Genomic DNA, 57,671 nt, shown 5'->3' with positions numbered 1-57,671 from the left:
CCGCTGGCCGTCCGCGAGGGGGCGCCGGTGTACGTCCGGGACGTCGCGGACGTGCGTTTCGGCTTCAAGAAGCCGGACGGCCTCGTCCGCCGGTACGGGGAAGAGAACATCGCGGTGAACGTCGTCCGCGAGACCGGCGCCAACGTCATCGACGTGATGGCCGGCCTGTACGAGACCAACGACTTCCTCAACCGCGAGATCCTCAACCCGAAGGGCCTCACCCTCACCCAGGTGTACGACGAGACCGACTACATCGAGTCCTCGGTCAACCTGGTGCAGCAGAACATCTTCCTCGGCGGCGCCCTGACAATGGTCGTGCTGATGGCGTTCCTGCACTTGGGCGCCCGTACGCTCGTCGTGGCGCCCATGATCCTGGCCTCGGCGATCGCGTCGGTCTACCTGAGCCCGTGGTGGTTTGCGTTGAGCCTGGCATTGATCATCGCGTCGGGTCTGTGGTTTGCCCGCGGCGCCCTGGTGGTCGGGCTGGCGATCCCGGTGAGCATCATCGGCACCTTCCTGATCCTCCGCGGCCTGGGGCGGTCGCTCAACGTGATCAGCCTGGCCGGCATGGCGTTCGCCGTCGGCATGCTGGTGGACAACGCGGTGGTGGTGCTGGAGAACATCTACCGCCGGTACACGTCACTCGGCGAGGCGCCGCTGCTGGCGTCGGTGCGGGGAACGCAGGAGGTGTGGGGCGCGGTGGTGTCGTCGACGCTGACCACCATCGCGGTCTTCCTGCCGGTGGTGTTCGTGCAGGAGGAAGCAGGGCAGCTGTTCCGCGACATCGCGTTGGCGATCAGCGCAGCGGTCGGCTTGTCGCTCATCGTGTCCGTGACGATGATCCCAACCGCCGCTTCTCGACTGTTCCACAAGCGGCAGGCTGCGCCGGCCGGTCCACCTCGGCCCGAACGCCACCAGCCGCTGATCTCCCGCGCGCTCGGTCGGATTGGCGGCGCCCTGGTCGGGGTCGTCTTGGCGACCAATCGTTGGGCCCAGGGCAGCACGCTCCGCCGGTTGACGACGGTCGTGCTGCTGATCGGCCTCGCCGGCGGCATCAGCTGGTCCCTGTGGCCGCGGGTGGAGTACCTGCCGACCGGCAACCGGAACCTGGTGATCGGCTTCGTTGTGCCGCCGCCGGGCTACAACATCAACCAGCTGCTAGAGCTGGGCCGCACGGTCGAGGCCGAGCTCAAACCCTACTGGGACGTCGAACCAGGCGTCGCCCCCGGGGACCTCGACGAACCCGCCATCTACGACTACTTCTTCGTGGTGCGCGGCCGCTCGGTATTCATGGGCGTGCGGGCGATGAACCCGCTGCGGTCCGGCGAGCTGGTGGGCATCCTGGGCCCCGCCCTCCGCGCCGCGCCCGGCGCGTTCGGCAGCGTAAAACAGACCAGCCTGTTCGAGAGCGGCCTGACAGCCGGCCGCACCGTGGACATCGAGATCACCGGCCCCGATGTCGAAAAGCTGGTGGGCATCGGCGCGCAGATTATGTCGCCCAAGGCGGCGGGCGGCTACGGCGTGATGCAGATGTACGAGGGCACCCAGGTGTTCCCCAAGCCGAGCCTCGACCTCTCCAGCCCCGAGCTGCACGTCACGGCCAAGCCGCTCAGCGCCCGTGCGGTGGAGATGCCGGCCCAAGACCTCGGCTTCGCGGTGAACGTGCTGGTCGACGGCGCCTACGTGAGCGATTACTACCAGGGCGGCAAGAAGATCGACCTGACCGTGATGAGCGAGGGACGCTTTGCCGACCGAACGCAGCGGCTGGACTCGGCGCCCATCGCCACGCCCGACGGCCAGTTGGTGCCGCTCAGCGCTGTGGCGAACGTCCGTTACGGCAGCGGTCCCGAGCAGATCAACCACCGGGAAAAGATCCGCTCGGTCACGCTGCAGGTGACGCCGCCGGAGTCCGTCGCACTCGAGGACGTCATCAAGCGGATCGAGTCCGAAATCGTAGCGCCGATCCGCGCCAGCGGCCAGCTCGAGGGCGGCTACCGCATCGCCCTCGCCGGCACCGCCGACAAGCTTAGTGAAACCTGGCGGGCGTTGCGGTTCAACGTCATGCTGGCGCTGCTGATCACGTACCTGCTGATGGCGGCGTTGTTCGAGTCGTGGCTGTACCCGCTGATCATCATCCTCAGCGTGCCGCTGGGCGCCGCGGGCGGGGTGCTCGGGCTGTGGATCTTGAACTGGTTCGTGCTCCAGCCGCTGGACGTGCTGACTATGCTCGGCTTCGTGGTGCTGATCGGCACCGTGGTGAACAACCCGATCCTGATTGTGCACCAGTCGTTGATCCACCTCCGCGAGGACGGCATGACGCCACGTGACGCCATCCTGCAGAGCGTCCGGACGCGCATCCGACCGATCTTCATGACCACCACCACCACCGTGCTGGGTCTGCTGCCGCTGGTGCTGTTCCCTGGCGCCGGCAGCGAGTTGTACCGCGGCATCGGCAGCGTCGTGCTGGGCGGTCTGGTCGTGTCGACGCTGTTCACGCTGCTGCTGGTTCCCACGCTGTTCAGCCTGCTGCTGCGGGTGGCGCCGGTCGCGGCGGCGGACGAGCTATCCCCCTCGCACGCGTTGCCGGAGGGGCTGTCTAGCCAGCCAGAGCCTGCGCGGACCGTCGCGGTCTGAGGAGCAGCAGCGGCGGCTACGCGTTGCCGACCGGATCGGATATCTTGGGGGCGTTCTATCCGTCGCCCCTAGCCTCCGCCCCGCCGTGCCGCACTACGCCGATTCGCTCGCCAGCCTCGTCCGCGAACACAAGAGCCCGCTGGTGGTCGGCATCGACCCCCGCTGGGACCAGCTGCCCGACTCGCTCCGGCAGGGGGACTCGCTTGCCGATCGCGCCGAGGCGTACCGGCGGTTCTCGATCGGCGTCATCGAGGCGGTGGCCGGTGTGGTTCCCGCGGTGAAGCCCCAAGCGGCGTTCTTCGAAGAGCTCGGCCCGGCCGGCATGGCCGCGCTGGGCGACGTGATTGCCCGCGCCCGCGGCAACCGCCTGCAGGTGATCCTGGACGGCAAGCGGAACGACATCGGCTCCACCGCCGAAGCCTACGCCCGCGGCATGCTAGGGGAAGCCAGCCCGTGGGGCGCCGACTCGGTGACGGTCAGCCCGTACCTGGGCGACGACAGCCTCGCGCCGTTTGTCACTACCGCAATCGAGCGGGACGCGGGCCTGTACGTGCTGGTCAAGACCTCCAACCCCGGCGGCGCGCTGTGGCAGGACAAGCTGATCGACGGCAAGCCGTTGTACCGCCATGTGGGCGAGCACGTTGAGCACCTGGCGGAGAAGACCGCCGGCGAGTGCGGGTACGGGTTGGTCGGTGCGGTGGTCGGGGCGACCTACCCGGAGCAGCTCTCCGAGCTCCGTCAGGCGATGCCGCACACCTGGTTCCTGGTCCCGGGGTTCGGCGCCCAAGGGGGGGCCGCGGCGGACGTCGCCGGCGCGTTTGACGCGTCGGGGCTGGGCGCGGTGGTAAACAGCAGCCGCGGAGTGATCTTCGCCTACAACCGGCCCGAATACGCACAATTCGGGCAGGATCGCTGGCAGGACGCGGTCCAGCAAGCCGCGCGGGACGCGACGGCCCAGCTCTGCGACGCCACGCCGGCGGGCGCCCTGTAAGCGGTTTCGCCCCTCAAATCCGCCCCGCTACCGCTGCCGAGGCGTTTTTTCCGAAACCCGCCGTTGGCCCGGGGGTTCAGAAACGTGACGCCCGAAACGGATCGGGGGGACGCCTAGGCGGCCGGCTGGCCGCCAACCGCCCCACGTTTGGGGGCCTTATCGAACACAGGGAGTTCTACAGATGCGGAACATGATCATTACGTTGACGGTCGTGCTGGCGGGCGCGCTGGCCGTGACCGACGCTATGGCCCAGGGCCGCGGCGGCGGTCGGGGCGGCCGTGGAGGTTTCGGGGGCGGCGGCGGTGGCGGCGTCACGCTGGCCCAGCTGCTTGGCGTCGAGAAGGTCGCCGACGCGGTCAAGCTGACCGACGCCCAGAAGGAGCAGGTCCAGGAGATGCGGCGCGAGATGCGCGGCGAGCGTGGCGACCGCGGCCAGCGGGGCAACTTCCGCGACATGACCGAGGAAGAGCGTGAGAAGGCCCGCGAGGAACGCGCCGCCCAGCGTGCCGAGCAGGAGAAGGCCGAGGCCGAGAAGCTAGCCTCGATCCTCGACGCCGGGCAGATGAAGCGGCTCAAGGAAATCAAAGTCCAGGTCCAAGGCGCCGCGGCGCTGCTTGATCCGGCCGTCCAGACCGAACTCGGCCTGTCGAGCGAAACGGTCGCCAAGCTCAAGGAGACCAACGAGGAAGCCCAGCAGGAGATGCGCGATCAGATGCGCGAGATGTTCAGCTCGGGCGATCGTGAGGGCTTCCGCGAGAAGATGACCGAGATGCGCGACGCCATGCAGAAGAAGCTGTTGGGAGTGCTGTCCGACAGCGAGAAGGCGGCGTTCACCGCCATGCAAGGCGACAAGATCGACATCACGGTCCAGGACCTGATGGGCGGTCGTGGCCGCGGCGGTTTCAACGCCGGCGGCGGACGCAACCGCGGCGAAGGCGGCGGACGCAACCGCGACGCTGGCCGTCCGGAACTCGAGTAAGCGGCCCATCGGCGGCGGGCGTTAGGGTCGCACACGCCGCCGACAGGCAGCTACGCCAAGACCGCCGCAGGGGCGCCCCCTGCGGCGGTCTTTTTTCGTCTCGGCGGTTCTATCACCGGCCCCCGCGGAGGCCAGCCGCGGCCGACGCGAGCACCGTCGCGGAGCTGATCGGCATCAGCACCGCGGCCGCCAGCGGCGTGATCAGGCCGGCGGCGGCCAGCGACACCGCCAAGAGGTTGTACCCCAGAGAGATCGCCAGATTCCTGCGGACCACCCGCATCGCCTGGCGAGCAAGGTCGGTCAGGTCGACCAGCGGCGCCAGACCAGACTGAGCCAGGTAGACGTCCGCCGCCGCGAGCGACGCCTCGGCCCCGCCCTGCACCGCCACGCCGACATCGGCCGCCGCCAGTGCGGCCGCGTCGTTGACGCCGTCGCCCACCATCACGGTCACGCCGCCCGCGTCGCCACGGCGGCGGACCACCTCCAGTTTGCCCTCGGGCGACATGCCCGCGCACGCGTGCTCGAATGGCACCCCAACCTCAGCGGCCACACCGTGGACCACGTCGGCCGCGTCGCCCGACAGGATGCTGGTCCGCCAGCCGGCCGACGCGAGCTGCTCGAGCGCACCTGCGGCGTCCGGCCGGGTCTGATCGGCCAGCGCCGCCAGGCCGATGAGCTCTTCGTCAAGCGCAACTAGCACCACCGTTTGCCCGAGCGTCTGGTGCTCTGCCGCGGCGCGGCGCCAGAGGTCGTTGGTGAGGAAGGACTCACGGTCGAAATAGCTGGGGCAGCCTATCCGCAGCCGCCTACCCTCGAACCGCGCGGTCAGCCCGCCATCGCCTAACTCGACCACCTGGTCGACAATCGCGCCGTCATCGACGCCCTCCTTGCAGAACGCCCGACGCAACGCGGCGCCGACCGGGTGCACCGAGTCCCGCTCGGCAGCGGCCACGACCGCCTTAAGCCAACTGGGGCCGATCCAGGTTTTGAGCACGGGCCGGCCCGCCGTGATCGTGCCGGTCTTGTCGAGCAGAAGCCGCCCACTCTTTGCCAGCCGCTCGATGGCCCGCGCGTCCTTCACCAGCATGTTCCGCCGGGCCGCGGCGCCGAGCGCCATCGCCATGGTGAGCGGCGTTGCGAGCCCCAGTGCGCAGGGGCAGGCGACAATCAGCAGTGCGACCGTGTGGTCGATCGCGGCCGCGCCGCCCGTCGCGGCCCACCACCCCAACAGGGTCGCGAGCGACAACACGACCACCGCCGCAACGAACCAACCCGACACACGATCGGCGAACTGGACGATCGGCGGTTTCTCGCGCACGCCCTGGTCGACCAGCCGCATCAGCCCGCCGACGCGGGACTCCTCACCGGTGGCGATGACGCGCACCCGCAGCACGCCCCCCAGGTTCTGAGCGCCCGCGTAGACTTTCTGCCCCGGGCCGACGGGCGCCGGGTGCGACTCGCCGGTCAGCAGCGCCTGGTTGACGCTCGACTCGCCCGATTCGACGGCGCCGTCGGCGGGGATCAGGTCGCCCGAGCGGACCTCCACCAGCTCCCCGAACGCGAGCGAGTCGACCGGCCGGTCCACGACTTCGTCGCCCATCACTACTCGGCAGGTCGATGGTGTGAAGGCGAATATCAGCCCGACCGCCTCGTCGGCCCGCCGCTGCTGCCGCGCCTGGAACCAACGGCCGACCAGCAGCAGGAAGACCAGCACCGACAGCGAATCGAAGTAGATCTCGCCGCGGTCGAGCAGCGTGTTGGCCAGACCAGCGACGCCGCCCACCGTGAGCGCCAGGGCGATCGGGAGGTCGAGGCTGGGCCGCCGCGCCGCAATCGCCGCCCACGCGCCGCGGAAGAACACCGCGCCGGGCCAGGCCAACGACACCATCCCCAGGCCGGCGCTCACCCACCGAAACAGCAGGTGGAAGTGGGACTCGATGCCGGAGAAGAGCCCGGCGTAAAGCGCCAGCGCCAGCAGCATGCTGTTGCCGGCCAGGGCGCCGGCGACTCCTAGTCGCACCAGCTGCTTGCGTTCCTCGTTCCGTCGAACGTCCAGTGCGGTCACGCCGGCGGCCGGGTAGGCGGGGTAGCCGAGGCAGTCAAGCGTCTGGGCGATGCGAGAGAGGCTCACGGCCGTGGGGTCCCAAGTCACCCGCACCAGCGACGCCCGCAGGCTCAGCTTCGCGTCTGCCACTCCCTCGACAATGCCGGGGAGCCGCTCGACCAGCCACAGGCAGGCAGCGCAGTGGACGCCCTCCAGCCGCAGCTCCGCCACCCTTCTGCCGCCGGCGGTCGACCGGGTCTGGTGCGTGAGGAACTCCTCGGAATCGAACGCCAGGTAGCGATTCGTCGTCGCCGCCGCCCGGCGGGGCTTAGCGGCGACCGAGTCTCGCAGCCGGTAGTAGCGTTCCAGCCCGTTGGCGTGGATCACCTGGTAGACCGTGCGGCAGCCCTGGCAGCAGAACTGCTCCTTTTCGTGCGGTTCGATCAGCCCCTTCGGGACCGGTAGGCCGCAGTGATCGCAAGCGACCGATGTCTTTGCGGGCGGCTCAGCTGGTTCAGCAGGATCGGCGGTGGCGTTCATGGCAGCTCCTCTGGAGTCACCGCTGGACGGCAGCAAGGGGGAAGCTCATGGGGGTTCGGGGCAAGCGTTTGGTTGGCGCCGGCGGGCGCCGCTGCGTTGGCCAGCGTGGCCGGGTCGAGCCCGGCGCGGCCGGCGAGCGTGTACATGCCGACCCCAATCAGCGCGATCGCACAAACCGCCGGCATCCGCTTTCCGAGCGCCCCCATCGCCGCTTGAACGCCCATGCCCAACGTGATCAGAACGGGCAGCGTGCCGGCCCAGAACACCGCCATGACCGCCGCCCCGGCGAGGGGCCGCCCCGTGCCCGCCGCGGTGATCGCGAACGCGTACAGCCAACCGCACGGCAGGAGCGTGGTGAGCAGCCCGATCGTCAACGCCCGCCGGACCGGGGGCATCGTGAACGCGACACGTTGCCCGGCCTGCACGGCCCTGACCATCGCTTGCGGTGGCCGCGCATGCCCCATCCTCAGCCCCGCGACGCGGGCCAGCTCCAGCCCTCCGAACACCATCATCAGGCCGCCCGCCGCGGCCATCGCGAGCGGCTGAAGGCCGGCCAGCGTCGAGGTCAGGTCGACCAGGGCGCCCGCCGCCCCCGCGGCGGCGCCCAGCAGCATGTAGGTGGTCAGCCGGCCGAGGTGGTAGGCCAGTTGCAATCGGGTCTGCGGCGCGCCAGCGGGGTCGTTGACTGCGAAGGCGACAAACGGCCCGCACATGCCGGCGCAGTGGAGCGACCCCAGCAGGCTGGCGAACAGAACGGCGGCGGCGAGCGTGATCATGGAAGTCTCGGTAGATAGCGGGCTCAGTTGGCGGTCGGTTGACCTGGCGCTGGCCCGGTCGAAGCAGGGAGTTGTATCTCTGCCGCGTCGCCGTGCCCGGCTTCGCGCGTCATCGGGCCGACCGGCTCCGGCGGCGCCGCCAGCGCGAATGTCAGCGCGATCAGCATCAGGAACATGTGTCCGCCCAAGAGTGCGCAGACAATGACGGGCCAGCAGATGCGCTGCCAGAGCGTGGGTTCGGTGGTAGGACTCAAGGTGATTCTCCTTCGTCGGCGGCCGTTGGCGGCGCCACATCGCCAATCAGACGCATCCTATGGGTCTGTCGGTTGCCGCCGTCATCGGTGACTAGGATCGTGACCGCCAGTTCCCCACGCCGAAACGCCGAGGGTGAGGTTAACAACCGGAGCGGCTCGGTGATTCGTTCCCGCGGCTCGAGGCTCAGCCGCAGGGGGCCGCCCGCGATCTCTACGGAAGCAGGGTCCTCCACCGCGATGCTGTAGGTGTGGGGATCGTGGGTGCGGTTCTCGAGTATCAGACGGAAGGTGTTCTCGTTGAGCCCCGACTCGGTGGTGCGGTAGGGCCGGCCGACGTTGCGGAGCGTGTCGACGTCGAACGGGCTCTTGGTGGCGATCATCGTCACGAAGGCGCCCGCCAGCAGGAAGATGATCGCCGCGTAAGCCACCACCCGCGGGCGGAGCACCCTGATGGGCCGGCCGGCGAGCGCCGACTGGGAGCTGTAGCGGATCAGCCCCTGCGGCAGCCCCACCTTCTGCATCACGGCGTCGCAGGCGTCGATGCACTGCGCGCAGCCAACACACTCCAGCTGCAGGCCGTCGCGGATGTCGATCCCGGTGGGGCACACCGCCACGCACATGCTGCAGTCGACACAGTCGCCCAGGCCCGCCGCTGCGCGGTCGCGTCCCCGGCCGCGCGGCTCGCCGCGACGCTCGTCGTACCCGATGATGGCCGACGAGCGGTCCAGCATCACCGACTGGAAACGCCCGTAGGGGCAGCCGATGATGCAGAGCTGCTCGCGCCAGTAGCAGAAGTCGAACATCATCAGCGCGGTGATGAACGCGACTAGTGCGAACGGCCCAGGGTGCTTCCACGGCGAGCTGCTCCAGATCCAGCGGTGGAGCTGCTCGGCGCCGACAAAGTACGCCAGGAAGACGTTCGCCAGGTGCAGGCAAACCAGGAAGTACGCCAGGTACATCAGCGCCCGCCAGGGGCCAGCAACCTTCCTGTCTGGCGCGCCGCCCTTGCCCGCCCGGCCGGAGAAGAAGCGTTCGATCGGGCGGAAGACGAACTCCAAGTAGACCGTCTGCGGACAGGCCCACCCGCACCAGACCCGGCCGGCTATCGCCGTGACGAAGAAGATCCCCAGGAACAGCATGACCACGAACACCGCCAGCAACACCGTGTCGGTCGGGAGGAACGTGAACCCGAAGAAGGTGAACTCCCGGTTGGGCAGGTCGAGCAGGATGGCGGGCTTGCCGCCGATCGCTATGAACGGCAGCAACGCGTACAGCGCGATGAGCGCGTACGCGACGACGCGCCGCCACGCCCAGAACCGCCCCTTCGCCAGACGCGGGTACAGCCAGCGACGGCTGCCGTCGCTCTCTAGCGTCGACAGCACGCGGTCTTCGGGTTCCAAAACGGGCAGCTGATTGGTCATCGTGCGGTGAGGAAGTTGGCCAGCGGGCGGAACACTGTCTCCGGTGGCGGACTACTGCTTGGGCCAGGGAGGAATCTCGTTCCCTTCAGGCGCTTTACCGCCTGCGGTGTTCGTCCCACGGAGCGACGCCACGTAGGACGCCACCAGCACAACCTCATTGGGGTGCAGCCGGTTGCCCCAGGCCGGCATGGCGCCCGCCTTGGCACCCTCCTGCACCACCTTCGCGATGTCCTCGATCTGCTTCACGTGCAGGTAGGAGTTGTCCGTCAGGTTGGGTCCGGAGATGCCCTCACCCTCCTTGCCGTGGCAGGTGACGCAGTGCGTCTTGAACGTGATCTGCCCGACGGCGATCCACTTGGGGTCGTCCATGTACTGGATGATGGTGTCGGCGTCCGGCTCCAGGGTGCCGATCTCGCCGAACTGCAGACGCAGGTTGTCGGCGTAGGCGCGATCGTACTGCGCGGCGAGGGTGTTTTCTTGGTACGGCGAATGGAACACCAGCAGGTAGAACGGCGCGAAGGCGATCGACGCGACGAACAACCAGTTCCACCAGCCGGGTGTTGGGTTGTCGTACTCCTGGATGCCGTCGTACATGTGCCCGGAGAGTTTGTCGGTCTCCGAGTCGTCATTGGGTTGGTAGGACATGTCTGCTCGTAATCAGAAATCGTTGTGTGCGGAGAGGGCTACTTGTCGTCGAGGGGGAGCCGCGACCAGTCGTTGACCTGGCGGCGGCTGCGGGTCGCGACCCAGAACACGACGCCCAGGAACACGGTCAGGAAGATCAGCATCCCGATCACGGAGGTTACGCTGAGCAGTGCGGGTGATGCGGCAAGGATCATCGGGTGGCCTCCGTGGTGCGTGGTTCGGACATTGCGGTGGACGGCGCCGCGGTCGGCTGGTTGGCCACCTCCTCGACGGGCTGCGGCTCGGCGCCCCCGCTAGAGGGCGCATCCGGAGCCGCGAATAGGTCGGTCCCCAGCCGCTGCAGGTAGGCGATCAGCGCCACAACCCGCTTGTCGGCCAGGTCGACTTGGTCTCCGTCTGGCGTGCGGTAGGGCTGGCCGGTCTGCTGCACGTACTCAGCCGCAATCTGCTGAGCCTGCTGCTTGGCGTCGTCCACCGAACGGTCGCGATCGGCGCCCTGGTATTGGTCGTAGGGCACGCCGAGGGTCTGCATCGCGGCGATGCGGACCGGGATCGATTCAAAATCGATCTTCTTCTTCATCAGCCACGGGTACTCTGGCATCACCGACCCGTCGTTGAGCGCGGCCGGATCTTGAAAGTGCCGCACGTGCCAGTCGACGCTCTGCTTGCCACCCTCGCGAGCCAGGTCGGGCCCGATGCGGCGCGAACCCCACTGGAACGGGTGGTCGTACACGCTCTCGCCCGGTTTGCTGAACTCGCCGTACCGCTTGGTCTCGGCGACCATCGGCCGGATCATCTGCGAGTGGCAGTTGTAGCACCCCTCGCTGATGTAGATGTCGCGCCCCGCCAGCTCCAGCGGGGTGTAGGGCTTGACGGTCGCGATGGTCGGCACATTCGAGCGGATCACAAACGTGGGGACCAGTTCCAGCACCGAGGCCAGCACCACCGCCAGCGTGGTCATGACGGTGAACTTCACCGGCAGACGCTCCCACGCGCGATGCCACCACAGCGTGGACCAAACGTCCAGCTTCTTGGCGTAGTCGGTGACCATCTCGAGCTCCGACTCGGGCGCGGTCTCTGGCGTGAATTCCAGGTCCCGCAGCGCGGGTGCCTCGTGGACCGTAACCTCGTACTCCGCGGGCCGGGCGGCCCAGGTCTTGTAGACGTTCCAGCAGCCCACCAGCGTGCCGCCCAGGTACAGCCCGCCGCCCAACAGGCGGATGTAGTACATCGGCAGGATGGCGGTCGTGGTCTGGACGAATTCCGGATACAGCAGCTGGCCGCCGGGCGTGATGGCGCGCCACATGAGCCCCTGGGTGATGCCGGCCACGTACATCGACACCACGTACAGCAGGATGCCGAGCGTCGCGGTGTAGAAGTGCAGGTCGGCGAGACCCCGGCTGTACAGCTTGGTCTGGAACAGCCGCGGGGCGAGCCAGTAGATCATGCCGAAGGCCATGAAGCCGTTCCAGCCGAGCGCCCCGGCGTGGACGTGCCCGATGCCCCAGTCGGTGTAGTGGCTCAGGGAGTTGACCGCCTTGATCGACAGCATCGGCCCCTCGAAGGTGGCCATGCCGTAGAACGTGATCGCCACCACGAAGAATTTGAGCACCGGGTCCGTGGTCACCTTGTGCCACGCGCCGCGGAGCGTCAACAGCCCGTTGATCATCCCGCCCCAGCTGGGCATCCACAGCATGAGGCTGAACAGCATGCCCAGCGACTGCGCCCACTCCGGGATCGCGGTGTAGTGCAGGTGGTGAGGGCCGGCCCAGATGTAGATGAACACCAGCGACCAGAAGTGCAGGATCGACAGCCGGTAGGAGAAGACCGGCCGCTCCGCCGCCTTGGGCAGGAAGTAGTACATCAGCCCGAGGAACGGCGTGGTGAGGAAGAACGCCACCGCGTTGTGGCCGTACCACCACTGCATCATGGCGTCCTGCACGCCGGCGTACACGGGGTAGCTCTTGAACCAGCCGGCAGGGACGACCAGGTTGTTGAAGATGTGCAGCACCGCCACGGTGATGATCGTGGCGATGTAGAACCACAGCGCCACGTACATGTGACGCTCGCGGCGGTTGAGAAGCGTGCCAAAGAAGTTCACGCCGAAGAAACCAGCCCAAACCACCGCGATCGCGATGTCGATCGGCCACTCCAGCTCAGCGTACTCCTTGCTCTGGGTGATGCCGAACGGCAGCGTCAGGGCGGCGCTGACAATTATCGCCTGCCAGCCCCAGAAGTGCAGGCGGCTGAGCGTGTCGCTGAACATGCGCGCCTTGCACAGCCGCTGGGTGCTGTAGTAGATGGCCGCGAAGATCGCGTTGCCGGCAAACGCGAAGATCACCGCGTTGGTGTGCAGCGGCCGCAGCCGCCCGAAGGTGATCCACTCGATGCCGCCATTGAGCCACGGCATCGGCAGCTCGGCCGCGATCAGCAGGCCCACCAGGAACCCCACGACGGCCCACACCAGCGTGGCGGCGACAAACATACGCACGATGGCGTCGTCGTAGCTGAACCGCTCAAGCCCTGGAGCGGCGTCCTCGGAATCGGTAGTCGTCATGTCTTGCGTGAGTTGTGTAGGGGTGGAGTCTGAGGTACTTGAAAGGCGAGCCGCAGCGCAGTCGCATTGCGGTCAGGCCGTTGGCGTCTGCAGCGGGTCGGCGACCGCGTCCCCCACGCCGTGCGTGCCACAGCGTTGGGGCCGGCCGTCGGCGGTGAACGCGAGCTGCTTGATGGAGGTCTCGGCGAAGCGCGTCTGCATCGACTCCTGGACCTCGTCGAGCAGCTTGTGCAGCGGGCACAGAGCGGCGGAGACGCGGACGCGGTTGGGCGGGCAGGCGTCGAGCCGACGCACGGGGTCGACGCAGTTCACCACGTCCAGCACGGTCAGGTCGCCGCACTCGCGTTCCAGCTTGTAGCCCCCCCGCACGCCACGCTGGGCCGACACGATCTCGGCGCGGGTCAGCGGCTGCAGCACCTTCGGCAGGTAGCTGAGCGGCACCCCGGTGCACTTGGCGATGCTCTGGGTTGTCTGCGCGGTGTCGTGCTGCGCGAGGCAGGTGACCGCCCTCAACGCGTACTCGGCGGTTTGGGAAACTGGCATCGACGGGCTCTTTCGGCGTTGTGCTTCGCGACGTGACTCGAAACGGGCATCCGACTCTGGATGTCCGTAATCGCCGTGCTAGGCAATCGTCGTGCCATTGCCCCGCGGGTGCGGCGGTCGGCTCACCCGCCGCGCCGACATCGACGCGCGGAATCCACGGCGATTCGGGCGGCGAGCGGCGGACGCCCGAACAGACAACGCCGGTTGAAGACGGCCACGCCGCGACGAAGTGTCACGGCGGGCGGCGTGCCCGGCGCGGCGTGGACCGGCGTCCGCCCACGCCGCGGCGTGCCAGTTCCGCACACCTGCCCGCGCCGGTTTGGGACGGTTTTCGGGCGGCGGATTCTCAATACGGGCCCGATTTGGGCGATTAAAACCGACCCGCCTATCGGATATTCTTAGGGGTCAGCCTGGGGCGACCCGGGCCCGGCGCCCAACAACGACCTCGACCCCAGCGTTAAATGACTATCGAACAGCTGCAGGAAGCCGTCTGCCAGGCGAATCTCGACCTGGTGGCGCACGGACTGGTGACCCTCACGTGGGGCAACGTCAGCGGCCTGAGCGACGACCGCGACGTCTTCGCGATCAAGCCCAGCGGCGTCCCCTACCCGGAGCTGCGGCCCGAGCACTGCGTGATCGTCAGCGTCGAGACCGGCAAGGTGGTCCAGGGCGACCTCAAGCCCTCCTCCGACACGGCCACCCACCGGCTGCTGTACCAGGCGTTTGAAGGGGTCGGCGGGATCACGCACACGCACAGCCCCAAGGGCACCGCGTTCGCCCAGGCCCGGCGAGAGATCCCGTGCTACGGCACCACGCACGCGGACCACTTCTACGGCCCGATCCCGGTGACCCGGCCGCTTAGTGAAGAAGAGATAAATACCGACTACGAGGGGAACACCGGGCACGTTATCATAGAGCGTTTCGCGGACCTCGACCCGGTAGCGGTCCCCGGGGTCCTGGTCGGGAGTCACGCCCCGTTTGCCTGGGGCGCCCATGCCGCCGAGTCGGTCAAGAACGCCGTCGCGCTCGAGGCGGTCGCCGGGATGGCGATCGACACCCTCGCGCTGGCGCCCAGCGTCCCGCCGGTAGACGACTACCTCCTCGAGAAGCACTACTCCCGCAAACACGGCCCGAACGCTTACTACGGCCAGAAGTAGCGGACCGGCCCCTTAACCCGCACACGAACAACCCGACCCGTCGCGCAATATGTCTATCCTTCCGCAGCTTGACCAATCCGAAGTCTGGTTCATCACCGGCAGCCAGCACCTCTACGGGCCCGAGACCTTGGAGCAGGTCGCGACGCACTCGCGCGAGGTGGCCGCCGGGCTCGACAAGTCGCCCGAGGTGCCGACCAAGGTCGTCTTCAAGTCGGTGGTCAAGACCGCCGAGGAGATCCGCCGCGTGATCCTAGAGGCCAACGCCTCGGACAAGTGCGTCGGCATCGTGGCCTGGATGCACACCTTCTCGCCCGCCAAGATGTGGATCCCGGGCCTGACGCTGCTGCAGAAGCCGCTGTGCCACCTGCACACGCAGTTCCACCGCGAGATCCCGTGGGACTCCATCGATATGGACTTCATGAACCTGAACCAGTCCGCCCACGGCGGGCGGGAGTTCGGGTTCATCTGCACCCGCCTGAACATCCCCCGCAAGGTGGTGGTGGGCCACTGGCTGAACGCCGGCGTGCAGGAGTCGATCGGCGCGTGGAGCCGCGCCGCCGCGGCCCGCCAGGACCTGCGCACGGCCAGGTTCGCCCGCATCGGCGACAACATGCGTGACGTAGCGGTCACCGAGGGCGACAAGGTCGCCGCGGAAGAGGTGCTGGGCTTCTCGGTCAACGGCTACGGCGTGGGCGACCTGGTCAAGCACATCGACGCCGCCACCGACGCCCAGGTCGACGCCCTCTGCGGCGAGTACGACGAAGCCTACGAGATGGCCAAGGAGATCGCCTCGGGCGGCGCGGCGCGCGAGTCGCTCCGCGACGCCGCCCGCATCGAGCTGGGCCTCCGCTCGTTCCTGACCGAGGGCGGGTTCGTCGGCTTCACCGACACCTTTGAGAACCTGGTCGGCATGAAGCAGCTGCCCGGCATCGCCGCCCAGCGGCTCATGGCCGACGGCTACGGCTTCGGCGGCGAGGGCGACTGGAAGGCCTCGGCGATGGTCCGCGCCGCCAAGGTCATGGCGACCGGACTGCCGGGCGGCACCTCGTTCATGGAAGACTACACCTACCACCTGCCGGCCGACGGCGAGGCGCAGGTGCTCGGCTCGCACATGCTCGAGATCTGCCCCACGATCGCCTCGGGCCGCCCACGGTGCGAGATCCACCCGCTGGGAATCGGCGGCAAGGAGGACCCGGTGCGGCTGGTGTTCAACGTGCCCGCCGGCCCGGCCGTCAACGCCACGCTGATCGACCTGGGCGACCGCTTCCGCATGGTGCTCAACGAGGTGGAGGTGATCGACCCGCCGGCGCCGCTGCCCAAGCTGCCGGTGGCCCGCGCGCTGTGGAAGCCGCTGCCGGACCTCAAGACCGCCGCGGCCGCGTGGATCTACGCCGGCGGCTCGCACCACCCGGTGTTCTCCCAGGCGATCGGGACCGAGCACTTCGAGGACTTCGCACAGATGACCGGCGTGGAGCTGCTGGTGATCGACGCCGACAGCAAGCTGCGGGACTTCCGCTAGGCACGCAGGTCCGGCGGCGCGGGCTTGCGTGGGTTGACTCCCCCGCTGCGGTCTAGCGACAATGTGTGGCTCGCCGCTGTCCCCGCGGCCACGTCAGGGCGTTTCCTCCCGGCGGGCCGCCGCCTCGTGACGCCCTGCTCTGCGATATGCCGCAACCGATCCCCGCCGACGTCCGTGAGAAGCTTTCCTTGCTCGCCAAGGAGCACCACCTGGACGTTCACGGCGGCCGCGTGCGACGCTCGTCGTCGCGGTTCTGCCTGGGCGTGGAGCACGGCGACTACAACGGCACCGAGCTGTTTGGCGTCGGCACCGACCGGTTCATCTGGCTGGCCTACAAGCCCAACCAGTCCGGCCGCGTGCGTCTGGCCAGCGCCAACTTCCCTGAGGACGGGCTAGTCGACTTCCCGGTCACGCAGCCCCCCGCGCCCGGCGAAACGCCCGATAGCTGGGCCCGCTTCCCGTACGGCGTGAGCTACATCCTGCAGCGGGAGGGGCACAAGCTGGGCGGCGGCTTCGACGCGGTGCTGTACGGCAACATCCCCGGCGGCGGCATGTCGCGCTCGGCGTCGCTCGCGCTCAACCTGATCGAGACCTTCCTCGAGTGCTCCGGCGTGGAGGGCGTGGTGGGCATGCCGGTGGTCGAGCTCGCCAAGGCGGTTGAGAACGACTATATCGGCTCGCCGTGCGGCAACCTCGATCAGATCATGATCTACTTCGCCAAGGCGGGCATGGGCACGCACTACAAGCCGTCCGACGGGTCGGTGGACCACGTGCCGCTGCCCGACACGGCCGACGAGTTCCGCCTGGTCAGCCTCGACACGGGCACTATCCGCCCCGGCCTGGAGAAGTCGACCTACAAGGTCCGCGCCGCCGAGTGCGCCGAGATGGCCGAGCTGTGCCGCGGGCCGTTCGGCATCCAGACCCTTGGCGACGTGAAGACCGTCGAGCAGTACAACGCCATCCGCGACGCCTTCAACGAGCGGGCGCCCCACCTGGTCAAGCGGCTCAAGTACATCTTCGAGGCCCAGCAGCGGTTCGACACCATGCTCTCCGCCTGGCGGGCCGGCGACCTCACGACCGTCGGTCAGGTGTTCCGCCAGGACGGCTACGGGCTGCGGGACGACTACGAGATTTCCGGCCCCGAGCTCGAGGCGATGTGCGAGATCGCCCGGACCGTCGACGGCGTGCTGGGCGAGAGGATGCTGGGCGGCGGCGACAAGGGCGCCTCCGGGGCGATCGTCACGCCCAGCGCGGTCGAGCCGCTCCGCGCGGCGGTCAACGACCAGTACCCCGAGCGCTGCCCCGACTACGCGGGCAAGCAGAACGTGCACTCGTGCAGCGTGGTCGACGGCCTGACGCTGTGCGAGGGGCTGTAGGCCACACTGGGCACCGGCTACTCGCCAGCAAGCACGCCGTACACCGCGTCGAACGCGGGCTTCGCTCGCCGCTGGCGGTCGAACAGCAGCGGGTGGTTGACCCGCCGCCACGGGAAGTAGTTCAGCCAGCTCTGCCCGTCGTGCAGGTTCCAGAACGACACCCTGGCGACTGTGTCGCGGTACTCGTCGAACAGCCGGAACAGCGCGGCGTACTCGTCGGCAAGCTGCTGCTCGACATGCGGCGGCATGCCGTCGCGGTACGGGTCGAAGCGGCGGAGCTCTTCGCGGTGGGCGTTGTCGTCGGCCCACCAGCGGCTGCGGGTCACCACGTCGATGTCCAGTTCCGACACCACCACCTGCAGGCCCAGCTTGCGTAGCTCCTCGAACGTGGCCCGCAACTCGTCGAGCGAGTCGTCGCCCAGCTCGAAGTGCCCCTGCATGCCGTACGCGTCGATCGGGGCGCCGCGGTCCTTCAGTTGGCGGAGCAGCGTCAGCAGCTTCTCGCGTTTCTCCGGCTTGTGGCCGTTGTAGTCGTTGTAGATGAGCAGCGCGTCCGGGTCCTGCCGCCGGGCGGCGCGGAACGCGGCCACGATGAAGTCGGCGCCCGTGGTGCGGGAGTACACCGAGTCGCGCAGCAGCTTGTCGCCCGTGTCCGCGATCGCCTCGTTGACCACGTCCCAGTGTGAGCAGACATCCGCGTACCGCCCGACGACGCGCTCGACGTGCGTCTTGATCCGCTCGAGCAGCTTCCCACGCGACACCGGCCCGTCGCCCTCCTCTAACATCCACGCGTCGGTCCGGTCGTCCTTGGCCCAGACCAGGCAGTGGCCCACCATCTCGAGTTGATTGTCGCGCACGAACTGGGCGAAGCCGTCGGCCGCCTCGAACCGCCACTCGTCCTCCGCCGGGTGGATCGCCTGAGGCTTCATGCAGTTCTCGGGCGTGAGGATCGCGAAGTGCCGGCGGATCAGCTCGGCGTCCTCCGGCACGCGCAGCGTGCGGTGGCTCACTCCCACCCCCAGCTTGAACCGCGGCCCGACCGCTTCCTTGAGCGAACGCCCGGCGGGCTCATCGCCCACCGCCGGCGGGCCGCCTAGCAATAGGATCGGCAACCCGCCGAGGACGATACCTAAAAGGGGAGAAGTCTTCATGCCACGATTCTAACCACTTCGCGGCCGTGGCGCCCTGCTGCCATCACAATCCCGGCGAAGCCTTCGTCCAGGGAACGCGCGAGCGCATCCCTACTCTGCGGGCAACGTGATGGTGGTGCTAGGGGGCCGGACTTTTGGGAACATTTGATGGAGCGACTTCCACTCGATGGAAGTCCGTTGATGATGGCCGAGTGCGTCTGAAACGAGATGGTCCAAGGCTTCGTCGCCAAATCCTCGGTCGTCCCAGTCCTTGAAGCAAGCCTGAAGGTACCCAATGTAAATGTCGCGGAATGACGCCTCGCTAAGCTGAAGCCACCGCCGATACATCTCCTTACGCACTTCATGGGTCCGCCAACTCTTTGCTGTTGACGGGGTCGAGATGAGGCAATCGTCGATCTGAGACTGAGCTAGTGCGTTTGCCTCGCGACTCTTGCAAATTGCCATTAGCTGTTCTTCTGTAAGCTCAACGGCGCCGCTTGTCGCGAGCCCGGCCGCCCACTGAGCAATGCACCTGTTGTCGGCACTTGCCAGCGACAAAATGTGGTCAGCAGTTGGAAGCCCCTCTTTCTTGACTACTTCGATTCGATTTGCAAACTCTTCGATCTCATCCAGCTCCCAGACACCGAAATCATGTAGTGCCGGAACCTCTGCCTTGTCGTACACGGGGAAGGACGCGTTCGCGACCATACATCTGATGCCACGCAAGTCACCTCTGTGCTTGACAACTAGCCACACGCCTCGACCGTCTTCCGACGGAATCGAGTCACTCTGAAACGGTGGTGCAGCCGCCTTCCTTCCGCCGCGAATCACTCGGATGACCGCTTGCCGCGAGATGAGTCTCTCGTCGCCAGCGTACACCCTAGTGATTTCAGCTACAGCATCTCCCCTAACCAAATTGCGAAACGGAAATGTTTGCTGCGACAGGCCACCCTCTAGATCCCGACGGGTTATCTGCACGGCCACAAGCGATGCCCGGCCGGGCATTGACATCCATTTCCAACTTTGAAGGACCGGGAGTGCGGCGCCATCTACCAGTTTCACGGTTGACCAAAGCGGCGCCACCTCAGCGCGCAGTTCCCCAATCCCAAAGGTCAAAGTGCTGGCTAGAACTGCGGCGAGGAATAGGCGGTACACGCGGTACCTCATGGACTTCGGTAGAGATCTGCGACTGTCGATCGGCGGGGAAACCCCATCTCGGTGGTAGCAGACTCCACTCGTGCGCCACCACCCAGGTTGCTGGTAATGTGCGTCTGGGCAACTACCACTCTAGCATCCCAGCCGGCACAGCTCCTGGGTTGCAGGAGCTGGGCGGACTACCAACGGGAATGCTTCATCCGTTGTGTTTGACCGATGGGTCGCGCATGCTCAAAGAGTGCCGACCTGTGCTCGGCAGCATCTTCGGGCAGGCCAACTACGGCGACAAAAACACTTCCCGCTCGGCCGCGACCAGCCGCTCGTGCTCTCGCACCTTCTCGGGCTGGTTCAGCCGGCGGAGGTTTTCGGCCAGGATGACGTTGTCGGCCACCCGGAGCAGCCGTTCGAACTGCACGCGGGTCTGCTGCTGATCGGGGCGGGCGCGGTCTTCTTCCGACTCGCGTTGGTAGCGCTCGTAGAGCGGGTGGTTCTGCACGGCGTCGATGAACTCCTGCTGGCGGGTGGTGACCAGCTCGATGCTCACCGGGTTCATCGTGTTGGCGAGCTCCGGCCAACGCTCCAGCAAGTCGGCGGCGATGCGGTTCTTGGTGACGGCCGGTCGGGGCCCGCGGCCGCGTCGCCGGCGGCGGCTGGGGCGGGCCGAACGCCGCGCGTCCTCCAAGCGGTCCTCGCCGTCCAGCTCCAGCTTCTCCGACAGCTTGGCGAGCAGCACCCGCTCGACCGGCGAGGCGTGCTCGAGCACCACGCTGTACGGCTCGTCCTCCCGCAGCAGGTTGTCGTTGTCGTCGTCGCCGAACGCGCTCTCGCGTCCGAGGTACTCGCCGGAGGTCTTGACCGGCAGGTCGATGGTGTTGGCGGTGAGGATCGTGTACGCGTGGGCCTCCTCCATCGAGACCCGGCCGTCGCGATCGTAGTCCGGCTCTTCGATCGGCTCGCCGAACCGGTCCCTGCCGGACACCGCCGCCCAGAAGTACGTGCTGTACTCGACGTAGTTGCCCTCGTCGACGCTGGGCGTGCAGCCGGCAGCCGGGCGGTCGTGCACGGTGGCGTAGAAGCCGACGCGGCGCTGAGGCGACAGGCCACGCTCCGGGTCCCCGCCCCGGTAGATCAGGTGGGAGAACCCGCCCGTGTAGCACTGCACCATCACCAGCACCACGTCCACCCGCAGGTCGAGGTCGTCGAGCAGGCCCGCGAACTCGGCCATGCGCAGCGACGAGTCGTCCCACATCGCGATCGACGTGTTGTACGGGCGGCCCCGGTCGCGGCTGCGGTGGCCGTGGGCCGTCACGTAGACTACCAGCTTGTCGCCGTCGCGCATCTGCGGGCCGTGCTCGGCGAACCAGGCGCGGACGTTCGCCGGGGTGGACGCGTTGCGCACTCCCGCCACGCGGTGGTCGCGGTACTCCAGGCCGAGGTCGCGGGTGCTGCCGAAGAACTCCGCCATCAGCCGGTTGGCCAGCGGGACGAGCTCCGGGTCGTGGACCAGCAGGTCCTTGCCCGGGTCCAGCCCGTCGGCGAACAGGATGTCGTGCCGGTGGACGCGTTTCGGCTGGCCGGCGAGGACGCGCTGGAAGAACTGCACGTTCTTTTCCAGCGAGGCCTGGTTGCCCTCGGGGGAGTATCCGCCGCCGATGGTGAGCACGAAGTGCCGCGCATCGGCCACGCGTTGGCTCAGCAGCAGGGCGACGATAACGAGCAGGCAGGCAGAGCGGGTGCGGATCAAGGTCGGCGCCGTGGGGATTGGGGAATGAGCGGGTACGGTGCGGCGGCGCCGGAGCTATGTGTTGCCGTTGACTGCGCGGCGCCGCGTGCGGATGGAACCCCGCAGGCGGCCGATTGCTCCGCTGATTGGGCGTAGTTTTTGGCCCGTTGTGAGCGTTCCGGCGCAGTCGCCGGCTTGATGCAACCTCTGATTGGTGAGAATCCGTTCGGAGGCCTTGTCGTTGCACGGCCGCCACAAGGCGCCGGCAGGCGGTGACCGCTGATATCCGCGAGAAGGACCGCCACTTGCTCCCGTTTCTCGCTGCACTTTTGAGTAGAAACCGGCCACCTGGCGCCTTAAAAACAGGGGTATGCGGCGTGATGTGCGCGGCTGTCGGGAGGCGTTAATCCGGGAGAAACATGAGCCGACGACCGGTCTTTAGCGACTCGCAGAAGCGAGAGGAGGGCACGGCGGCAGCGGCCCGCGAGACTTTTGTCCCTATGCCGCGCCATTGGTGGACAAAAGTCGCCCCTGGGCCGACCAGCCGCAACGCCCTAGACACTACTATACAAGCGTGAAACGCATTCTCAGGCCCGAGATGGGGGCCGACTTTTGTCCCTAAAAATCGATAGCGCCAGAAGGGACAAAAGTCGGGTCGCTAAGCAAGGCGGTTCCACTGTTGCCGACAGCAGACCAGGTTGCCCGCAGCATTTACCCTATGCCGCCCGCGACGCGAACCGCTGCTGGATCTCCTCCAGCGGCACGCCTTTGGTCTCGGGCATGAGGGTCAGGGTCCACAGCAGCTGAAGCACCATCATGAACGCGAAGAACGCGAAGATGTAGCCCGGCGCGAACGCGCCGGCGGCGACCGGGAACGCCATGGTGACCAGCGCGGCGAATACCCAGTGCGTGCCGGAGCCGATGGAGTTGCCAACCGCGCGGTGCTCGTTGGGGAAGATCTCGGAGATAAACACCCAGATCACGGCGCCCTGCCCCACCGCGTGCGACGCGATGAACGCGAAGATGCCCAGCAGCACCAGCGCGCCGCCGCTGCCGGCCGCCTCGGAAGCCTGCTCCGCCAGCAAACCGGCCGCGACGGCCAGCGCCGCGGGGTCGGAATCGGCCGGCAGCGTGGCGGTCCCGGGCGGGTAGTCGGCGTTTGCGGTCGCGGCGAGCAGTCGCTCGCGTGCGGAGTCGGCCTGCTGGCGGAGCGGTTCCAGGTCGGCTTGGTCGGTGGACTGCGCGGCGGCCAGTTCCTCATAGGCGGATTGGGCCTCGAGGGCGTTGGCCGCGACGCCGAACGGCGCGGCTTTGGCGAAGAACACGGCCGCGATCAGCGACAACGATGCGATGTAACCCACCGAGCCGATCAGCATCAGGTTCCTCCGCCCCAGCCGGTCGATCAGCCACAACCCAACGAACGTGAACAGGAGGTTGACCAGCCCGATGCCGGTCGACTGGATCATCGACGCCTGCTCGCCCAACCCGGTCATGCCGAGGATGCGGGGGGCGAAGTACAGCACCGCGTTGATGCCGGATAGCTGGTTGAAGAACGCGATGGTGAAGGCCAGCAGCATCGGGGTCACCAGCCACCGCGGCCAGGCCGAACCGCCGCTGGCGGACTCCTCGGAGTGGGCGGCGTTCTCGATCTCCGCGACCGTCGCGTCGATCTCCGCGTCGGCGGCGGCGGGTTGGATTTTGGTCAGCACCTGCCGCGCAGCGGCCGAGTCGCGGCGGAAGCCGATCAGCCAGCGCGGGCTCTCGGGGATGCCGAGCGTGAACACGGTGTACACGAGGGCGGGGACTGCCTCGACGCCCAGCATCCACCGCCAGGCGTCGCCGCTCAGGCTGGTCTTCAGCAGGTAGTTGCTGAGGAACGCCATGAGGATGCCGAACACGATGTTGAACTGGAACATGCCGGTCAGCCGGCCGCGCCACTCGGCCGGGGCGATCTCGGCGATGTACAGCGGCGCGGCGACCGTCGAGATGCCAACGCCCACGCCGCCGATGAACCGCGCGATCATGAACGAGTACGGCCCACCGGCCATGCCCGACCACACCGCCGAGACGAAGTACAGCACGCCGATCCAGCCCAGCGTGCCTTTTCGTCCGAGCCGGTCTGTGGGGATGCTGCCGGTGAGGGCGCCCAGCACCGTGCCCCACAGCGCCGCACTGGTGGCCAGGCCATGCATCGTGTCGCTGAGCGACCAGAGCGACTGGATCGTCTGCTCGGCGCCGGAGATCACCACCGTGTCGAAACCGAATAGGAACCCGCCCAACGCGGCGACCACCGCGCTGCTCAGCAGTTTACGAGATAGCCCCATGCACAATCGCCTTCAGAAAGTTTAGAAATGCAGCGGAATCCCCCGCGATTCCAGGACACTCCGCTAGACAAGGGCCCGACAGTGTAGCAGGCCGGGCCGCGTGGTGCGCACCGTAAAACTGCCCACCCACGCGAGCGCGCAGCGGCCCGGTTCCGCCGCGTTTGAATCCGCGGCCCAGTCAGCCAAAAAGAAGCTGACGCAGTGCAACGCCCGGCAGTGGGTTAGCCAAGCTCCTGCGGCGCCCAGCCGGGCTGGTACTCACGGTCCCACAGCCGCATCGCGGCCGGGTTGTCGTTGATGCGACCGGACTGCGGGTCGGTCGCGAGGACGCCGCCGGTGCGGTACGCGATGTTGGCCAGGTGGCAGAACAGCGCGCTGCGGCAGCCCTCGTCGAGCGGGGCGTTGACCGCGGCGCCGCTGCGGACGGCGGAGAGGAAGTTGATGCAGTGCTCATCGTCGCCGACGCCGCCGCGCTGCTGGCGTTCGACCAGCTCGCGTCCGGCGTTGTAGACCTCGTAGCCGTTGTCGCCAACGATCAGCGTGCCCTGCGTCCCGCGGAACTCCATGCCCACCCCGCCGGCGGTCTGGTGGGGCGAGGACCAACTGAGCCCTTCCCAGACAATCCGCTTGCCGCCCTGGTCGTACACGGCCACGGTGCTGTCGGGGGTCTGCCGCTGGTCGCCAGGCCTGAGCTGAGAGGCGTCGCAGCTGACTCGTTCGGGAAGGTCCATCCCCAGCACCCAGCGGCAAAGGTCGATCATATGCACCCCGTTGTTGCCGATCTCGCCGTTGCCCCAGTGCCAGAACCAGTGCCAGTTGTACGGCAGCAGGCCTGCTTGGTAGTTCCGGTCTGGCGCCGGCCCCTGCCACAGGCGGTAGTCGAGCCCGGCGGGGGGACCGTCGGCCGCCTGCAGCTTGATCGGCGGTCGGTCCCGCAGGTACCACGACTTGGCGTAGAGCACCTCGCCGATGACGCCTTCGCGGGCCTTCTGCATTACCTCTTGGTACATCGGGCTGCTGCGTCGCTGAGTGCCGACCTGCACCACGCGTCCCGAGCGTTCCGCCGCGTCCTGCATGACCTGCCCCTCCCACGCGGTGTGGGTGCAGGGCTTCTCGACGTAGACGTGCTTGCCGGCCGCGCACGCGGCTACCGTGGCGGCGGCGTGCCAGTGGTTGGGCGCCGCGCAGATCAAGGCGTCGACGTGGGGGTCGTCGAGCGCGGTGCGGAAGTCCTTCACTCCCCGCGGCCGGCCGCCGTCGTTGTCGGCGATGGTCTTGAGCCCCTTAGCAAGCGCCCGCTCGTCCGGGTCGCACACGTAGGCGAAGCGGACGCCGGGGAACTTGAGGAACCGCTTGGCGAGCTGCGACCCGCGGCTGTTGGCGCCCATCAGCGCAAAGGTGACGTCGCTGCTGGCCGGGTTGGCGAGCGAGGGTGCGGCAGACGTGAGGGCGCCGGAAGCGGCGGCGGCGTGCAGGAAGGTCCGACGATCGATAGGGTTCAAGCGGTGCTCCTGAAGGCTGGGCGGGGAGCGGCTCATCGTGAGCCTAGCTGGCCGGGGTGGAGGGGGCGGGCGGCGATGGGCCGCCGTGTCGCTCTGACCCAGGGTAACGCATCGACGCCCCAGGAACGGTGCTTGGTGCGCGAACGAGAGTCAGGACTGCGCGTGGCGCAGCACAATGCGGGATCAGGCGTCCGCCGTCCAGACTCCCGATGTCCAGGCCGGTGCCGTACTCGATGCGGGCCAGCGAGGTTCCCGCCAACGCAGGTCGGGCGGGCATGGTTGCAATCCCCGCGACCGTTCGTTGCTGGCCGCCTTGGCGAGCTGATAGAATCGTGCCGACGCCCGCAACTACTCGTGTCACCTTATCCTGAAGCTCCTATGGCCTATCAATCAATCAACCGACTGTTCACGTGCCTCTTGCTGCTCGCCGCCTGCGCGCCCGCGCTGGCGGACTCGCCGTGGGATCAGCTGCCCGCGTTGCTAGAGAAGATCCAGCCACCGACGTTCGCCGACAAGGACTTCCCGATCACCGCCCACGGCGCCAAGCCCGGCGGCAAGTGCGACTGCCGTGCGGCGATCGCCGACGCCATCACGGCCTGCAACCAGGCCGGCGGCGGGCGGGTGGTTGTGCCGGCCGGCGAATGGTTTGTGAAGGGTCCGGTGCACCTGCTCTCTAACGTGAACCTACACCTGGAGAAGGACGCCACGCTGCTGTTCAGCAACGACCCAGAGGACTTCCTGCCGATGGTGCTGACCCGGTTTGAGGGAACGGAGCTGATGAACTTCTCGCCGCCCATCTGGGCGTTGGACCAGGAGAATATTGCGGTCACCGGCCAGGGCACGATCGACGGCCAGGCCGACGACAAGAGCTGGTGGAAGTGGAAGGGCAACGGGACCGACGACGGCAACGACCTGATCGACATGGCCGACCGCAACGTGCCGGTCGCCGAGCGTCGGTTTGGGTCGGGCCGCAAGATGCGCGTCAACTTTGTGCAGCCCTACCGCTGCAAGAACTTGCTCATCGAGGGGATCACCGTGCACCGCTCGCCGATGTGGTGCCTGAACCCGGTGCTGTGCCAGAACGTTACGGTGCGGGGCGTGCGGGTGGAGAGCCACGGCCCCAACAACGACGGCTGCAACCCCGAGTCGTGCGACGGCGTGCTGATCGAGGAGTGCTTCTTCAACACCGGCGACGACTGCATCGCCATCAAGTCCGGCCGCAACGCCGACGGCCGACGCCTGGCCACGCCCAGCCAGAACATCGTGGTCCGCAACTGCACCATGCGGGACGGCCACGGCGGCGTGGTGCTGGGCAGCGAGATGTCCGGCGGCATCGAGAACATCTTTGTCGAGAACTGCCAGATGGACAGCCCGAACCTGGAGCGGGCCATCCGGCTGAAGTCCAACTCCCGCCGGGGCGGCTACCTGCGGAACATGTACGTGCGTGACATCGAGGTGGGCGAGGTTTCCGACGCGGTGCTGCGTATCAACCTGCGGTATTTCAACGAGGAGGGAGACTACTTCCCCAAGGTGAGCAACATCCTGCTGGAGCGGGTGGTCAGCAAAAAGAGCAAGCGTCCCTTGCACCTGATGGGCCTGCCGGAGACGCTGATCGAGGACGTCGTGCTCCGCGACTGCGACTTCCGCGGCGCCAAGAAGCCAAGCCTGATCCGCGATGTCGCGAACCTCACGCTAGAGAACGTGCAGATGGGCGACGAGTAGCCGCCTGAATCCACCCACTCAATCCCCACGGATCGGCCGCGATGAACACGACGTTCGACAACGACATCACCATCAACCAGATGCAGCTAGCGTACCTGGACCGGATCGCGGCCGACCTGCCCGCGGACCAGCACTACGCGAGCGCGGCGGGCCACGGGCACTCGCCGGCGTGGGTCCTGGGGCACCTGGCCATCGTTGGGGAGATGGGGTGCATGCTGCTCGGCGGTGAAGTGACGCACCGCGAGTGGATACCCGTGTTCGGCCCCGGGTCCTCAGGCAAGGTAGAGCCGGATGACGCCTACACGCAGGAGTCGTTCTTGGCCGCGATCAACACGGCCTACCCAAAGATGCACACGCTGGCGGCCGCTGCCGATGAAGAGTTGCTGGCCCGCCCGCACGGCGTGGAGCTGCTGGAAGACACGCCGGTCAAGACGGTCTCGCAGATGACCACGCTGATCTTGACCAACCACTTCGCGTTCCACCTGTCGCAGCTGTCGAGCTGCCGGCGGGCGGCGGGGCACGCGGCGTTGTTCTAGGAGCGCCTGCGGCCGCCCAAGAGCAGAGCGCCTAGCAGCACAAGCCAGGCCGCGGCGGGCGCGGGGACCGGCGTCGACGACGCGACCCCGGAGGTCGCGCCGAAGTTGGACCGCCAGTCGTCGTAGTCCTGCTGGTTGTAGACTGATCCGAAACCGTCACGCCAGACCGTGTAGTCCGCCGAGTCCACCAGCCCGTCCTCGTTGAAGTCGCCCGCCAGCCCGAGCGACGGGAGCAGGTAATCGGCGACGACCGGCAGATGGTCGCTCGCCATCTGCAGCGCGGCCAGCACCGACGGCGACGCGCCGGTCCCGCTGGTGATTGCGCCGTTGAGCTGGTGGGTGCCGTTGTTGCCAAAGGTCCGGTAGCTGCCCGGCCAATAGTCCAGGCCGACACCGTCGAGCAGCTCGCCGGTCACAAGCTGAAAATCGAACCGGTCGTCCATGCCGCCGGTCACCTGCCCCGGGAACAGCGAGCTGGTGGTGGGGCTCTGTGTGTGGACGGACTTGAACGCGGGGTCGTCATGCCAGTCGCCCGGCGTGTCAATCGGATCAAACGCCTGCCCGGGACCGGCCGACAGCAGCGTCTGGTAAGCGGGCTCGGCGCTGTCGTACACGTTGAAGTCGCCGGTCAGGATCGCCGCGACGCCATCGCCTAGCGCGTCCAGGTCGCCGCGGAGTGCATTGGCCTCAACGTTGCGGCGGGCCTCGTTGCTGCCGCCGGTCGACGCCTTGTAGTGGTTGCTGTAGACGTAGAACTCGGCATCGTCGTCGTAGCCGTCGGGACGGAGCTGGTACCGCAGCGTCGAGCGGGCCTGGGCGCTGGTGTCCACCGAGCCGAACGCCGTTACCTGCAGCAGGTCGATTGTCTGTGTGTTGTAGATCAGCCCCGGCAACCCTCCGCCGGAGCTCTGCGCGGCCGCCGGCGTCGGAGCAACCTCGTAGACGCCCGCGCCGTAGAGGTTGTTGAACAACGCCAGGATGGACGCGGAGTCGCCGCCGGACTGTTCCTGCAGCGTGAGCACGTCGATCGGCTGGGCGAAGCCGTTGACTTCTTCCAAACCAATCGCCGCGAGCACGTCTTGCATGCCGCTGCGGGCGCCGCCGTTGGTGTTCCAGGTCACGACGCGCAGCTGCCCTAGCGCGGTCGCCGGAACGAGCAGCAGCAGGATGAAAGCAAAGCGTCGCAGGCGGGGCATCGAGGGGCAGCTTCCGTGGCCGAGCAGCAAACCAGTAGTCTAGCGCGGCTGCGTAGTTTGGCCGAGCGTTGCGCGCATCGGTTGTCCGCGACTTATCGGCAACCCGCTTCGCACCTCTGCGGCCGCTCGCAGTTCTTGCGGCTGTTCGCTAGCGGGGCGTCGAAAACCGGTCGGCCATGTTCGCCGAACGCGCCGGCGCCTGGCCCAGGTCGATGCGCTCCTCCGTGTAGAAGCGGGTGCTCTCTTCGGCGGCCAGCTTGATGTCCAGGTCCTCGCAGAGCACCTCGGCCCGGAACAGGTGGGCGCCCGGCTTGGTCGCCTTCGCGTGGATCATCAGCACCAGCTCGCTGCCGACCGTGAGGCTCTCGACCGTGCGGATCGCGACGCGGCCGTCGGCGATGCTCGCCTGCGCGCCCTCGACCTTGTACGGCTCGATGCCCTCGGAGAACAGGCCGACGATCTTTACCTTGCGGGCGGCGCTCGTGCCGCGGTTGCGGACCCGCACCTCGTACACCGCCTCGCGGCCCACCGGCAGAGGGCCCTTGGGGTCGCGGATCTCCAACTTAAGGTCCGCCAGCGCGATAACCTCGGTGGTCGCGGTCGTGGTGGACGACGCCATCCTCTCGCGGTCCATGGCGCCCATCGCAAACTCATTGGCGCCCGGCTGGTTGATCACGCCCTGCAGCTCCATGTAGTAGTCGTCGCCCGGGCGGAGCGAGCCGACGCCCCACTGCAGCTGCCGGCCGGCGGCGTCGACACGGCCGTTGCCGCTCGCCTTGCTGACCTCGAAGCCCTGCGGCAGGTTCACACGGAACTCAACGCCCTCGGCGGTCGCCGTGCCCGGGTTGCGGACGCGGAAGTAGTAGGTCGCCGACGCGCCGGCGTACTTCCGAGCCGGGCCCCGCCAGTCGACCTCCAGCTCCGGCTTGCGGCAGAAGACGCTCTTGCTGGTCTGCTCGGACAGCCCGCCCATCGCCGCCGCCTGGGCCTGGAGCTTGAGCTCGCCCGCCTCGGCGCCGGTCACCTTGAACTCGATCGTGCGCGACTCGTTCGGCAGCAGGTTCCCCAGCGACTGCGACGCCGGCCCGCCGCCGGGCGGAACCACCTGCACCCGCACGTCCTCGGCCGGCCCGGTGCCGGGGTTGGACACGTGCAGGCGGTAGACCTGCGGCTTGCCAAACAGCACCTCGTCCGGCCCGTCGAGCGCGACGGCCAGCTTCGGCTCCTGCACCTCAACCACGGTCCGCGACCCTACCGGGGCATGCTTCCAGTTCACGCCCAGCTCGATCGGGCGGCCCTGCCGCGCGACTAGCTTCAGGTCCAGGTGCTGCGTCCGGCCGGGCTGCAGCTCGGCCATCTTCCACAGCACCGAGGTCGCTCCGGCGCTCGTCGCCGGCGGCTCCACCAGGCCGACCGTGCTCCGCGAGCCCACCACCTCGGCCCATTCGGGCACGGTGACCGTGGTCGCCAGTTGGTCGGCGGTCTCGTCGCCGCGGTTGGCAATCGTCACCCGGTAGACCGCCTCGCGGCCGATGACAATCTGCTTGGGGCCCGACACCCGCGACACAATCTGTGGCATCCGCTGGCTCATCAGCAGGTCGGCGTCGCGGCTGGCGCCCAGGGCAGTCGAGGCCACCGGCGCCGGGGCCTGGTTCTGCTGAGCCGCGTCCCACGCCGGCTGGGGCGCCGCGGTGCGGGCTTCGATCGACTGCTCTACGGTGTCTTCAAAACGCCGCTTGGCGACTTCCTGCTCAAACCCGTCCTGGGCACCGGCCGGCTGCTGCACCGCGGCAGGCGGCCCGGCGATCGGAGTGGGGTCGTTGTTAACGGCGTCCATCGTGTCGGCCGGCGTCGCGCGTCCCGCGTTGCGCCAGTCTTCCTGGGGCGCCGCGGCGACGGTCCCGTCGGACGAGCCCTGATCCCCAGTCGGGATCGGCGGCAGGCCAACCGCGGCATAGCGGTCGGCGCCGCCCTCTTGCTCAGCTTCGGGGGCCGGCGCCTGCTCAGCCGACGAGTCAACGGCGACCTGCTCTTCGACCGCAGCGGCCTCGTCAGTGTCCGAAGTAGTCTCGCCGGGCTCCGCCGCGAGGATCGCCTCGATGTCCGAGGCTCCGTCGGTGGTTTGGTTGTCTTCGCTGTCGGCGGTCGCCGCTTCGGCGGCCATGCTGCTGGCGACCGCGGCGGCGATGCTCTTGGCGGTCGCGTCGTCGGCACGCGGCTTGGTCGAACCACCCCGGGCGAACGCCGCCGGGCCGAGCAGCTCGCGGCGCAGGTCGGCTTCGCGGACCAGCGGCGGCAGCGTGGCGGACGGCGCGTCCTCCGGCGCGGGGCCGGCCTCTCCGCCGTTGCCGGCGGACAGCACGCTGCCAGCACGCGCGGTGCGGTTGCGACCGGGCACGAGCGTGGTCACCGGCCCCTGCGGGCGGGGCGCCAGGTTGCCCGTCGCCGGGGCTGCGCTTGTTGGATTGGTGTCGCGGGCTGGCGTCCTCGACGCGGTCCGCGGCGACTCGCTGGTTTCCGACGAAGTCTGCACCCGCAAATCACGCATGATGCGCGACCGGGCCGACCCGGCGGTGGTGCTTGTCGAGTCCGGCTGCGCGTGGCGGTTGTGCCTCAGGTGAGCCGACGTCGGCCGGCGCGTGGTGCGGTTGTTGGTCGATCCAGCGAACCGCTCACCGGGCAGCAGGTCGCTCGGGTCGAGCCGCGGCAAACGGGCGGAGATGCCAGACCGCTCTTCCTGCTCGGCCGCCGAGCCTGCCCGCCGCTGGGCGGCCGAGGCCTCGATCGCCTGACGGGGATCCTGCTCCTCTTCGTCCGATCCGCCCCAGCCCAGCCGGAGCGACGCCAGCCGCTGCGCGAACGACGGGCGGGACCCCTCTTGGGCCGACGCCAACGGCGCGCAGCACAGGGTGACAGCCAGGATCAGAGCGAGGGGGGTGATGTGCCGCATGGTGGATACGCGTCCTTGCGTTGCGTTCGCCGCATTTCCGGCGGCTGCTAGCGTTCCCCCCACAGGCGCTACAGCCGCAGCGTGACGGTAGACTCCGCCCGCTATCCACCGTCTATCGGCGCCGACGACCCTGCCGGTTAACAAAAGACGATGATTTCTACCGGTTAACCCACCCCGGAAGGATAGGCAAAGCAGCCGAGCAACGTCCGGCACTGCTAGCAAGGCTTACCGCCAGGGTGACCCACCACCAAGTCACTCCGGTCGCCACCCAGCCACCAGCCACCAGCCACCAGCCACCAGCCACCACCTACCACCTACCACCTACCACCTACCACCTACCACCTACCACCTACCACCTACCACCTACCACCTACCACCTACCACCTACCACCTACCACCCACTAACAAACACTCGCCTCAGACTCGCTGACGATCTCGAAGCCAAGGTCGCGGATCATCTGGTAGTCCTCTTCAGGCGGCTGGCCCATGGTGGTCAGGTAGTCGCCCACGAACATCGAGTTCGCCGCGTACAGCCCCAGCGGCTGCAGGCTCCGCAGGTGCATCTCGCGGCCGCCGGCGATGCGGATCTCGCGGTCCGGGCAGACCAGGCGGAACATGGCCAGCGTCTTCAGGCAGTACTGCGGCGTGACGTGCTCCTGGTGCGGCATGTCGACCCCCTCGATCGGGATCAGGAAGTTCACTGGGATCGAGTGCACGCCCAGCTCGCGCAGCTCAATCGCCATACTCACCAGGTCCTCGTTCGACTCGCCCATGCCGACGATGCCGCCGGAGCACATCTCCATGCCGGCCGAGCGGACCGCCTTGAGCGTGTCGACCCGGTCGGCGAAGGTGTGGGTGGTGCAGATCTTCTCGTAGTGCCCCTGGCCCGTGTTCAGGTTGTGGTTTACCCGGTCGACGCCGCACGCCTTGAGCCGCTGGGCCTGGTCGTCGGTCAGCAGGCCCAGGCACGCGCAGATGTGCAGGCCGTACTTCTCCTTGATCTCCGGCACGATCGTTTCGACGGCCTTCATCTCCCGCTCGTTGGGGCCGCGGGCGGAGATCACGATGCAGTAGGTCCGCGCGTCACGCTCCTTGGCCACCCGGGCGCCGTCCATCAGCTTGTCGCGGCTGAGAATGTTGTACTTGGGGATCTCCGCCTGGCTGTCCTTGGACTGCGAGCAGTACCCGCAGTCCTCCGGGCACAGGCCGCTCTTAGCGTTCATCAGCAGGTACAGCTGCACCTGGTTGGCGAAGTAATGCCGCCGCACCCGGTACGCCGCGTCCAGCAGGTTGAGCAGCTCGCTGTCGGGGCAGGCCAGCACCTCGCCGGCCTGCTCCGCGGTCAGCGGCTCGCCGGCCAGCACCTGGTCGGCCAGGGCCTGCCAGCGGCTGGCGGTGGGGGCGGCATTGGCGGTCGGGCAATCAAGCGTCTCGGACATCGCAGCTCCGTAGTTCGAAAAAAGTAGCCCGGCATTATCCCGAGCCGGCCCCGCCCGTGGCAAGTCCCGACGGCCGCCGACTCCTCCATGTTCGGCCCGTTTTGGCCGCCTAGTTTTGTCCAAAAAAACGAGCGAAGCGGACAAAACTCTGGGCCTACTTCTCCTAAGACCGCCCTCACACGCTTATATAGCAGGGTCTTCATCGTTTGCGGGGAAACGGACCAGCGGGGTTTTGTCCGTTTTTGAGCGCAGCAGGGGCCAAAACCACGGGGCGGTCTCCGGCCCCCAACCCACGCCACGATTCCGCCCTTATCTGCGCGAACTACCATGGCCGCCCCCGCACTTGCCGCGGCGCCCGGGAGCCGCTCTACCGCTCTGAACGGCGGGTCTGGAGTCCACCCCGGCCGCGCAGACGCCCGGCCAACCCTCTATTGGACCGCGCCGGGTGGCCGTTTGCTACGACAAACTGGGCCGACCCGGCGATTCGCAACCGGGCCAACACGCATAGCCCCCGGCCCGCCTTCGCGTAACAATAGGGGCGCCTCACCAGTTCTCACTCAAGTCACGGCATGCACCACTACGTCCGCGTCGGCCTGCACGGAGAGGTCGGCCGCTTCCGCTCAACCGACAGCGCCCGCTACCCACGCGGACGGCGGGTGATCGTCCGCACCGCCCGCGGCCTGGAAACGGGCGAGGTGCTCTCCGCCTGTGATACGGCCGCCGCCGCGACCGACGGCGAGCTGCTGCGGGCGATGACCCCACAGGACCACCTGCTCAGCCAGCGGCTGGAGCAGCGCCGCGGCGAGGCCTACGACGCCTGCGTCGCGTTGCTCGCGGAGCGTAACCTGGACGCGGTGCTGATGGACGTCGAGCACCTGTTCGACGGCCAGGGCCTGTACTTCCACTTCCTGGGCGAGGTGTCGCCCGAGGTCGAGGCGCTCACCGCCGAGCTCTCCGAGGCGTACGAGGCCAAGGCCCAGATCGGCCGCTTCGCCGAAACACTCACCGAGGGCTGCGGCCCCGGCTGCGGCACCGAAGAGGCCAAGGGCCAAGGCGGCTGCGACTCGTGCGCCGGCTGCGCCGTCGCCAGCGCGTGCAAGAAGTAGCGTTGTACCTGCCGACCGCGCACCTCCACACGATCGGTACATGTCCGTCGACTACCCTGCCCTCTGCGATCTAGCGATCGCTCATTTCTCCTTGGGCGATTGGTCACTACATGGGCCGAACCACTGGCGCAACGTGGAGATTAACGGCAGGCGCCTCTGCCGACTGAATGGCGCCGACGAGACCGTTGTTCGGCTCTTCGCACTGTTCCACGACATCGAACGGCGCAACGAGGGGCACGACCCAGACCATGGCAGGCGCGCCGCTGATCTGGTCCAGTCGCTGCACGGCGACGCGTTCCAGATAGAAGCAACACAATTACTGCTCTTGCTGGACGCCTGCCGAGGGCACAACGACGGGCTCACAACGGGCGACCTCACCATCGGCACGTGCTGGGACGCCGACCGGTTGGATCTGCCACGCGTCGGCATCCGGCCGGACGCGCAGCTCATGAGCACCCACCACGGGAAGCTGCTTGCACGCGGCGGGCGCGGACCGGCGGCGGCGGACGATGCCGCAACCTGAGCCCGTACCTCCGGCGGCAAGGCCCGCCCGGTGGCGTCCTTCAAGAGTCTGGTAACGGAGCAGAACCAACAACGCGGTACGCTCGACTAGGCCTGTGAGATGAGACGACGCGTGGCCTAATATCGAAAAGGAGCAGCCGCGGTCGCTAGATCGCCATCGCCCGACTAACGGGCTCCGCCGCCGACGAAGTCGCTTGCCCGCCTTCACGGCGTTTCAGATCGGCGTACAGGTAGCCGAGCTGCGCCGCCGAGCGGGCGCCAAGCTTGTTCATCAGCTTCTGACGGTGAAGCTCCATCGTCCGCAGCGCGATGCCGAGCTGACGCGCGGCAACCTTGTTGGACGCGCCGCCGATGAGGAGCTCCAGCAACTCTCTCTCGTGCTGTGTAAGATCCACACTCATGCTGACCCACCTTCTATGAAGAGTAACGCAATGCGTGTCCCCGCTTCTATTTTTACCAGCGATTACGCGAATGGCGAGGAAAAAAACGTTGACTTTCACCTACGCCGTTGGCAGGACGGGTCGCCGAACTCCGGGCGGGCGCCGTTGAGGCTCATCGTTCGGAGTACTGCAAAGTGTGCAACTGACGACGCCGCGCAGGCACAGTGCGGCGCAGCAACTCGACCTCGTTCGGCAACGTGCAACGCCCCGTGCTCCACGCGGTCGAGACAGGCGGATTGAGTGCAAACGACTACCTGGTGAGCGCAGAATGTCGTCGCTTGGCGCCCGATCTTCGGCGTGTTTCCGGCGAGCGTCGTTCATTCTCGACAGCGTCGACCGGACGCTGCCCCTCATCATCAAGTGATGGGGCAATGGCATTGCCCCCACCCGCCTGAAGAGCTGCTATTATGCTGGCGTTATGTCGACCGAACTGATCGCTATCGCACCTCCCTCTTCCGACCTGGCGTGGCTGGCCCACAAGCTGCGGCGCGACGTGTTTGTCCATGAGCAGCACGTGCCGCCCGAGCTGGAGTACGATGAGCTCGATCTGAAGAGTGTGCACTATGTCACACTTGTCGGTGGCGACCTGGTGGCCGCGCTGCGCGTGATCGACCTGCCGGAGCACCAGAAGATCTCCCGCTTTGTGGTGCACGCGGCCTACCGGGGCCGGGGCGTCGGACGGCGGCTGCTGGAACACACCATCGCCGCGCTGGCCGAGCTGGGCCACACGAGGCTCTACCTCGAGGCCCAGGTGAGCGCGATCGGCTTCTACGAGCGGCTCGGCTTCGCCGCCTACGGCCCGGTCTACCAGGACGCGGGGATCGACCACCGCAGGATGCGGAACTACGAGCCGGACGCGTAGCTCCGCCGCCGCCTCGACGCAACGGGCGCCAGCACCGCCGCTAGCAGAGCCGCCGAGGCGGGCTCGGGCACGGTCGTCACCACCGCGGTGAACTGGAACCGGTCGGCCCAGTCGTTGGAGTTCTTCGGATCGACCACGAAATCGATGAACGAACCAACCGCGACCGCCGCTTCGACCTGATAGGGAACTTGCGACTCGGCGTTGGCCAGGTTGCGCGTGTAGACCTCCAGGCCGTCGACAAAGATCCTCGCGATCAGCCCCTGCCCGCCAATGCGGGGGTCGATGTCGCCCACCACCCCGGCGATCGTCACCGGTCCGGCGGCCTCGCTCACGTAGCGGCGGACGGCCCAGTGCTCGGCCGGCTGGATCTCGCCGCTGGTGGTCAGCCCATTGGGGTGCCCGCCCTGGCGATCGAGCATGGTCCAGAAGAAGGGGAACGGGTGCGTGCCATCGACCTGCCACCGCTCGCGGGCGGCGTCGTACTCGGGCATCTGCTGGAAGTTGTCGGGCGTGAAGGGCCCGCTGTAGTAGCCGTACAGCCAGCTGTCCTGTCCCTGCACATTGGAGAATTCCGCGACCGAGTCGGCCAACAGAACATTCGCCAGCGAACACGCCGGCGTCAGCGCGGCCAGGAACACCGCGCAGCAAGAGAATCGCATTAGCCGCCCTCCCAAGTCGATGCCGTCTCAGAGAAGAATTGCAAGCAGACGAGGGGCTCGATTCTAGGCGGGTCGGCGGCGGCGCTCAAGCAACGGGACCGCTACTCGCCCAGGTCGCCGAGGCTGGCCAGGAACTCGCTCATCTCGCCGGCGGCGTGCGCGTCGCCCTGGGCGCGGGCGGCGTCGATGCCGTCGCGGAGGTATGTGCGGGCGTCGTTGACGCGGCCCAGCCGGGTGAGCTGCTGCCCGGCCATGAAGAAGGCGGGCACGTACGGCGGCTCATCCTGCGAGAGCTCAGCTAGCTTGGCGAGGCTGGCCTCGTGCTCGCCCTCCTTGTCTAGCTCCATGGCCAGGCTGTAGCGGAGGAACGTGTCGGTGGGGTCGTCGGCGAGCATCGCCTCGATCTTTTCGCGTCGCGTTGCCATGCGGGAGAGAGCTATGCTTGGGGGTGCTGCTGTGCAGGGTGATCGGCCGGTTGCGGGTGGGCGGCGAGCGGCCTGCCAGGCCGACCTCGCCCCTAGATAATCCGCCGCCCGGTATCGACAATCCGGGCTCGCGACCGATTGTACCCCGGCGCCCGCCGCCACGAAGCCCCGCCTCCACCCGATGCCCGACCACGTCCTAACCGACCTGCTGATGATCCTCACCACGGGCCTGCTGGCCAACGTGGCGTGCCAGCGGCTGGGGGTGTCGACCATCCTGGGGTACCTGCTGGCCGGCGTGGTTCTGGGCGACGCCGGGTTCGAGCTGATCCGCACCGACAACCACGAGATCGAGGTACTGGGCGAGGCGGGCGTGTTCCTGCTGCTGTTCACCGTGGGGCTCGAGTTCTCCATCGACGAGCTGCGGCCGCTCGCCTGGCGGCTGCCGGTGGGGGGCGGCCTGCAGATGCTGCTGGTGGCCGCGCCGGTCGCGCTGGCGTGCTACTGGGCCGGCCTGTCGCTGCCGGCGTCGCTGCTGCTGGGCGCGGCGTTGTCGTTCAGCTCGACGGTCATCGTGTTCAAGGCTTTGGGCGAGCTCGGCCAGACGTCCACGCCGCACGGGCGGCGGGCGATCGGCGTGCTGCTGTTCCAGGACATGGCGCTCGTGCCGCTGCTGCTGCTGGTGCCGCTCATCCAGGGGGGCGCCGCCCCGGGCTTCTCCGAATTGGCCGAGCTGGCGCTGGCGTCCGGCGCGTTCATCGGCGCGGTGCTGCTGGCGCGGATCGTGATCAGCGGCTACCTGGCGCCGGCGCTCACCTCGTTCCGCAGCCCGGACCTCGTGGTGCTGATGGCCGTGGTGGTGCTGGGCGGGATGGCGCTGTTCGCGCACAAGCTGGGCCTGCCCGCGGCGCTGGGCGCGTTTGCGGCGGGGCTGCTGTTCGGCGGCAACCGCTGGAGCGCCCAGGTCGACGCGTTGGTGCTGCCGTTCCGCGAAACCTTCGCCGCGGTGTTCTTCATCAGCCTCGGCCTGCTGCTCGACAAGGACATCAACGTCGGCTGGATCGTGCCGATGGCGATCGGCCTTGCCGGGCTGAAGCTGGCCGCGGCCGCCATCGCGCTGGCGGTCACCGGCCTGCGGCCGCGGGCCGCCCTCGGCATGGGCCTAGGCCTGGCGCACGTGGGCGAGTTCGCGTTCTTCCTGGGCCGTATCGCAACCGAGGCCGGCGTGCTGAGCCGGGCGTCGTACCAGCACATGTCGGCCGTGGCGCTGGGCACGCTGATCGCCACGCCGATCGTGCTGCGGATCGGCCTGAAGTGGACCGACGGACGCGAGGAGGAATCGCCCCAGACGCCCCGCACCGAGCTGAGCCGCCCGCAGATGGCCGTGGTGATCGGCGTGGGCCCGGTGGGCAAGCAGGTGGCCAGCTTCCTCGAGACCCGCGGCGTGGAGGTCACGATGGTCGACCGCAGCCCGGTGAACCTGTACCCGTTCAGCCAGCTAGGCTTCGCCACCGCGGCGGGCGACGCCACCCACGCCGAGACCCTGCGCGCCGCGCACGTGCCGGACGCCGGCATGGTGGTGGTGTGCGTGCCGACCGACGCCGACGCGCTGGGCATCGTGCGGTCCGTGCGGCAGCTCAACGCCGCGGCCAGCGTGGTGGTGCGGTGCCGCTACCAGGGCAGCGTCGACGCCCTGCACCGCGCCGGCGCCGCGTTGGTGGTGAGCGAAGAACGGATGACCTACGAGCGGCTGGTGGCGGAACTTGAAGGGCGGCTGACGAGCGATCGGGTTTAACGGGGCTGCCGCCCTACTCCCCACCCCGGTACACCTGCTGCCCCAGCACATTGCGGCGTGAGCTGAGCGCCGCGTCGGCGTCGGTTTCGGCGAGGATGGTCATCATCATCTGCAGCTTGGCGTCGGTATCGTCGGCGTAGTGGACGATCAGCGCCTCGGGCGTCATGGGGGGCTTGGGGCTGCCCCACTCCGGCAGGCGTTGGTGGCTGATGATGATGTGCTCCAGGCGGAGCATGGTCTCGGCGTCGGGCGGGTCCTGCCCTTCGCGCTGCATCTCGGCGGCCGCCTCGCGGATCATGTCGCGGCCCTGCAAGATGTGGCCCACCAGCGACCCGGACGCGGTGTACTCGGCGCCGACCGGCGAGTTGCGCAGCTCGCGGAGCTTGCCGATGTCGTGCAGCGCGGCGCCGGCCGCCACCATGCCGACATCCAGCGGCGGGTCCATGTCCGGGTAGATCTCGGCGTACCGCTCGGCCAGCATTACGGCGTTGGTCGCCACGTTCCGCACGTGCTCCAGGTACCCGCCGGCGAACGCGTGGTGGTTGCGGCTGGCGGCGGGCCAGACCAGCAGGTCGTCGCGGTGCTGGTCCAGCAGCCCGAGCACCAGCGTCTGCAGCGGACCCTCGGCGATCCGCTCCTCGGCGATGCCGCGGAGGTCGGCGAACATCTCCTCGAAGTCGAAACGCGACCGCGGCTGGCACATAGTCGGGTCGAAGCCGTCGGCCTTGTCGGTCTCCTCCACCGGGCGGATCAGGCGGATGTCCAGCTGCGGGCCGTAGGAGGTCTCGTGGTACAGCGCCCGCAGCTTGTAGAAGCCGCCGACCTGCCACTCGCTGTTGCACTTGGCGAAGAGCGGCGCGTCGCTCCAGACGGGGAAGCTGACGTCGCGGCGGGCGTCGCGGAAGGTGACCCGCCAGTAGGGCTTGCCGTCCTTGGTGGTGAGCTGCGTCTTGTCGGCCAGCAGCGCGAAGAAGTCGGCCTCCTGACCGTTGGTCAGGTCGCCCAGCGGCGTGATGGGCGAGGACTCACCGGTCTTGTCGAATAGCTCTGGCAATGCTCTGGATTCCTCAGCGTGTTGCTTGAACCGCCCCAACGCCCAGGCGCCGAGGTTCGGAGGTTAGTCTAACGGAGTGGGCGGCGGGTTGGGGAGCAGCGGCCACCGAGGCCGGCCCGGCGGCGCCCTACCCCGCCCGCTCGGCCAGGGCGGCGCGGCGCTCGGCGACCAGCGCGTCGAGCATGCCCTGCAGGGAACGCTGCGCCTCGGCCATGGCAGGGTCGCGGGGGGCGGAGCGGTCGCGGACCGGGTCGACCGTGATGGGGTCGCCCACCTGGATGACGCAGTGCAGCGGGCCGTGGTACTTGGACTCGTCGGTGAAGTCCTCCTCCATCCGCTCGATGGTCTCCAGCAGCCGCTCGGGCAGGTCGGCCCCGCCGCCGATGTAGCCCTTCGGGTAGTGGGCGAGCTGCTGCAGGTAGTAGCACTCGGCCAGGTCGCGCCAGCGGGCGTCGCGTTCTTCGGGCGTGACCTTATTGGCGATCATGTCGGGCAGGATCACCGTGCGCAGCAGCTTCACCCGGCCAACCACGCCGCGTTCCTTGCCGGCGGTGCCCCACTTCTCCTCCAGCCGCGCGAGCACCTCCTGCATCAGCTGGTCGGCCCGCTCGTGGGGGTCGCCCTCGCGGGCGAAGCCGAGGTACTCGATCTCCTTAGCGCACAGGATCGCGCGGCCCAGCTTGCCGAGCCGCTGGGTGAGGGTGAGGTGCTTCTGGGGGTGCCAGCTGAAGCGGTGCTCCAGTGCATCCAGGTCGGGGCCGATGGTGGCCTCCACGTCCCCGTCGAAGTAGTAGCGGATGGCTACCGGGTGGATCACCACCGGCGGCTTGCCCTGCTTCTCGCGCTTCTTGGCCGACTGCCGCGCGATGAAGGCGGGGCCGTCCATCAGGTCCATCAGCAGGTCGCAGTGCCGGCTAACCGCGCCCTCGGGGAACATCACCAGCGGCCGGCGGCCCTTCTCGAGGATATCGATGGCGTAGTTGACGGCCGTGCGGTCGTTCCCCTCGCGGTACACGCTGAAAGCGCCCATCCGGCGGATCAGGAACCGCTCAAACTTGTTCTGCATGAACAGGTGCCAGCTGGCCATCGCGAACAACTGGGTGCCGGCCTCCTTGGACAGCATGCCCAGCACCATCGGGTCCGACAGCCGGCTGTGGTTGGGCGCGACGATAACGCCCTTGCCCTCGTCGATCGACGCCCGCAGCTTGGCCGCGTCGCGGACCTCGAAGCTGGTGACCGAGAACACCTTGCGGAGGTACCGCTTGAGCCAGAAGCGGATGGCCCAGGTCCAGAATCGCGACTCGATCGGCGGGACAAATTCGTACGGCTCTTCCAGGATGATGTTCTGCATATCGCGTCGCGACGCTAACTTGAAGGGGCGCCGCCAGGGTTGGCGGCGTGAGCGGCCGGCTGCAGGCTTCGGCTAACCGTTACAGCCCTCACCAGGATAACCAGCCCGGGGGTTTCGACCCTAGGGGGGTTTTCGGCACGGCGGACGCCCCGCCGATCAACAAAACGATGGCCCCGCGCAAGAAGATCATCAAGCCGAAACGCCAAGCCTCCGCCGAGGAGGCGACGCGGCTTGTCGAGGCGTTCACCCGCTACCTGGCCAGCGAGTGCCACCTGTCGGACAACACGGTGGCCGCGTACCGCCGCGACATGCGGCGGTTCTTCGGCTGGCTGGCGGGCCGGCGGCTCGAGAGCCTCACCGTGTCGGACCTGTCCGACTACCCGCGGCACATGAACGAGCTGGGCCTGGCGCCGTCGAGCATCGCGCGGCACGTGGCGTCGTTGCGGATGTTCTTCCGCTACCTGCAGCTCGAGGGCCTGCTGAACGACAACCAGGCGGAGCTGCTCAGCTCGCAGAAGCTGTGGCAGCGGATGCCGACCGTGCTCTCACCGGCCCAGATCGATCAGCTGCTGTCGGCCCCCGTGCGGGGCGAGCCGCTCTGGCGGCGTGACCGGGCCATCCTCGAGACCCTCTACGCCACCGGCGCCCGCGTGTCGGAACTGTCCAACCTCCGCGGCCGCGACGTGCACCCCGACGACGGCTACTGCGTCTGCCACGGCAAGGGCGACAAGCAACGCGTGGTGCCGCTGGGCGAGCGGGCGGTCGCGCTGCTGGTCGAGTACCAAGAAAAAGAGCGGCCCAAACTGGCCGAGCGGCGCGAGCCCGCCTCGGAGTTCCTGTTCCTCTCTACCCGCGGGCAGCGGCTGGGGCGTGAGCGGATCTGGGAGCTGATCAAGAAGTACGCGGCGGCCGCCGGGGTGACCGCCAAGCTCAGCCCGCACAGCCTCAGGCACAGCTTCGCCACGCACCTGGTGGGCGGCGGCGCCGACCTGCGGCAGGTGCAGGAGATGCTCGGCCACGCCAGCATCGCCACCACGCAGATCTACACGCACGTCGACCACACCCGCCTGAAGAAGGTGCACGACTCGTTCCACCCACGGGCGTAAGCGGCGGCTACGGCGCCGCCCGTTCAAGGACCCGCTCCGCGACGCGAACGACGTACTCGTTCCGATCGTCGACCGCCGATTTCATCGCCGCTACTACGTCTGGTAAGTCGCCTGCACGCTCGTCGAGCGCAAGCGCCGCGTGGTAGCGCACCCAGGGGTCGGCGCCGACGAGCTCGTCGAGCAACGCCTGCACCGCCGCTGGTTGCGACGCGGCGCCGCCGCGCAGCAGCGCCGCCGCGGCAGCCACCCGCACCACGCCCGCCGGATCGCGGAGCAGCTCGGCCAGCCGTTCTTTCGTTGCGCCCGGTAGGCTGGGGTCCTCCGGCAGCTCGCCCACCAGCTTGACGCCCCAGTACCGCTGGACCGGATCGTCCGCCGCAAGCAGGGCCTGGGATTGTTCGCTACGCTCATCCTCCGTCAGCCCGGGGGCGAGCGCCCGCAGCAGCGCGCCCAGGCTCTGCTTGGCCTGCGGCTCGCGGTAGATCTGCCGGCAATCGCCGAGCTCGGCCTCGCGTTGCCGCATGATCGGCTCGGGGATCAAGCCGAGGTCGCCGGTGGCGAGCTGCCACTCGCGGAGCTCGGCCCGCATCCGGGCGAGCACCTGCTGGTGCTCCGGCGAGGGCCGATCGGACAGGTTGACCAACTCGTGCGGGTCCTGCTGCAGGTCGTACAGCTCCTCCATCGGCTTGCGGTCCGACATGTACAGGCGGCTCGCTACGGGCAGCTCGCCTGCGGCGGCCAGGCGCCTGAGCTCCTTCATCGTGGCATTACGCTCCCCGTACCCAATCCATTGCGTGAAGGGCTTCCAGTGCATGAAGTTGCGGATATAGCGGTAGCGTTGATCGCGGACCGAACGGATCAGATCGATCCGTTCGTCCATCCGGTCGCGGGTCGCGATGGCGTAGTCGCGCGGCGGCGCCAGATCCTCGCCCAGAAACGCCCTGCCCTGCATGTGGTCGGGCACCGGCAGGCCAAGCAGGTTCAGCACCGTGGGCGCGAAGTCGACAAAACTGACAAGCTGCTCATCGACCATCCCCGGCTGGCCCTGCCCCTCCGCCCGCAGCGACGGCGGCACGTAGACAATCAGTGGCGCCCGCAGGCCGGAGTCGTACGGCCAGCGTTTGTTGCGGGGCAGTCCGGCGCCGTGGTCGGACCAGAAGAACACGATGGTGTTGTCCTCGAGGCCGTCCTCGCGGAGCTGGCGTAGCAGCTCCGCGGCGTAGTAGTCGGCCTGGGTGATGTTCTCCAGGTAGTTGGCCCAGTCGCGCCGCGCCGGCCTGGTGTCCGGCAGGTACGGGGGAGGGGCAACCTCGCCGGGGTCCTGCCGGTCCGCGGCGGTCAGGTCCGGGGTCTGCCGACGGTGGGCGGCGCCGCGCGGCCACACCTTGCTCTCGTGCGTGTTGGTCAGATTGAACACCGCGAAGAACGGCTGACCGTCGCCGCGGCCGCGCCAATGGGCACGCTTGCTCGACTCGTCCCACGGGTCGCCCGCGTCCACCAGGTTGTAGTCGGTCTTCGACTGGTTGGTGCAGTAGTAGCCCGCCTCGCGGAGATAGGCCGGGAAGCACCGCACGCCGGCAGGCAGCCTCGACTTGCAGCGCATGTGCAGCGTGCCGATGGAAGTCGGGTACATGCCCGTGATGATGGAGGACCGGTTGGTGGCGCAGACCGGGCAGGTGGTGAACGCGTTGTCGTACCGCACGCCCCGCGCCGCCAGCGCGTCGAGTGTGGGCGTCTTGGCCGGCGCGTAGCCATAGCAGCCCAGGTGGGGGCCGATGTCCTCGACCGAGATCCACAGGATGTTGGGGCGAGCCGAATCCGCGGCGGCCGCCCCGCCGGCGAGGATCAAGAGCAATAGCAAGGAACAACGGGCCATCGAACTCAACCTCCCCTATCTCTTCACCACAGCAGGAACACCTGCGAGTCAACTAGTACGCGCTACGCACGATGATCGACCGTCGACCGGGCGCCGCCAGGTTCACGGTGCGGGCGTCGTGCGCGTCATCGCTTTCGGCGTGACCGTCTTTGATCACGGCGCCGCTGGGCGTGTAGGCGTGCAGACCAACAGGCAGCACCAACCTCGCCTGGGTGTTCGGCGGGACCAGGATGCTCAGTTCGTGGCCGTCGTCGGTGCGTTTGCTCGCGAACTCGATCGCGCCGTGCTCCGACTCGTACGAGGCGGTGACCCAATCCAGCTTGTCGAACAACACTTTAGACGGTCGGATCTCGAACTCGGCGAAACCCGGTTCCGGGCCGGGCGAGATGCCCACCAGCCCGTGGAGCGGCCAGGCGCCGACGTACAGGTAGGAGCTGTGCAGCATTGAGTGTCCCGAGTCGGCCCGCCGCTCCCACGACTCCCAGATAGTGGTCGCGCCCTGTTCGAGCATGTGCCCCCAGCTCGGGTAGTCCGAGCGGTCGACCATGGCGTAGATCAGGTCGTTGCGGCCGGCGTCCATCAGTAGATTGAACAGCATCGCGCCGCCGGTGATCCCGGCGTCGATGTGGCCCCCCTGCCGCTCAACGATTTCACGCTCGAGCGTCTGCCAGACTCCGTCCCGCTCGTCCGCGTACGGCACGTCCGCAAGCAGGGCGAGCGCGAGGTAGGCCTGCTGCCCGTTGACGTAGCTGTGCTGGTCCGGATCGTAGAACCGGTTGTTGATAGCGGCCCGCACCTCGTCGGCGCGCCGGCGGTAGCCTTCGGCGGCGGACTGGTCCCCGAGCACGGACATGACCTGGGCGGCGGTCTGCAGGTTGTAGACCCAGTAGCAGTTGTTGAAGAAGAGCGTCTCGTCGGTGTGGCTGTTGGTGCCGTGGGCGTCGGGCCACAGCCAGTCGCCCAGGAACACCCACTCGTCCTGCGGCGCCGTGTCCCGCCCCTTCCAGGGCGTCAGCAGGTTGTCTTGCGAGGTGGAGTCCATGAACGCCAGCCACCTTTCGATAGTCGGCCGCTGCTGCTGGAGGATGCGGCGGTCGCCGTGCTGCCGGTACAGTTGCCACGGCAGCGTGACTGTGAAGCCGCCCCAGCCGGGTCCACCGCCGCCCCAGTAGGTGGGCGCCGTATTGGGGAGGTAGCCGTCGTCGTACTGGCAGTCACGCCAGTCCTCGGCCCACTTGGTGTAGAAGGCCCCGGCGCCGTAGTTGTACAGCGTGGCGAGCAGCGTGGCGTGGGCGTCGCCGCCGTAGCCCATCCGCTCGCGCTGCGGGCAGTCCACCAGGTACCCGCCCAGGCTGAGGTTCTCCAGCGTCCACATCGACGCGTCGTAGATGCGGTTGAGCCGCTCGTTCGAGCAGGCGAAACGCCCCGTGCGCGCGAAGCCGGTGCGTACAGGCATTGCGCGGACCTCGGATGTCAGCGGCCGGCGGGCGGCGCCGTGGATCGTCAGGTAGCGGCCGCTGTGGTAATTGAAGCGGCTGCGGAACGTGCCCCGGCCGCGCTGGTCGGCAATGTACTCGCTGTGCAGGCCGAACATCTCCTCCCGCTCGGGCAGCTCCGACGAGAGCAGCCGCACCGCCTTGCCCGGTTGGGCGGCGAGATCGACTTCGATCATCCCCGCAAAGTTCCGCCCAAAATCAACCTGGTACACGCCCGGTTCGGTTTCATGGACCGACGCCGCCTCGAACGTTTCGGAAACGATATTGGGCTCGACCATCTGGGCGGACAGCTCCACGTCCGGGCGGTAGACCGCGGACGCCTGCCATTCCGAATCATCGAACGCGGTCTCGCTCCAGCCGGGCAGCTCGCGGCGCGCGTCGTAGTGCTCGCCGCCGAAGTGACGGAACTCCCACCGCCCCAGCAGCCGGTTAGGGCTGGGGTGCGTGAGCCATGACTTGTCGGTGCGGAGCTGAAAACTCGCGCCTCCGCGTTTGAACTCCCCCTGCGCGATCACCACCGGCACGCCCGGGCTGCTAGGCGTGCGGTAGTGTGGATAGATCGCCCACGAGGCGCCCAGCCACAAGGCGACCACGTTCTTGCCCGGCCGGAGGTGCGCTGCGATGTCGTAAGTCACGTAGCGGGCCCGTACGCGGTGGTTCGAAACCGCCGGCGCCAGCACCTGGGCCGTGACCTGCTGCCCGTTGACGTACAGTTCGTGGTAGCCGATCGACGCCACGCACAGCTCTGCCCGCTCGGGCCGCCACGGCAGCTCGAACGCCTTGCGCAGCCACGGATCCCAGACCGGCGATCGGTCGGCATCGGTGGGTTCGATCCGCTGAGACTCGGGCGGGCCGATCCACTCCGCCTGCCAGTCGTCTGCGCTCAGCAGACCGACCGACCACCGGGCGATTGGGCTCCAGTCGGACACCGAGCCGGCGTCGTCCCACACCCGCACCTTCCAGAAGCACTCGGCCCCAGACTCCAGTGGCTGACCCTCGTAAGCGACCAAAGTGCTCTGAGCGCCGTCTCGCTTGCCGGATGACCACAGGTCACCTTCATCGCGGTGCAGCTTGCGTCGACTCGATGCGACGAGCACCTCGTAGCCGGCCTGCCGAGGCCCGGGCGCCGCGTGCAGGTCGGGCGGCAGCTTCCAGCCGAGCCGCGGCTGCGCAACGTCAACCCCGAGCGGGTCGACCAGATACTCGCAGGTCAGCCCAATTGGGGCGGCGACCGACGCCTTGCTCGTAGGTTGCTGGCCGAGGACGGTGTGGCAGGCCAGCAGGGCCGATAAGCAGACGCCTACGACGCTCAACTGGCTCCTGACGAACGGAACGTAAGGATTCATAGAACTGGTTGCCCGAAGCGGGCGTGCTGGATGGATGAGCAACCACGCCCCAACGGCGTGGCCGGCGCATGATAAACGAACCGCTCGCGCGGTGCAGCTAAAACAGCCGAACGCTGGTGAGCACTGCGACCCGCCGCAGACGTGGTGCGATGCCTTCCAATCTCCGGCAAAGGCTCGTATCGCACAGCCCCGCGGCTTACACTGTCGGGCACGCGATCCCACCCTCCAACTGGTCCGCCGCCCGCCATGTCCCTGCCCCACCGCTGCGTCCGCCTGATTGCGATCCTCGCTATCCTTTTGTTGGTTAACGGCCTGAGCGCCGCCGAATGGAGATTAGAGTCTCCGTCTGGCGACGTTCTGGTGGAGATCGAAGAGAGCGACGGCGTCCGCTTCTCTGTTCAGCACAAAGGCGAAGTGGTGATTGATCGGTCGCAGATCGACCTGACAATCAGGGGCCGCAAGCCGTTCGGCACGAGCCTGGGCGCCGCCAACGAAACGCGAACCGAGATCAATGAGACGACCACCTTCGTCGTGCCGCGGCGGTTCAAGTCGCTGCCGCACCGCTGCAACGAGCTGACGCTGACCGCCGAGTCGGGCAGCCACGCCCTGGTCGTGAGGGCGTACGACCGCGGCGTCGCCTACCGCTGGGTGACGAACCTGCCCGGCGGTGTGGTGGTGGAGAGCGAACTGGCCGAGTTCAGGTTCCCCGGGACGCCGATGACCTGGTTCCCGGAAGAGGATAGCTTGATGTCGCACCAGGAGCGGGTGTACAAGCACGTGCCGCTGGGCGAGATCGGCCCCGAGCGGTTCTGCTCGACCGGCATGGTGGTCGAACCGCAGAACGGTCCGAAGGTCTACCTCTCGGAGTCGGACCTGGCGTCCTACCCGGGCATGTTCCTGCGGGGCGCGGAGGATCACCGCGGGCTGGTCGGCAAATTCGCGCCGTACCCGCTGGCGACCAGAACGGTCCGGGACCGCGACGTGATGGTCACCAAGGCCGCGGACTACCTGGCCAAGACCAGCGGCACGCGGGCGTACCCCTGGCGGGTGATGATCCTGGCCGAGGCCGACGCCGACTTTCTCACCAACGAACTGATCTACCAGCTCGCCCCGCCCTGCGAGCTGGCCGACACCAGCTGGATCAAGCCGGGCAAGGTCTCGTGGGACTGGTGGAACGGCATCAACGTCACCGGCGTCGACTTCCGGGTGGGCGTCAACACCGCGACCTACAAGCACTTCATCGACTTCGCCGCCGAGGCTGGCCTGCAGTACATCATCCTCGACGAGGGCTGGTCCAAGCGTGGCGACCTCACCCAGACCGTCCCGGAGATCGACCTGGTGGAGCTGATCGGCCACGCCAATGACAAGGGCGTGGGGGTGATCCTGTGGACGTTGTGGAACGAGCTGGACGCCAACATGATCGAGGCGCTCGACAAGTTCGAGGGGCTGGGCGTTGCGGGCATCAAGGTCGACTTCATGCAGCGTGACGACCAGCCGCTCGTGGAGTTCTACCACCGCACCGCCGCCGAGGCCGGCAAACGGCGGATGCTGGTCGACTTCCACGGCAGCTGCAAGCCGTTCGGCATCCGGCGGACCTACCCGAATGTGATCTCGTTCGAGGCGGTCACCGGCCTCGAGAACTACAAGTGGAGCAACGAAACGGCCACACCGCCCCAAGAGCTGGTGCTGCCGTTCATCCGCATGACCGCCGGCCCGATGGACTACACGCCAGGCGCGATGGACAACTCGCACCGCGAGTACTTCCACGACATCTACGAGCGTCCGATGAGCCTCGGCACCCGCTGCCACCAGCTGGCAATGTACGTGGTGTACGAGAGCCCACTGCAGATGCTGGCCGACAGCCCCACGCAGTACCGCCGCGAACCTGAGTGCCTGCGGTTCCTGTCCGCCGTGCCCACCGTGTGGGACGAGACCGTCGTGCTACACGCAGAACTGGGCGAGGTGGTCGCCATCGCCCGCCGGAGCGGCGACGCCTGGTTCGTCGGCGCGATGACCAACTGGACGCCGCGGCGGCTGGAACTCGACCTCTCGTTCCTCGGCGATCGCGCCTACAAGCTGGAAGCCTGGGCCGACGGCGTGAACGCCGACCAAAACGCAATGGACTTCAAGCACACCACGCAGACGGTCACCAGCGCCGACAGCCTGCAGGTGCGTCTGGAGTCGGGCGGCGGCTGGGCCGGCTGGCTGCGTCCCGCGAACGACTAGGCACGCAGCACACCAGAGCCAAACTCTTCACCGGAGCATCCCTTGCAAGACAACCCCTTCGACCTGACCGGCCGCACGGCTGTCGTCACCGGCGCCAGCCGGGGGCTGGGCCAGGAGTTCGGCCGCGCGCTCGCCGCGGCAGGCGCAGACCTAGTGATCACCAGCCGCAAGCGTGACGACCTCGCGGCGTTCCAAGCGGAGATCGAGTCTCTCGGCCGCAAGGTCACGGCCCTGGAGCTCGACGTCCGGGACCACGGCAGCATCCAACGGATGGCCGACGCCGCGGCCAATGCGTGCGGCGCCATCGACATCCTGGTCAACAACGCCGGCTGCAACGTCCGCAAGCCGGCGCTCGACGTGAGCTGGGACGACTGGAACCTGGTGCTCGACACCAACCTCCGCGGGACGTTCTTCGTCGCTCAGGCGATCGGCCGCGGGATGGTCGAGCGCGGCTACGGGCGGGTGATCAACATCGGGTCGGTGACCTCGGTCGCTGGTTACGCGGGACTGGGGCCGTATTGCGCGAGCCGCGGCGGCGTGAAGCAGCTCACGATGAGTCTGGCCGACGACTGGGGCCCCCATGGCGTAACGGTCAACTGCCTGGCGCCCGGCTGGTTCCGCACCGAGCAGAACAAGGTGCTGTACGAGAACCAGGAGTGGCTCGACTACCTGGTCGACCGCATCCCGCTCCGCCGCCCCGGCCAGCCGGGCGACCTCCGCGGCGCGGTGGTGTTCCTGGCGTCCGACGCCAGCCAGTACGTCACCGGGCAGACGCTACTAGTCGACGGCGGCATCTCGACCGGCGCCACCCGGGCTACCGTGCCGGCCAAGGACTGAGTCACCGCTGCACTCCAGACAAACAACACCCATGCCGATATCCCACCTAAGCCGCGCCGCACAAGCCCTCCTCCTGTTCTCTTGCTATGCCGTGGCGCCCGGCACAGGTCGTGCGGCGACGCCCGCCGGCGAGACGCAGCTCTCCGCTTACCTGGGCACGTACAACAGCGAGTTGAGCCGTGGCGTCTACCGCCTGGACGTCACCGTGGACGGCGACTCGCTGCAGGGAGAGGTCAAGCTGATCGCGGAGGCCGACAACCCGTCGTTCCTCGCGCTCGCGCCCGGCGGACGCCGCTTATACGCCGTGGGAGAGGTCCGCGAGTTCCAGGGGCGGCCGACCGGCAAAGTGGTCGCGTTGCAACTGGGCCCGGCGGGTGAGTGGTCGGAGCTGAACGCGGCCCCAACGGCCGGGGGTGGGCCCTGCTACGTCTCGCTCGACAATCGGTCCAAATTTCTGCTGATCGCCAACTACGGAGCGGGAACGGTGGCCTCGCTGCCGGTGCAGCCGAACGGAAAAGTCGGCCCGGCTGTCAGCTTCCACCAGCACACCGGCAGGAGCGTCATCGAGTCGCGGCAGAGCGGCCCGCACGCGCACTGCATCGTGACCGACCCCAGCAACCGCTTCGCGCTGGCGGCCGACCTCGGCACGGACAAGGTGTACGTCTACCGCTTCGACGAGCAGACCGGCGAGCTCGCCCCGCACGACCCGCCGTCGTTCTCCATGCCCGCGGGCGCCGGGCCCCGCCACCTGGCGTTCCACCCCAAGGGGCGTTTGCTGCTGGTGATCAACGAACTCTCGAGCACGCTCGCATCGCTCGCGTGGGACCCCGCGACTGGCGCCCTCGAGCAGCTTGACCTGCAGAGCACGCTGCCCGCGGACTACGACGGCCGCAACTCGTGCGCGGACGTCCACGTGCACCCCAGCGGGCGGTTCGTCTACGGGTCGAACCGCGGGCACGACAGCATCGCGGTCTTCGCGATCGATCCGGCAACTGGGACGCTCACGCCTAATGGGCACACGCCGGCACGGGTCCGCACGCCCCGCAACTTCGGCATCGTCCCGTCCGGGGAGTACCTGCTGGCCTGCGGCCAGGACTCTGACAGCGTGAGCGTCTTCCGTGTTAACCAGCAGACGGGCGAGCTCACGCCAATCGGCGAACCGATCAAGGCGCCCCGCCCCGTTTGCGTACGGTTTATCACGGAGTAGCGAGCCCGTCGCTGACTGATTCGGCGCCAGACTGGTTACCCAGCACGCAGCCAACGGCCGCTTTCGCGCCACGGGTGGTCGTCCTGGATCGCAGCCCCACAATAGGGGGTAGCAGGCAAGCACCTACCCTCAGCGAGCACCGCCGTGAACACGTTGCTGTTGGCGCAAGCGGCCGATGAAGCCGACGACGCCCCGGAGATCCAGACGCCCGAAATCCGCTCCATCGACGACGCCGTGAGCACGGTCGTCGGAAGCCTGTCGGGCATGCTAGAAGACTTCCTCGCGAGGCTGCCGCTGATCGTGGCCGCGTTGCTGATCCTGCTGGTCACTTGGGGCGTGGCAGCGCTGGCCGACCGCGTGACCCGCAAGGCCCTCACGCGGGTGCGGCTGCGGCGCAGCCTCAAGGACCTGCTCCGCCAGGTGGCCTACGCGGCGGTGTGGGTTGTCGGGCTGCTCGTGGCGGCCGTGATCATCTTCCCGGGCATGACCATCGCCAAGGTGCTGACGGTGTTTGGCCTGGGGTCCATCGCGATCGGATTCGCGTTCAAGGACATCGTGGAGAACTTCTTCGCCGGCGTGCTCATCCTGTGGCGGTTCCCGTTCGAGAACGGCGACTTCATCGAGTGCGGCGACATCGAGGGCGCCGTTGAGGAAACCACCATCCGCATGACGACCATCCGCCAGGTGGATGGGCAGCTGGTTGTGCTGCCCAACGCCCAGCTTTTCAAGTCGCCGGTCCGGGTGATGACCAGCAGACCAACCCGGCGGGCCCGCCTAATCTGCGGCGTCGACTACACGACCGACCTGTCGTCCGCACAGCAGACCATCCACGACGCGCTCGTCGCCTGTGACAGCGTCAAAGCTAATCCTCAGCCCGAAGTCTTCGCCCGCGAGTTCGGCGACTCGAGCATCAACTTCGAGGTCTGCTGGTGGGCCGGCTCCACCCCAAAGGAGCAGCGGGCGTCACGCGACGAGGTGGTGCAGGAGATCAAACGCCGACTCGACGGCGCTGAGATCGAGATCCCGTTCCCGCACCGCACCATGACCTTCAAAGAGCCAATCACCGTGCAGGGCGACGCCACGCCCGCCGAGCACGCCCACGGGGGCTAGCCGGTCGGGGTGACTTCGGCGCGGGGCGTCTCGTCATCGCGGACGCCGTAGTGGCTCATCTGGACCGAGTACTCGCTGGCGAACCACTTCTCCATGTCCGACAGCGGCGTAGGGTCGTAGTCGGGCGCGACGCAGAGCGTCTTGCCGTCGGGCGCAGCGCACGGCTCATAGTTGTCGATGATCAGCTCGCCCGCTTTGAGCACGTACCGCGGCAGCGCGAACATCTCCGCGGCGTTGTCGCTGGGCGTGTAGAGCGTGATGTCCGCGTCGGCGCCGGCGTCCAATCGCCCCTTGTTCGGCAGGCCGAGGATCCTTGCCGGGCTTGCGCGGGTGATGATCGCGATCTCGTTCAGCGTGTACTCGCGGTCCAGCCCGGCAAGCCCGCAGCGGTCCTGCAGCTTGGGCGGGCAGCGGGAGAGCACCTCGTTGCGGTGGTCGCGGTCCATCAGCAGGCGGATCAGCTCGGGGTAGGCGAGGAATGAGCCGCCGTTGGGGCTGTCGGTGCTGAGCGCCAGCCGCCACGGGTCGTCGATCATCAGGTGCCACTCCAGCCCGATGGCCCACTGCAACGCGTTGAACAGGTTCTTGTCGCGGTACTCCATCGGCAGCACCCCGCACCCGGCTTCGACCTCGGTGTCGTGGCAGTACCAGCGGTCCCCGGTGGTGCGGTAAAGGTAGTGCCCGAGCGGCCCGTCGCCGGTCATGTTGGTGGTGGCGCCGAACAGCACCTGACCCACGTCGACGGTCAGGTTTTCGTGGCGGTTAACGTGCTCCACCAGCGGCTGCACGCGGCTGGCAAGCGTGCCCTCGTCCTCATCGCCGCCGCCGTAGCTGTGGAACTGGATGTGCGTCAGGTGGGCGCGGCAGCCCTCGAGCGCGTGCATGCTGTCGAGCGTGGTCCGCCAGTTGCCCGGCATGCCGAGTTGGTTGCAGTGCAGGTGCACCGGGTGGGGGAGCCCGAGCTCGGCCGCCGCCTGGGCGACGCCGCGGATGATCTCCCGCGGCGAAACGTCAAACTGCGGGACCTTGTCTTCCAGCCCTTGCAGGGCGTCCTGCCCCGATTGCTTCCACACTTCCACACCGCCCGGGTTCACCAGCTTCGGCGCGTAGCCCTTCGTGGCGCCCAGCAGCCACGCCAGGTACGAGCGCAGCCGCGCCGGGTCACGCTGCTTCAGGCAGTCCATCACGTAGTGGTTGTTGCCCAGCAGCACGTAGAAGCCGCTGTCGATGCAGGGCGTGTCGGCGAGCTCCAGGTGCGCATGCCGGGCGGCCATCGGCGGAACCGCGGCGTCGAAGGCCGTGGTGTAGCCCAGGCCCGCGTACTTGTAGCCCGTGGCGAACGTGCTGGGGACGCTGCCTAGCGTGCCGCTGCGGAACCCCTCGCGGCGGGCGATCCGCTGGTCCTCGGCGCGGCGGTCGTCGCACCGCAGCTCACGCGCCGCGTTGACCTTCGGTCCCGCGATGTGGCAGTGCATGTCCACGCCCCCGGGCATCGCGATCAGCCCCTTGGCGTCCAGCACGCGGGCGGGCTTGACCGCAGGATTGTCCGGCGGGGCGACGATCTTTCCGCCGTCGATCCACAAGTCCGCCTGCCGGCCGTCTACCCCGTTGGCCGGGTCGTGCAGCGTTGCGCCGGCGATCTTGAGCATGCGTGGTGGTCGGTTGGTTGGGTTCGTACGGATTGCGGACAAGCGGAGCCACAAGTCCTGCTCGCGGCGGCCGGCCGGCTTGCTGGCCGCATGGATGGTGAAACGCTATCTTAACCGCAAGGTCAGCATTCACGCAGGAGGTTGGTGATGGGGCGGACACGAATCGACGCGGCGGTCGAACGGATGAAGCAGACGCGCGAGATGCTCAAGGGCTTCCTCGCCGACCTGCAGCCCGACGAGTGGTTCTGGCAGCCGCACGAGGGCGTCACGAACATCGCCTGGCAGGTGGGGCACATCACCGCGACCCAGTACGCGCTCTGCCTGGTACGGGTGCGGGGCGAGCAGGTGACCGACCAGCTGCTGATCTCCGACGAGATCCGCACCCGCTACGGACGCGGTTCGACCCCCAGCCCCGACCCGGCGGCCAACACGTCGCCGCAAGAGCTGGTGCGGGTGCTGGACGCGGTTGCGGAGCACACCTACAGCGAGCTCGTGCTGATGAGCGACGCGTTCCTCGACGTCGAGCTGGAGAACTCGCACCCGCGGTTCTCCACGCCGCTGGGCGCGGTGGAGTTTTGCCCCTCGCACGAGCTGCTGCATATCGGCCAGGTGATCCTGCTCCGCCGTCTCATGGGCCGGCCGGCAAACCGCTGAACGCCGGCGCCAGCCGCGCAGCGATGGCCGCCAGCACCCCCGCGTCGGTCGTGGCGGCGTCCACCAACGGCTGGTGAAGCGGCAGCGCTACGTGATCGGAGCGGAACACGGCGCCGCCCGGCGCCGCCCCCAACGGCGGCGTGCTGAACCGAACCGTGGCGCCAAGCCCGTCCACCGGCGCAGAGCTCAGCACCACTGAATCCACCCGCGAGACCGCCTGGATCGCCGCGTCGCTGAGCCCGGCCATCCCGTCCTCGGAAACCACCAGCACGGCGTCGACCTCGCCCCGCGCGAGGAGCGACTCGGCGGTGAAATCCGGCGCTCCGTACTCGGGCGAACCGCTCGCAAAGGACACCGCCATCGGGTAGCCGGTCTGCCAGGTCATCACACTCTTCGCGCCGGGCGCGTTGCCGGCGCCGCCCAGCGGAGCGGTGACTACGCGCGTCGTTTCCTGCTGCGACTGCGCGAGCAGCGTGAGCTCCGTCAGCGCCGCGGCGCCCTGCCGTTTCAACTCATCGCCGTAGAAGAACACCGCGAAGCTGGCGTCGCGGATCTGCTCCGCTAGGCGGGCGATCGGGGCCGGCGGGTCGGACGCAAGCGTCACGCCGGCCAGCGCCGCCCGCAGCGCGACTAGCGCGTCGACGGCGCCGCCGGCTGGCAGCTCAACAACGCTGTCCGCCTCCGCCGCGGTAGCGGACGCCGGGTCCCCCACCGCGACAACCTTCCGGTCTGCCCTGCCCCGCGGCAGCCAGCGGCTCTTGGGCTGCAGGCTGTACCGCTCAAAGTGCCGCGGGTGCGTGGAGGCCGGGTCGCACTGCCAAAACACCACCAGGTCCGCCCGCTGCGCGATCTCTCCCAGCGAAACGCCGACCGCTCCGACCGTCTGCATCGACTCGATTGCGGCCGCATCGGCCGGCGTGGTGGTCCAGTCCACGAAGCCGCCCAGCCGGTCGGCAATCCCCACCGCGGCGCGCTGCGCGTCGGTCCCCGCGCCCGCCAGCCCGCACACCAGCGGCGCGTGGGCGGCGGAAAGCAGATCGGCGGCCCGCGCGACCGCTTCGGCGAGCGGCGCCTCGCGACCCTCGATCACACACGGCCCGGGACGCCAAGCGGCGACTCGGTCGAGCCATTCACGGCCCAGCGAGCAGGACAGGCCTTCGGCCAGCGCGGATTCGCCGTCCACCGTCACCCGCAGATCATCGCACAAGCACCCGCATCCGAAGCAGAGGACGTCAACGTGCGTCTGGTGGCTCGCCATCCTGGGCTCCCCGGGTTCGGCGGCTAGGCGTCTTGCGGCTCGGACGCTTCGGTCGCACCCTCGGCCGGCGTTCCCTCGGCTTCTTCGGGCGTGCCGTCGAGGGCCTGCAGCTCTTGCTTGATCTCCTCCTCACGCGCGGCGGACGACTCCAACTGCTGCTTCGCCTCGGCGAGCTGCGTCTCGGCCTGCTTGGCGCGCTCGGCGGCCTCGGCCTTGCGGGTCGACACCCGCTCCAACTCGCTGGTCAGACGCTCGCGGACCACGCCCGGGTGGTCCCAGCCGAGGTTGATCTCCAGGCCCTCGTGCGCCGCCATCGCCTGCTTGGCCGCGTCGTACGTGACCGGGGTCTGCCACACGTACAGGCGTTGGAGCTTGGGCAGCGCCGCCGCCTTGGCCACGGTGGCGTCGGTGATGGCCGTGCCGTACAGGTTGAGGTACTCCAGCCGCTGCAGCCCGGTGAGCGCGTCCGCCGAGGCGTCGGTCGTGGCGGTCTTCTCCAGGTGCAGCCGTGACAGGTTGGGGCAGGCCGCCGCCAGCTTCGCGACGCCCGCGTCCGTAACGGCCGTGCCGCCCAGGCTGAGCCACGCGACGTTGGGACCGACGGCCGCAATCGCGTCGATCGACTCGTCGGTCACCTGCTGCGGGTTGCTGGGGAACGAAATGCTCAGCAGCGTGCTGCCCTGGTACAGCGGCACGATGCTGGCGCCCATGTCGGCGATCGCCTGGACCCGCGACTCGTCGGCCGCGGGTGGAGCGGGCATTGGGTCGACCTCGTCCTCAGCGTGCTCGTCCTCGCCGTGGGCCATCGGCTCGGGCGTGGCTTCGGCCGAGGTGAGCACCGCGCCCTCGTTGATCCACTGCTCGATCAGCGCAATCTGTTCCTTGGGAAGCGGGTCGCCCCCCTTGGGCATCAGCAGCTTGTCATCCGGCTCGAGGGTGAGCCGCTCGTATACGCTGCTTGACTCGGCGTCCCCTTCGAGGATGTACCCGTCCTCGATCACCTCCGCCAGCGCGTCGGTGTGCAGTGCCAGGTCGCCCAGCTGGCGTTTCTCGCCATGGCACTTGGTGCAGCTGGCCTCGAGGATCGGCTTGATCTGGGTCGCGTAGTCGACTTTGTCAGCGGCCGCCGCGTCAACTGGTTGGAGAACTGTGGCAATGACCGCAAGCAGGGCAATCGGAAACAGGGTTTTCATAAGGAGCAGGGTGACTCGGGTGCGTGGGTGATCAAGCCAGGGCCTTCCATTGTAGCCTGACCGGTCTGGTCGGGTCGAGCAACGCCCGGACTGCGTTCAATCGCATCCGCCCGACGAGATTCCCTCGCAGACCGACATCACGCCGTGCATCGGACGCGGGCCCACCGCCGGTAGTTTTGTCCCGTTCTGGCGCATCGATTTTTAGGGACAAAAGTAGCTCTGTAGAAAGCTTCTAGATGTTTAGAGGATCATGAGGTTGAGAGTGAGGGTCTTGAGGGCGGCTTCGCGTCGCTGCATGGGCTTTTTTCGTGCTCGCAGCTGGGGCCCGAGGAGGCGTTTGAGCATGCTGATGGTGGTCTCGGCCTGGGCGCGTTGCCCGTAGCGGGTGG

44 protein-coding genes (1 of these 44 running past the window's edge) are annotated in these 57,671 nt (G+C 68.0%); 18 read left to right on the top strand and 26 right to left on the bottom strand.

Going from position 1 to position 57,671, the window contains the following annotated elements; genetic code table 11:
• The 3 genes from KOR34_RS25695 to KOR34_RS25685 all read left to right on the top strand — a co-directional run.
• A protein-coding gene (locus KOR34_RS25695; protein ID WP_146569016.1) for an efflux RND transporter permease subunit crosses the window boundary here: on the top strand, nt 1-2,634 show its 3' portion. It extends 888 nt beyond the left edge of the window; the window shows 2,634 of its 3,522 coding nt (coding positions 889-3,522); the start codon falls outside the window, past its left edge; the stop codon is at nt 2,632-2,634.
• Between the two features lie 85 nt (nt 2,635-2,719).
• Nucleotides 2,720-3,625 carry an orotidine-5'-phosphate decarboxylase gene (gene pyrF, locus KOR34_RS25690; RefSeq protein ID WP_146569015.1) on the top strand — a complete coding sequence of 302 codons (906 nt, stop codon included), beginning with the start codon at nt 2,720-2,722 and terminating at the stop codon, nt 3,623-3,625.
• A gap of 181 nt (nt 3,626-3,806) precedes the next feature.
• Nucleotides 3,807-4,604, top strand: a complete 798-nt coding sequence (locus tag KOR34_RS25685; RefSeq protein WP_146569014.1) for a hypothetical protein — start codon at nt 3,807-3,809, stop codon at nt 4,602-4,604.
• Between the two features lie 112 nt (nt 4,605-4,716).
• Here KOR34_RS25685 and KOR34_RS25680 read toward each other — a convergent pair whose 3' ends face one another.
• The 8 genes from KOR34_RS25680 to KOR34_RS25650 all read right to left on the bottom strand — a co-directional run bounded on the left by KOR34_RS25680 (nt 4,717) and on the right by KOR34_RS25650 (nt 13,384).
• Entirely contained in the window at nt 4,717-7,188 is a 2,472-nt protein-coding gene (locus KOR34_RS25680; protein ID WP_146569013.1) for a heavy metal translocating P-type ATPase, read from the bottom strand.
• Nucleotides 7,185-7,964, bottom strand: coding sequence for a sulfite exporter TauE/SafE family protein (locus KOR34_RS25675; RefSeq protein ID WP_197531749.1), 780 nt, complete (start codon nt 7,962-7,964; stop codon nt 7,185-7,187). The genes KOR34_RS25680 and KOR34_RS25675 overlap by 4 nt, the downstream gene beginning before the upstream one ends.
• A gap of 23 nt (nt 7,965-7,987) precedes the next feature.
• Nucleotides 7,988-8,218: a hypothetical protein gene (locus KOR34_RS26980; RefSeq protein WP_197531748.1), complete on the bottom strand. Its 231-nt coding sequence runs from the start codon at nt 8,216-8,218 to the stop codon at nt 7,988-7,990.
• Nucleotides 8,215-9,639 (bottom strand): cytochrome c oxidase accessory protein CcoG, encoded by a 1,425-nt coding sequence (gene ccoG / locus KOR34_RS25670; RefSeq protein WP_146569011.1) that lies wholly within the window; start codon nt 9,637-9,639, stop codon nt 8,215-8,217. The genes KOR34_RS26980 and ccoG overlap by 4 nt, the downstream gene beginning before the upstream one ends.
• A 51-nt stretch (nt 9,640-9,690) precedes the next feature.
• Complete coding sequence (locus KOR34_RS25665) at nt 9,691-10,284, bottom strand: cbb3-type cytochrome c oxidase N-terminal domain-containing protein (protein ID WP_146569010.1); 594 nt, start codon at nt 10,282-10,284, stop codon at nt 9,691-9,693.
• 38 nt (nt 10,285-10,322) lie between these two features.
• Nucleotides 10,323-10,478: a cbb3-type cytochrome c oxidase subunit 3 gene (locus tag KOR34_RS25660; RefSeq protein WP_146569009.1), complete on the bottom strand. Its 156-nt coding sequence runs from the start codon at nt 10,476-10,478 to the stop codon at nt 10,323-10,325.
• Nucleotides 10,475-12,841 carry a cytochrome-c oxidase, cbb3-type subunit I gene (ccoN, locus tag KOR34_RS25655; protein WP_146569008.1) on the bottom strand — a complete coding sequence of 789 codons (2,367 nt, stop codon included), beginning with the start codon at nt 12,839-12,841 and terminating at the stop codon, nt 10,475-10,477. The genes KOR34_RS25660 and ccoN overlap by 4 nt, the downstream gene beginning before the upstream one ends.
• Before the next feature lie 72 nt (nt 12,842-12,913).
• Nucleotides 12,914-13,384: an RrF2 family transcriptional regulator gene (locus KOR34_RS25650; protein WP_146569007.1), complete on the bottom strand. Its 471-nt coding sequence runs from the start codon at nt 13,382-13,384 to the stop codon at nt 12,914-12,916.
• Nucleotides 13,385-13,845: 461 nt separating this feature from the next.
• Here KOR34_RS25650 and araD point away from each other — a divergent pair, with 461 nt between their 5' ends.
• The 3 genes from araD to KOR34_RS25635 all read left to right on the top strand — a co-directional run bounded on the left by araD (nt 13,846) and on the right by KOR34_RS25635 (nt 17,436).
• A complete protein-coding gene (gene araD, locus KOR34_RS25645) occupies nt 13,846-14,541 on the top strand; it encodes an L-ribulose-5-phosphate 4-epimerase AraD (RefSeq protein WP_146569006.1) in 696 nt (231 codons plus the stop codon).
• Nucleotides 14,542-14,590: 49 nt separating this feature from the next.
• Nucleotides 14,591-16,060, top strand: coding sequence for an L-arabinose isomerase (araA, locus tag KOR34_RS25640; protein ID WP_146569005.1), 1,470 nt, complete (start codon nt 14,591-14,593; stop codon nt 16,058-16,060).
• Nucleotides 16,061-16,206: 146 nt separating this feature from the next.
• Nucleotides 16,207-17,436: a galactokinase gene (locus KOR34_RS25635; protein WP_146569004.1), complete on the top strand. Its 1,230-nt coding sequence runs from the start codon at nt 16,207-16,209 to the stop codon at nt 17,434-17,436.
• Nucleotides 17,437-17,453: 17 nt separating this feature from the next.
• Here KOR34_RS25635 and KOR34_RS25630 read toward each other — a convergent pair whose 3' ends face one another.
• From KOR34_RS25630 to KOR34_RS25610, 5 genes are all read right to left on the bottom strand, one after another.
• Nucleotides 17,454-18,587 (bottom strand): endo-1,4-beta-xylanase, encoded by a 1,134-nt coding sequence (locus KOR34_RS25630; protein WP_146569003.1) that lies wholly within the window; start codon nt 18,585-18,587, stop codon nt 17,454-17,456.
• Between the two features lie 90 nt (nt 18,588-18,677).
• Complete coding sequence (locus tag KOR34_RS25625; protein ID WP_146569002.1) at nt 18,678-19,721, bottom strand: hypothetical protein; 1,044 nt, start codon at nt 19,719-19,721, stop codon at nt 18,678-18,680.
• A 277-nt stretch (nt 19,722-19,998) separates the two neighbouring features.
• Complete coding sequence (locus tag KOR34_RS25620) at nt 19,999-21,465, bottom strand: hypothetical protein (protein WP_228714769.1); 1,467 nt, start codon at nt 21,463-21,465, stop codon at nt 19,999-20,001.
• Nucleotides 21,466-22,160: 695 nt separating this feature from the next.
• The gene (locus KOR34_RS25615) at nt 22,161-23,768 is read right to left on the bottom strand and encodes a sugar porter family MFS transporter (protein ID WP_146569001.1); all 1,608 of its coding nucleotides are present in this window, start codon (nt 23,766-23,768) and stop codon (nt 22,161-22,163) included.
• A 221-nt stretch (nt 23,769-23,989) separates the two neighbouring features.
• Nucleotides 23,990-25,270 (bottom strand): Gfo/Idh/MocA family protein, encoded by a 1,281-nt coding sequence (locus tag KOR34_RS25610; RefSeq protein ID WP_197531747.1) that lies wholly within the window; start codon nt 25,268-25,270, stop codon nt 23,990-23,992.
• Between the two features lie 378 nt (nt 25,271-25,648).
• On the opposite strand from KOR34_RS25610, the gene KOR34_RS25605 reads away from it, so the two are divergent.
• Both KOR34_RS25605 and KOR34_RS25600 read left to right on the top strand, forming a co-directional pair.
• Nucleotides 25,649-26,992 carry a glycoside hydrolase family 28 protein gene (locus KOR34_RS25605; RefSeq protein WP_146568999.1) on the top strand — a complete coding sequence of 448 codons (1,344 nt, stop codon included), beginning with the start codon at nt 25,649-25,651 and terminating at the stop codon, nt 26,990-26,992.
• 41 nt (nt 26,993-27,033) lie between these two features.
• Nucleotides 27,034-27,528, top strand: a complete 495-nt coding sequence (locus KOR34_RS25600) for a DinB family protein (protein WP_146568998.1) — start codon at nt 27,034-27,036, stop codon at nt 27,526-27,528.
• On the opposite strand, the gene KOR34_RS25595 is transcribed toward KOR34_RS25600, so the two are convergent.
• From KOR34_RS25595 to bioB, 3 genes are all read right to left on the bottom strand, one after another.
• On the bottom strand, nt 27,525-28,724 hold the full coding sequence (locus tag KOR34_RS25595; RefSeq protein WP_146568997.1) for a hypothetical protein: 1,200 nt from the start codon (nt 28,722-28,724) through the stop codon (nt 27,525-27,527). The genes KOR34_RS25600 and KOR34_RS25595 overlap by 4 nt on opposite strands.
• 148 nt (nt 28,725-28,872) lie before the next feature.
• On the bottom strand, nt 28,873-31,674 hold the full coding sequence (locus KOR34_RS25590; protein WP_146568996.1) for a DUF11 domain-containing protein: 2,802 nt from the start codon (nt 31,672-31,674) through the stop codon (nt 28,873-28,875).
• Nucleotides 31,675-32,075: 401 nt separating this feature from the next.
• On the bottom strand, nt 32,076-33,113 hold the full coding sequence (bioB, locus tag KOR34_RS25585) for a biotin synthase BioB (RefSeq protein ID WP_146568995.1): 1,038 nt from the start codon (nt 33,111-33,113) through the stop codon (nt 32,076-32,078).
• A 569-nt stretch (nt 33,114-33,682) separates the two neighbouring features.
• Between bioB and KOR34_RS25580 the strand changes: the two genes are divergently transcribed.
• Nucleotides 33,683-34,219 carry a PSP1 C-terminal domain-containing protein gene (locus tag KOR34_RS25580; RefSeq protein WP_146568994.1) on the top strand — a complete coding sequence of 179 codons (537 nt, stop codon included), beginning with the start codon at nt 33,683-33,685 and terminating at the stop codon, nt 34,217-34,219.
• A gap of 40 nt (nt 34,220-34,259) precedes the next feature.
• Nucleotides 34,260-34,742 carry a hypothetical protein gene (locus tag KOR34_RS25575; RefSeq protein WP_146568993.1) on the top strand — a complete coding sequence of 161 codons (483 nt, stop codon included), beginning with the start codon at nt 34,260-34,262 and terminating at the stop codon, nt 34,740-34,742.
• 145 nt (nt 34,743-34,887) lie between these two features.
• Here KOR34_RS25575 and KOR34_RS25570 read toward each other — a convergent pair whose 3' ends face one another.
• Nucleotides 34,888-35,142, bottom strand: coding sequence for a LuxR C-terminal-related transcriptional regulator (locus KOR34_RS25570; RefSeq protein ID WP_146568992.1), 255 nt, complete (start codon nt 35,140-35,142; stop codon nt 34,888-34,890).
• A 457-nt stretch (nt 35,143-35,599) separates the two neighbouring features.
• Between KOR34_RS25570 and KOR34_RS25565 the strand changes: the two genes are divergently transcribed.
• Complete coding sequence (locus KOR34_RS25565; protein ID WP_146568991.1) at nt 35,600-36,043, top strand: GNAT family N-acetyltransferase; 444 nt, start codon at nt 35,600-35,602, stop codon at nt 36,041-36,043.
• On the opposite strand, the gene KOR34_RS25560 is transcribed toward KOR34_RS25565, so the two are convergent.
• Together KOR34_RS25560 and KOR34_RS25555 are read right to left on the bottom strand one after the other, a co-directional pair.
• A complete protein-coding gene (locus KOR34_RS25560) occupies nt 36,025-36,702 on the bottom strand; it encodes a PEP-CTERM sorting domain-containing protein (protein ID WP_146568990.1) in 678 nt (225 codons plus the stop codon). The genes KOR34_RS25565 and KOR34_RS25560 overlap by 19 nt on opposite strands.
• Nucleotides 36,703-36,803: 101 nt before the next feature.
• On the bottom strand, nt 36,804-37,127 hold the full coding sequence (locus KOR34_RS25555; RefSeq protein WP_146568989.1) for a hypothetical protein: 324 nt from the start codon (nt 37,125-37,127) through the stop codon (nt 36,804-36,806).
• 181 nt (nt 37,128-37,308) lie between these two features.
• Between KOR34_RS25555 and KOR34_RS25550 the strand changes: the two genes are divergently transcribed.
• Entirely contained in the window at nt 37,309-38,919 is a 1,611-nt protein-coding gene (locus tag KOR34_RS25550) for a cation:proton antiporter domain-containing protein (RefSeq protein ID WP_146568988.1), read from the top strand.
• 13 nt (nt 38,920-38,932) lie between these two features.
• Here the strand turns inward: KOR34_RS25550 and KOR34_RS25545 are convergent, their stop codons facing one another.
• Nucleotides 38,933-39,973, bottom strand: a complete 1,041-nt coding sequence (locus KOR34_RS25545) for a 3'-5' exoribonuclease YhaM family protein (protein WP_146568987.1) — start codon at nt 39,971-39,973, stop codon at nt 38,933-38,935.
• A gap of 127 nt (nt 39,974-40,100) precedes the next feature.
• Nucleotides 40,101-41,324, bottom strand: coding sequence for a lysophospholipid acyltransferase family protein (locus KOR34_RS25540; RefSeq protein ID WP_146568986.1), 1,224 nt, complete (start codon nt 41,322-41,324; stop codon nt 40,101-40,103).
• 167 nt (nt 41,325-41,491) lie between these two features.
• Between KOR34_RS25540 and xerD the strand changes: the two genes are divergently transcribed.
• Nucleotides 41,492-42,430: a site-specific tyrosine recombinase XerD gene (xerD, locus tag KOR34_RS25535; protein WP_146568985.1), complete on the top strand. Its 939-nt coding sequence runs from the start codon at nt 41,492-41,494 to the stop codon at nt 42,428-42,430.
• Nucleotides 42,431-42,437: 7 nt separating this feature from the next.
• Here xerD and KOR34_RS25530 read toward each other — a convergent pair whose 3' ends face one another.
• Together KOR34_RS25530 and KOR34_RS25525 are read right to left on the bottom strand one after the other, a co-directional pair.
• A complete protein-coding gene (locus tag KOR34_RS25530; protein ID WP_146568984.1) occupies nt 42,438-44,306 on the bottom strand; it encodes a sulfatase-like hydrolase/transferase in 1,869 nt (622 codons plus the stop codon).
• Between the two features lie 52 nt (nt 44,307-44,358).
• Nucleotides 44,359-47,148 (bottom strand): family 78 glycoside hydrolase catalytic domain, encoded by a 2,790-nt coding sequence (locus KOR34_RS25525; RefSeq protein WP_146568983.1) that lies wholly within the window; start codon nt 47,146-47,148, stop codon nt 44,359-44,361.
• A gap of 246 nt (nt 47,149-47,394) precedes the next feature.
• On the opposite strand from KOR34_RS25525, the gene KOR34_RS25520 reads away from it, so the two are divergent.
• The 4 genes from KOR34_RS25520 to KOR34_RS25505 all read left to right on the top strand — a co-directional run bounded on the left by KOR34_RS25520 (nt 47,395) and on the right by KOR34_RS25505 (nt 52,528).
• Complete coding sequence (locus tag KOR34_RS25520; RefSeq protein WP_146568982.1) at nt 47,395-49,374, top strand: glycoside hydrolase family 97 protein; 1,980 nt, start codon at nt 47,395-47,397, stop codon at nt 49,372-49,374.
• A gap of 42 nt (nt 49,375-49,416) precedes the next feature.
• The gene (locus KOR34_RS25515) at nt 49,417-50,211 is read left to right on the top strand and encodes an SDR family NAD(P)-dependent oxidoreductase (RefSeq protein ID WP_146568981.1); all 795 of its coding nucleotides are present in this window, start codon (nt 49,417-49,419) and stop codon (nt 50,209-50,211) included.
• Between the two features lie 31 nt (nt 50,212-50,242).
• Nucleotides 50,243-51,418: a lactonase family protein gene (locus tag KOR34_RS25510; RefSeq protein ID WP_146568980.1), complete on the top strand. Its 1,176-nt coding sequence runs from the start codon at nt 50,243-50,245 to the stop codon at nt 51,416-51,418.
• A 144-nt stretch (nt 51,419-51,562) separates the two neighbouring features.
• The gene (locus KOR34_RS25505) at nt 51,563-52,528 is read left to right on the top strand and encodes a mechanosensitive ion channel family protein (RefSeq protein WP_197531746.1); all 966 of its coding nucleotides are present in this window, start codon (nt 51,563-51,565) and stop codon (nt 52,526-52,528) included.
• Here the strand turns inward: KOR34_RS25505 and KOR34_RS25500 are convergent.
• The gene (locus KOR34_RS25500; protein WP_146568979.1) at nt 52,525-54,177 is read right to left on the bottom strand and encodes a formylmethanofuran dehydrogenase subunit A; all 1,653 of its coding nucleotides are present in this window, start codon (nt 54,175-54,177) and stop codon (nt 52,525-52,527) included. The two genes, KOR34_RS25505 and KOR34_RS25500, sit on opposite strands and share 4 nt — an antisense overlap.
• 147 nt (nt 54,178-54,324) lie before the next feature.
• On the opposite strand from KOR34_RS25500, the gene KOR34_RS25495 reads away from it, so the two are divergent.
• The gene (locus tag KOR34_RS25495) at nt 54,325-54,831 is read left to right on the top strand and encodes a DinB family protein (protein WP_146568978.1); all 507 of its coding nucleotides are present in this window, start codon (nt 54,325-54,327) and stop codon (nt 54,829-54,831) included.
• Here the strand turns inward: KOR34_RS25495 and KOR34_RS25490 are convergent.
• Together KOR34_RS25490 and KOR34_RS25485 are read right to left on the bottom strand one after the other, a co-directional pair.
• The gene (locus tag KOR34_RS25490) at nt 54,806-56,089 is read right to left on the bottom strand and encodes a hypothetical protein (protein ID WP_146568977.1); all 1,284 of its coding nucleotides are present in this window, start codon (nt 56,087-56,089) and stop codon (nt 54,806-54,808) included. The genes KOR34_RS25495 and KOR34_RS25490 overlap by 26 nt on opposite strands.
• Nucleotides 56,090-56,112: 23 nt before the next feature.
• Entirely contained in the window at nt 56,113-57,282 is a 1,170-nt protein-coding gene (locus tag KOR34_RS25485; RefSeq protein ID WP_146568976.1) for a c-type cytochrome domain-containing protein, read from the bottom strand.
• Nucleotides 57,283-57,671 lie beyond the last annotated feature (389 nt).

The organism is Posidoniimonas corsicana (genome assembly GCF_007859765.1).
Taxonomy (GTDB): domain Bacteria; phylum Planctomycetota; class Planctomycetia; order Pirellulales; family Lacipirellulaceae; genus Posidoniimonas; species Posidoniimonas corsicana.
This window is presented reverse-complemented; position numbering and strand designations above follow the sequence as displayed.

What these genes read in the sequence shown, in the direction of transcription:
- KOR34_RS25685 (WP_146569014.1), top strand. Translation starts at nt 3,807, where the DNA reads ATGCGGAACATGATCATTACGTTGACGGTCGTGCTGGCGGGCGCGCTG.
- KOR34_RS25680 (WP_146569013.1), bottom strand. Translation starts at nt 7,188, where the DNA reads ATGAACGCCACCGCCGATCCTGCTGAACCAGCTGAGCCGCCCGCAAAG.
- KOR34_RS25675 (WP_197531749.1), bottom strand. Translation starts at nt 7,964, where the DNA reads ATGATCACGCTCGCCGCCGCCGTTCTGTTCGCCAGCCTGCTGGGGTCG.
- ccoG (WP_146569011.1), bottom strand. Translation starts at nt 9,639, where the DNA reads ATGACCAATCAGCTGCCCGTTTTGGAACCCGAAGACCGCGTGCTGTCG.
- KOR34_RS25665 (WP_146569010.1), bottom strand. Translation starts at nt 10,284, where the DNA reads ATGTCCTACCAACCCAATGACGACTCGGAGACCGACAAACTCTCCGGG.
- KOR34_RS25660 (WP_146569009.1), bottom strand. Translation starts at nt 10,478, where the DNA reads ATGATCCTTGCCGCATCACCCGCACTGCTCAGCGTAACCTCCGTGATC.
- ccoN (WP_146569008.1), bottom strand. Translation starts at nt 12,841, where the DNA reads ATGACGACTACCGATTCCGAGGACGCCGCTCCAGGGCTTGAGCGGTTC.
- KOR34_RS25650 (WP_146569007.1), bottom strand. Translation starts at nt 13,384, where the DNA reads ATGCCAGTTTCCCAAACCGCCGAGTACGCGTTGAGGGCGGTCACCTGC.
- araD (WP_146569006.1), top strand. Translation starts at nt 13,846, where the DNA reads ATGACTATCGAACAGCTGCAGGAAGCCGTCTGCCAGGCGAATCTCGAC.
- araA (WP_146569005.1), top strand. Translation starts at nt 14,591, where the DNA reads ATGTCTATCCTTCCGCAGCTTGACCAATCCGAAGTCTGGTTCATCACC.
- KOR34_RS25635 (WP_146569004.1), top strand. Translation starts at nt 16,207, where the DNA reads ATGCCGCAACCGATCCCCGCCGACGTCCGTGAGAAGCTTTCCTTGCTC.
- KOR34_RS25630 (WP_146569003.1), bottom strand. Translation starts at nt 18,587, where the DNA reads ATGAAGACTTCTCCCCTTTTAGGTATCGTCCTCGGCGGGTTGCCGATC.
- KOR34_RS25615 (WP_146569001.1), bottom strand. Translation starts at nt 23,768, where the DNA reads ATGGGGCTATCTCGTAAACTGCTGAGCAGCGCGGTGGTCGCCGCGTTG.
- KOR34_RS25605 (WP_146568999.1), top strand. Translation starts at nt 25,649, where the DNA reads ATGGCCTATCAATCAATCAACCGACTGTTCACGTGCCTCTTGCTGCTC.
- KOR34_RS25600 (WP_146568998.1), top strand. Translation starts at nt 27,034, where the DNA reads ATGAACACGACGTTCGACAACGACATCACCATCAACCAGATGCAGCTA.
- KOR34_RS25595 (WP_146568997.1), bottom strand. Translation starts at nt 28,724, where the DNA reads ATGCCCCGCCTGCGACGCTTTGCTTTCATCCTGCTGCTGCTCGTTCCG.
- KOR34_RS25590 (WP_146568996.1), bottom strand. Translation starts at nt 31,674, where the DNA reads ATGCGGCACATCACCCCCCTCGCTCTGATCCTGGCTGTCACCCTGTGC.
- bioB (WP_146568995.1), bottom strand. Translation starts at nt 33,113, where the DNA reads ATGTCCGAGACGCTTGATTGCCCGACCGCCAATGCCGCCCCCACCGCC.
- KOR34_RS25580 (WP_146568994.1), top strand. Translation starts at nt 33,683, where the DNA reads ATGCACCACTACGTCCGCGTCGGCCTGCACGGAGAGGTCGGCCGCTTC.
- KOR34_RS25575 (WP_146568993.1), top strand. Translation starts at nt 34,260, where the DNA reads ATGTCCGTCGACTACCCTGCCCTCTGCGATCTAGCGATCGCTCATTTC.
- KOR34_RS25570 (WP_146568992.1), bottom strand. Translation starts at nt 35,142, where the DNA reads ATGAGTGTGGATCTTACACAGCACGAGAGAGAGTTGCTGGAGCTCCTC.
- KOR34_RS25565 (WP_146568991.1), top strand. Translation starts at nt 35,600, where the DNA reads ATGTCGACCGAACTGATCGCTATCGCACCTCCCTCTTCCGACCTGGCG.
- KOR34_RS25560 (WP_146568990.1), bottom strand. Translation starts at nt 36,702, where the DNA reads ATGCGATTCTCTTGCTGCGCGGTGTTCCTGGCCGCGCTGACGCCGGCG.
- KOR34_RS25555 (WP_146568989.1), bottom strand. Translation starts at nt 37,127, where the DNA reads ATGGCAACGCGACGCGAAAAGATCGAGGCGATGCTCGCCGACGACCCC.
- KOR34_RS25550 (WP_146568988.1), top strand. Translation starts at nt 37,309, where the DNA reads ATGCCCGACCACGTCCTAACCGACCTGCTGATGATCCTCACCACGGGC.
- KOR34_RS25540 (WP_146568986.1), bottom strand. Translation starts at nt 41,324, where the DNA reads ATGCAGAACATCATCCTGGAAGAGCCGTACGAATTTGTCCCGCCGATC.
- xerD (WP_146568985.1), top strand. Translation starts at nt 41,492, where the DNA reads ATGGCCCCGCGCAAGAAGATCATCAAGCCGAAACGCCAAGCCTCCGCC.
- KOR34_RS25530 (WP_146568984.1), bottom strand. Translation starts at nt 44,306, where the DNA reads ATGGCCCGTTGTTCCTTGCTATTGCTCTTGATCCTCGCCGGCGGGGCG.
- KOR34_RS25525 (WP_146568983.1), bottom strand. Translation starts at nt 47,148, where the DNA reads ATGAATCCTTACGTTCCGTTCGTCAGGAGCCAGTTGAGCGTCGTAGGC.
- KOR34_RS25520 (WP_146568982.1), top strand. Translation starts at nt 47,395, where the DNA reads ATGTCCCTGCCCCACCGCTGCGTCCGCCTGATTGCGATCCTCGCTATC.
- KOR34_RS25510 (WP_146568980.1), top strand. Translation starts at nt 50,243, where the DNA reads ATGCCGATATCCCACCTAAGCCGCGCCGCACAAGCCCTCCTCCTGTTC.
- KOR34_RS25500 (WP_146568979.1), bottom strand. Translation starts at nt 54,177, where the DNA reads ATGCTCAAGATCGCCGGCGCAACGCTGCACGACCCGGCCAACGGGGTA.
- KOR34_RS25495 (WP_146568978.1), top strand. Translation starts at nt 54,325, where the DNA reads ATGGGGCGGACACGAATCGACGCGGCGGTCGAACGGATGAAGCAGACG.
- KOR34_RS25490 (WP_146568977.1), bottom strand. Translation starts at nt 56,089, where the DNA reads ATGGCGAGCCACCAGACGCACGTTGACGTCCTCTGCTTCGGATGCGGG.
- KOR34_RS25485 (WP_146568976.1), bottom strand. Translation starts at nt 57,282, where the DNA reads ATGAAAACCCTGTTTCCGATTGCCCTGCTTGCGGTCATTGCCACAGTT.